The sequence below is a fragment of the Kosakonia sp. N21 genome (genome assembly GCF_050587465.1).
GTDB lineage: Bacteria > Pseudomonadota > Gammaproteobacteria > Enterobacterales > Enterobacteriaceae.
Map to the genome: position 1 here is coordinate 227931 of NZ_JBOBHR010000004.1, position 57219 is coordinate 285149.

A 57219-nucleotide genomic window follows, 5' to 3' on the forward strand; every position below is an offset into this window, starting at 1 on the left:
TGACAGACAAAAAACGACGCCGTGAGGCGTCGTTCAGTCAGCGAACCTACAAACCACGTTTTGCCATCACCTGCGCCAGTTCAACCAGCCGGTTGGAGAAGCCCCACTCGTTATCGTACCAGGCGAGGATTTTCACCAGATTGCCGCCGATCACCAGCGTCGATAGGCCATCAATGATCGACGATCGTGGGTCGCCCTGGTAATCGCTGGAAACCAGCGGTTCGTCGCTGTAGCCAAGAATGCCTTTCAGCGGTCCGGCTTCCGCCGCATTGCGGAAAGCGGCATTCACCTCGTCGACGGTCACGTCGCGTTTGAGGGTCACGGTCAGGTCAACAATAGAGACCACCGGCACCGGAACACGCAATGAATAACCGGTCAGACGCCCCTCCAGCGCCGGGATCACTTTACCCAGCGCCTTCGCCGCGCCGCTGGAATACGGCACGATAGACAATGCTGCCGCCCGCGCGCCGCGCAGATCTTTTTCCGGCTGGTCGTGCAGTGCCTGGCTGTTGGTATAGGCATGGGTGGTGTTCATTAACCCGTGCTCAATACCGAAGGTCTGATGCAGCACCTGCGCCGCCGGGGCAAGGCCGTTGGTGGTGCAACTGCCATTACTGACCACGAAATGGCGCTGTGGATCGTACTGCTCATCGTTGACACCCAGCACGATGGTCAAATCATCGTTTTTACCCGGCGCGGAGATAATCACGCGTTTTGCGCCGCCGTGCGTGATGTGGACTTCGGCTTTTTCACGGTCGGTAAAGAAGCCGGTTGCTTCAATCACAATATCCACGCCCACGTCACGCCACGGAATATTGGCCGGATCGCGCTCGCTGAAGACGCGTACTGCTTTTCCGTCGACCCATAATTGCCCCTCGCCAGCGTCCACCGACACGGGCAGGGTGCCCAGCAGCGAATCGTGTTTCAGTAAATGTGCAAGGGTTTTACTGTCGGTCAGATCGTTGATGGCTACAATGTCCACCTCCGCGTTGCCCAGCGCTGCACGCAGTACATTACGCCCGATCCTGCCAAAACCATTAATGCCGACCTTTACCATGATTGACTCCTTCTTATGCGGTATCTGCGTTTACTGTAGGTCGGCGTTGATTTGGCGTAAACGACAAAAAAGGATCACTTTACGCCAGATTACGGCTGTGGAAGCGCTGGCGATATTCGCCGGGCGTCAGGTGAAGCTGGCGCTCAAAAATGCGCCGCAGATTAATGCTGCTGCCAAAACCGCTGGCTTCGGCCACGCGCTCCAGCGTGTCGCGGGTCTGCTCCAGGCGGTTGCGTGCCTCGGCCAGACGCGCTTCGGCAACATAGCGCGCAGGCGGCGCGCCGGTTTCACGGGTGAAGACACGGGTGAAATTGCGCGGGCTCATTGCCACACGTGCCGCCAGTTTCTCCACGGATAAATCCCCGGCCAGGTTGGCGAGGATCCAGCTTTGCAACTCGCTGATAGGCCCGCTGCTGTTGGCAGGTTGCAGATGAAAACGGCTGAACTGCAACTGCCCACCGGGGCGATGCAGGTACATCACCAGATCCTGCGCCACATCGCGGGCGAGGGTAAAACCGTAGTCGTCTTCCACCAGTGCCAGCGTCAGGTCAAAGCCGGAACTGACCCCGCCGGAGGTCCATACCGGGCCGTCCTGGATATAGAGCGGGCCATGTTCGACCTGTACGCGGGGGAAGCGCGTTTGCAGGGTGTCCAACAGCCGCCAGTGGCTGGTAGCACGACGCCCGTTGAGCAACCCCGCTTGCGCCAACAGCATGGCGCCGCCGCAAATGGAAACCACCCGTCGGGCATGGGGAGCGGCAAGCCGCAGCCAGTCCACCACGGCGGTGCCTTCTTCTTCATCCATACCGCGGCCGGTGATCATGATGGTATCCCGGGGCTCGCGGGGATCAAGTTGTGGCAGCCGGAAGTCAGCCAGCAGGTTTAACCCGGACTGACCATGAATGACCTGGTGGGGTTGCGTGGTGGCGAGGGTGATTTGGTAGCGTGGCTGAGATGCGCCATCCGTATGCAGCCGGTTGGCCTGCATCAGAATATCGGCGACACCCGCGGCTTCGAACAGCATGCCGCCATCAGGGACAATAATCAGAAATGTTTTCATGTCCTGAAAAGTACGCCAATAACATTATAAGTCAACAGGCGTGACGTCGACATTGTGACGAGGGCGCGCAGGGCGCGAAAAAATACCCGGAATGTGCATTCCGGGTAAGCACAACAAGGCACGACACACATCCGTTAATTATTCGTGGCGATCGCCGGGTTGCTTGCGATTCGCCATGGTGGTAACCAGATACTGCTGTACAGGATCAAGCTGTAAAGCTGCATTCTCCTCATCAAGCTGCGGGCTGTTGCTTGCTTCATTGCCGGTAACAAAGGGTTTATAAAGACGGTCATGTTCGAATTCGTCCAGGATCAACCAGCCGACTTCCGCACTGGCGCGTTGGTTAACGAGGACGTTTCTGACGCGTTTAAGTTTGTTCTGCATGCGATTTCCTCCACCGGCACAGGCATCTGCGTCTGTTTCCTCGGCTGCTTCTGAGGCAGCCCTCCACCGGCAACGCCGACAGTGCTGGTTTTTAACTGTTCAGCACTGTTAATCATTTTGGGGCGGATAATATTGCCGGATGGGGGGCAAAATACCATTCCAGAAACAGGGTTATCAGATTAATCATGACTGTCCGGTAACGTTATATTTAAGTGCCGGTTAATAATTGGGGATTTAAATCTTAAACGGATGACTGAATTGTCCTGGCGTTTAATCATATCCTCAATAATTCCCTGTTCGCGTCATCATTAGCGAGCCAAAGCTGGCTCGCTGGTGACGAATCAATACCTGAGTAAAAATAACATCAAGCGTAAACTAATCGCCTGTTTTACGACCACCGCCGTGGCTATTCTGACCGCCTTTTTTGCCTGCTTCGGAAGCACGTTGCGGGTCATGTTTAAAATTCCCGCCACTGTTTTGCCCGCCTTTTCGGCCCGCTTCTGCTGCTCTTTTACGATCTACAGCGAAATTACCTGACCCGCCACGATGTTCAGCCATAATATTTCTCCCGCATTGTTGATGAAATAAACAGCATGGTGTTTTGAGGTATGCCGTTGTGGTTCGGAAATAAATCTAGTCACAGTTCATGAATAGTCAAACGCGGCAGGCGGCAGCATTTTTATAATACTTACAGAGTACCTGTCTGTTAATTGAACAAACCTGTATTTTATCTGTACCTTTAAAATAAAGCACTTAGGGGAAATTCTATAAAAATGGCGTCATCAAGAGCGTGATTGTTCCGTTTTTTGTGTCTGGCAGGAGGGGGGATTGCGCTTTTTTGTTGACATAAATTTACGTTTGATGCGAAAAAATATCATTTTTTCTAATGTTTTTAGGATAACTCTTAAAGAGCCTGCCACGCGGTGGCGAGCCGTTTGGCTCGAAAAGAGCAGGGCGACTACTGTTAGATCTCATAACGGATACGTCACCCACAAATGGCCGACGCAGCGCCGTCGGCAGGCATACTGCAGGCGGATGACCTCATCGGAGCGGGAGTGTACGTACATGACTGTTTGGTGAGGAAGCAAAATGAGCCTGCAAAAATGTACTGTCATCTATGACGGTAAGGCGTTGGTTGGCCTGGCGGATATCCCGCTGATCGACTTTCTGGAGAGCTGCAATATTACATTGCCGCATGTCTGTTACCACCCGGCGCTGGCGCCGCTCCAGACCTGTGATGTCTGTTGGGTGGAGCAGTTGGGAAAACGGGTGCGCGGGTGTACGCTGCGTAGTCAGGAAGGGATGGTTCTCAACTCGGTTGATGAACATGCCCGTGCGGCCCGTGAAGAGGGGATGGATCGCCTGCTGGCTAAGCACGAACTTTACTGCACCGTCTGCGAACACAACACCGGCGATTGCACGTTGCATAACACCATGGTGGATATGCACATTCCCATTCAACGCTACGCCTACCAGCGTAAACCCTATGTCAAAGACGACTCCAACCCGTTTTATACCTACGATCCCGATCAGTGCATCCTCTGCGGTCGCTGTGTCGATGCCTGCCAAAACGTAGAAGTTAATGAAACGCTGAGTATCGACTTCACCCAGGATCATCCACGGGTACTCTGGGATGGCGGCGATCGCATTGCGGGTTCAAGCTGTGTGAGTTGCGGTCATTGCATCACGGTATGCCCCTGTAACGCGTTACTGGAGAAAAGCATGCAGCCGGATGCCGGTCCTTTTACCTCCATGCCTGCTTCGCTAAAGCGTCCATTAATCGATATTGTCAAAACGCTGGAAAATGCCACCGGTGCGGAGATCATCTCCGGGATTTCGGTCATTGACACAACGTTACGCCAGCAGGAGATCAAACGAACAAAAACCGTCTGCACCTACTGCGGCGTCGGGTGCAGTTTTGAAATGTGGACACGTAACCGGCATTTACTGAAGGTGCAACCCGTGACGGATGCGCCGGTCAATGGCATCTCAACCTGCGTAAAAGGGAAGTTCGCCTGGGATTTTATTAACAGCCCTCAACGTCTGACCACGCCGCTAATCCGCGAAAACGACCGTTTTCGTCCGGCAAGTTGGGATGAAGCGTTGGCGCTTGTCGCCCGCAAATTACTGGCGACCCGCGACCAGTACGGTCCGGACAGTATCGGTTTTATTGGTTCAAGCAAGGGCAGCAATGAAGAAGCCTACCTGACGCAGAAAATCGCCCGCGCGATTATTGGCACCAACAGCGTCGATAACTCCTCACGCTATTGTCAGAACCCGGCCACAGAAGGACTGTTTCGTACAGTGGGCTATGGAGGCGATGCTGGCACCGTTGCCGATCTGGTCCAGGCGGATCTGGTGGTGATAGTCGGCAGCAACACGGCGGAAAATCACCCGGTGATCGCTGCCAGACTCAAAGCCGCCAAAAAACACCACGGCCAGAAATGGCTGGTGGTGGATCCGCGTCGTCATGAAATGGCGGAACGCGCTGATGCGCATCTGTGCATTCGCCCGGGTACGGATCTGGTGTGGGCCTCCGCGATGTCGCGCTACATGTTTGACCATGGCTATGCGGATGACGCCTTTCTTGCGGCGCGGGTGAATCAGGTCGCGGAGTACCGCCAGTCACTGGCACCCTTCACCCTTGACTACGCCGCGCAAATCACAGGCTTGCAGGAAGACGCTCTGCGCGAGGCGGCCGAAATGATCGGCCATGCTGAACGGGTATGCATCATGTGGGCAATGGGCATCACCCAGCATAGTCATGGCGCAGATGCCAGCACCGCCTTGTCTAATCTGCTGCTGGTGACGGGCAATTACGGGCGTCCCGGTACCGGAGGATATCCGATGCGCGGACATAATAATGTGCAAGGGGCCAGCGACTTTGGCTGTCTGAAAAATTTCTACCCTGGCTATGAACCCGTAAGCGACCCGCAGGTGCGAAATAAATGGGCAAATGCCTGGAACGTGCCCGCTGAGCGGCTGTCGCTGAAAGTGGGGCAGGATAATTTTATGATGGTGGAGATGGCGCGCAGCGACGCGATCCGCGCCATATATGTGATTAGTGAAGAGACGGCGTTTTCGGATGCGGACGCAGAAAACGTGCATCAGGGCTTTACGAACCTTGATTTCCTGGTGGTTCAGGATCTGTTTCTCAGTCGCACCGCGCAATATGCCGACGTGGTGTTACCGGGCTGCCCGAGCGTTGAAAAAGAGGGCACTTTCGTCAATACCGAACGGCGGATCCAGCACTTCTCAGCGGTGATGACGCCGTTAGGGGAGAGCCGACCCGACTGGCTGATCTTAACCCAACTGGCGGCCTGTATGGGGCATGATTGGGGATATCGTCACCCGGGCGAAATTATGGCTGAAGCGGCCGCTATTGCGGAGAGTTTTGCCGGCGTCAGTTATGCGCGGCTGGAAGGATGGAAGTCACAAATCTGGCCGGTCAGCGCGGATGGCAGCAGTACGCCGTTGCTCTACACGGAGCGTTTTAACACGACGGATGGGCGCGCCACGCTCTTTCCCTTATGCTGGCAGCCGCCAGCGGAAGAGCCGGATGCGTTGTATGATTTGACGCTCAATAACGGTCGTATGCTGGAGCATTTCCAGTCCACCAACCAGAGCGGGCAGGGAGGGCGTACCACCGTGCTTTCACCACACTGGTATGTGGAAGTCAGCCCGGAACTGGCGGCCGCGCGCAGCCTCAACGACGGTGACTGGGTGCGGCTCATTTCGCGACGTGGTGCGCAGGAACTCCCTGTAGTGGTGACCGATCGCGTGCAGGGCCTTGTGCTGTTTATCTCCATTCATCAGGGCAAAGATGGGGTCAATGCACTGACGGGTGAGCACCATGATCCCGCCGTGAATACTCCCGCCTATAAAGAAGTGGCAGTCCGTCTGGAGCCTGTCGACCGTCCCCCTTTCCCTGACCCGTTGCCGACACATAATTTCCGCCATGGCAAACGCACGCCCATCGACAAGGTGCCCGTGGAGGACAAATGGCAGCGCAGTGATTACGTTGAACCCCCGGCAACAGCCACTCATCCGGAGAAATGTTAATGGCGAAAGCAATTGATTATCAGCCGGAACCGGCAAAAATTGGCCCGGATGCCCATGAGGAACTGGAACGATTACTGGAAACGCTGCATCAGCATGGCGTGCTGCGACTGGCAAACGATCTGGTCGCCGCCAATAACGCCGTGGCAAAGGTGCTGGTGCAGGGATTACAGCGGGAAGGCACGCTGAATGTTATGCAGAATATCTCCGTGATCTTGCTGGCGCTTTCCAGCCTCCCGCCGGAGAAAGTCTACAAACTGGCGTTTGGTTTGCGCGATATGGCGGATGCGCTCAGCAAGCAGGACACGGGCAGCGAAGAGAAAGCACCGGGTCTGCAGGGGGCGTGGAAGATGTTGCAGGATGATGAGCTCTGGCAAGCGCTAACGCCGCTGTTCAGGGGTATGCGCGCGTTTTCCCGGCGAATGGCGCAACCGGTGGATAAACCGATTTCGGCCCATACCGGCAAGCCCAGCGACGCGTGATGAGCCCGGAAACCGCTCTGCTGCTGGCGCGAAGCCAGTTCGCCTTTACCATCGGTTTTCACATTGTGCTGGCGGCGTTTACCCTTGGCCTCGCGCAGTGGCTGCTGTTTCTCGAAGTCATGTGGCTCTGGCGCAAACAGCCTGTCTGGCTTGCGTTGTGGCGTTACTGGAGCAAGATTTTCGCGCTGAACGTGGCGATGGGTGTGGTCACCGGCGTGGTGATGGAGTTCGCATTTGGTACCAACTGGAGTGGCCTCGCCAGCCGTGCGGGTGCCGTGTTGGGGCCAATGATGTATATGGAAGTGCTGGTGGCCTTTTTCCTCGAAGCCGGGTTTATGGGCGTGGTGTTGTTCGGCATGGGAAAGGTCCGCCCGTGGGTCCATTTTATGGCGACGACCGTTGTCGCGTTGGGCTCTCTGTTCAGTGCATTCTGGATCCTGGCCGCCAACTCCTGGATGCAAACGCCGGATGGCGTGATTCAGGCGGCTGATGGGCGCTTTATTCCTGTGGACTGGCTGGCAGCCATCATTACTCCCTCTTTTCCCTGGCGCATGGCGCACATGGTGGTGGCTGCGATGCTCGGTACTGCATGCCTGGTCGCCGCCTGCGGTGCATGGCATCTGCTGCGCGATGAGCGGCATCCGGCGGCGCGCCAGATGTTCTCTTTGTCCCTGTGGCTGCTGGTGGTGATGACGCCGGTGCAAATCGTGCTAGGGGATCTGCATGGCGAAAATACCCGTGATCATCAACCGATTAAACTGGCGGCCATGGAGGGGACATGGGATCCGCCGCCGCCTGGCGCAGGCGAGCCGATGCGGCTGTTTGCCGTGCCGGATATGGCGCAGCGCCGTAATCACTGGGAGGTGGCTATTCCGGATATTGGCTCGCTCTATTTACGCCACAATCTTACGGGACGGATCCACAGCCTCAACCACTATCCGCCAGAGGATCTTCCCTGGGTGCCGGGGGTGTTCTGGTTATTTCGCATTATGGTCGGTCTGGGTCTGCTGATGCTGGCGGCGGGAATTGCCGGACTGGTGGTGCGGCTGCGTGGTCGGTTGTGGCGAGCGCGGTGGTTACAGTGGTCGATGGTGCTGATGGCACCCGCTGGGTTCACCGCCATGCTGGCGGGCTGGGGAGTCACGGAAATCGGCCGTCAACCGTGGGTTGTGTACGGTTTGCTTCGTACGGCGCATAGCGTTTCGCCTGTTTCACCCGCACTGGTGCTCGGCTCTCTGGTGGTGATCGTTGTGGTCTATCTGACGCTGTTTGCGCTGGGCCTGTGGTTTCTATTGCGCCTGATGTCGCAACCGCCGCATCCGGATGAAGAGGGCGTGATGCCGGATGTTGCCCTTCGCAGCGGGACGGGGAGGACTTAATCATGCAAGAAATCGGGGGCTTTCCCTGGCTTGAGATACTTTCCGCCGCGGCGCTGGCGATCAGTTTATGGATTTATCTCCTGCTTGATGGCACGGACTTAGGCGTCGGTATGCTTTGCGCCTTCCAGCGTAGCCTGGAGGCGCGGCATATCATCAATCTTTCGCTGCTGCCGGTGTGGGATGGGAATGAAACCTGGCTGGTGCTGACGGTTGGCGCGTTGCTCGGTTTGTTTCCGCTGGCGTATGGCATTGTGCTTAGCGCGCTGTATGTGCCGGTGTTTATGATGCTGCTGGCGCTGGTCGTGCGGGGAATGGCGATTGAGTATCGTCACTATGCGCCGAGTCTGTTCGACACGTTGCTGGTCGTCGGTTCGCTGCTCACCGCGCTGACGCAGGGTATCATCTTCGGCACGCTGCTACAGGGCATTCCAACCGATGGGCAGCACTATACCGGCAACGGTGTGGAGTGGCTGCGTCCTTTTCCTCTCTATTGCGGCATGGCGCTGGCATCAGGTTATTGCGTGATGGGGGCCGGTTGGCTGATTTGGCGCTGCACTGGCGAACTGGAAGTGTGGGGGCGACACATGATCCGCTGGCTGGTCGTACTTGCGGGTGTATTGCTTGGTGGTCTCCTGGCATGGAGTACGCGGCTGCCGACCGGGGGAGGCGAGCATTGGCAACACCTGTGGCTCTGGTTGCCGTTGGCGATCGCTGCACTGTCGGCGGCAGCGATGTTGGCATTCGGCCTGCTGCGGCGCTGGGCTTTTGTTCCGCTGGCAAGTGTGTTGGTGATGGCCAGTTGCGCTTTTATCGCCCTGATAGCCGCCGTTTTCCCGTGGATTGTTCCGCCGACGCTCACCCTTCACCAGGCTGTTGCGCCTGCGTCAACCCAGCGCTTTCTGCTACTGGCTTTTGCCATCCTGACGCCGATTACGCTGCTTTACAACACCTGGGCATTTCGCATTTTTAGTGGGAAAATTTCGGGTTAGTTTCCAGAAATCGGTCTATAAAGTAAGGGCGAGAATCTTAACCAGGCAGTCACCCTGCACGGAGATGTTTCATGGCTATAGCAAAAGCGTATAATTTAAAGCAGGCATATCAAATGATTAGCTCAGGAAAGCACACTGAAGTCGAGCTGGCGTTTGATGTCGATGCCGATGCGTTTTTTATGTTATCGACAAATTACGGCATGACCGGGGCGAAAATTACCCGTCGCGATAATCATTTTGTGCTGCGGCTCGAAGCGGAAGCGTCCTCTGCTTCTCACTGAGTGACGACGGTTGTTGGTAAGTATTACCTTCGGGTGGCAATGTGTGAGCATCGCCGTCCGAAAACAGTTTTTCTCCCATTTTTGTGGCTGTCATCTCTGCGTTACATTGATGCCGTTAAATAACCACGAGCCTGGCCACTGACACTGCTTCATCCGGCTTATGGCTTCATTGGTTGTTACCTCATCTTTACGCCAGCCGGTTTGCGGGCGTACACAAACTCGTTATCTGTCATTGTTCCCGGCCATGTGCCGGTTTTTTTTTATCGATCAACGCGCGCGAAGACCGCTTGCCAGCTGCGTGAAGGCGTCTATCACTTTTGGCAGCGTGGCCTGCGGATCCTCGCTGGCGGCTACCCACAGGGCGGCATTGAGTGCCGCGCCATTAAGCAAACGGGCGGCGGCCTCCACGTCGACGGGGTTCATTATGCCATCACGCACCATTTCGCTTACCGCTTCGCGCGTGGCCTGTAAACAGGCATTCTGGCTGGGCCAGCGTGAGGGATCGCCAAGAAAAGCGGGGCCATCCAGCAGCACAATGCGCTGTACTTCAGCATCGAGCGCCATTTCGATATAAGCGATGCCTTCCGCCAGCAGCCTTTCCCAGGGGGAGGTGATCTCTGCCGCACGGTTTCTGGCGCGTAATGCCATTTCGCTGTCCAGTTGGGCGACAACGGCAGCGAGCAACCCTTGTTTATCACCAAAATTATGATACAGCGCACCGCGTGTCAGGCCGACACTGGCGGTTAATTCGTCCATGGATGCGGCGGCAAATCCTTTCTCCGCAAATGCCTTACGGGCGGCGGTAACCAGTTTGCTGCGGTTCTCTTCCATCGTTTCAGCGCGACGTTTGGCGGCCATACTCTCTCCTGTATTCAAATACGCATCGTATGTGAATTGACATACGCCGCGTATGTGTGTTTTATTTCACATACGGCGTGTATATTAAATCATTGCTGCCCGCCGTGCATCCGTCCTTAACCGGCTATCAGCTAAAGGTGACTTATGATATTGCGTGAACCCATTTTCCCCGCTAACCGCCATGCGCTGTATGAGGAGCATGGTTATTCTGCGGCAATACGCTCCGGCGATTTAGTGTTTGTCTCCGGTCAGGTTGGCAGCCGCAGCGATGGCAGTCCGGAACCGGATTTTGCCGCACAGGTGCGACTCGCATTTGATAATTTACAGGCCACGCTGGCTGCTGCCGGTTGTTCTCTGGATGACATTATCGATGTCACCACTTTTCATACCGATCCTGAAAATCAGTTTGCGACGATTATGCAAGTGAAGCAGGCGATATTTCCGCAGCCGCCGTACCCCAACTGGACGGCAGTTGGCGTCACCTGGCTTGCGGGGTTTGATTTTGAAATCAAGGTGATTGCCCGCATGCCGTCATAAAAAAAGCCTGCGAACCTTTTCAGGCATCGCAGGCTTTATTGGCGAGAGAGGCTTACAGCAGGTCGAAGCGATCCAGGTTCATCACTTTCGTCCACGCGGCGACGAAATCAGCAACAAATTTCTGTTTGCCATCGTCGCTGGCGTACACTTCCGCCAGCGCGCGCAGGATGGAGTTAGAACCAAACACCAAATCGGTACGCGTTGCCGTGTATCTCACTTCACCGCTCTTACGGTCGCGGCCTTCGAACAGCTCGGCTTTTTCGTCAGTGGCTTTCCATACGGTGCGCATGTCCAGCAGGTTGACGAAGAAGTCGGTGCTCAGCACGCCCGGTTTATCGGTAAAGACACCGTGTTGGCTGCCATCGTAATTTGCACCCAGCACACGCAGGCCGCCAACCAGCGCGGTCATTTCCGGTGCGGTCAGCGTCAGTTGCTGTGCTTTATCAATCAGCAGCGTTTCGGTGGTAATACCGTCCCACACGCGACGATAATTGCGGAAACCATCCGCCAGCGGCTCCATCAGACGAAAGGACTCAATATCGGTCTGATCCTGGCGTGCATCCACGCGGCCCGGCGTAAAGGGCACCGTCACCTGCACACCCGCCGCTGCTGCCGCTTTCTCGATGCCGACAACCCCCGCCAGCACAATGACATCCGCCAGTGAGGCTTTCGCCGATGTTTTCTGGATGCTTTGCAAGGCTGGCAGCGCGTTTGCCGCAATGGCATTCACCTCCCACTCTTTTTGCGGCGCCAGTGCCAGGCGTGCGCCGTTTGCGCCGCCGCGTTTATCACCGCCACGGAAGGTGGAGGCCGACGCCCAGGCCACCGAGATCAGCTCGCTAACGGATAAACCGGACTCGCCGATAGCCGCTTTCAGGTTGGCGATATCTGCGCCATTCGGCTGATGAACCGCTGCTGGCAACGGATCCTGCCAAATCAGATCTTCTTTTGGCACTTCCGGGCCGATATAACGGGATTTCGGCCCCATGTCGCGGTGGGTCAGTTTGAACCAGGCGCGGGCAAAGGCTTCATTGAAGGCTTGTGGATCGTTGAGGAAACGACGGGAAATCTTCTCGAAATCCGGGTCGAAACGCAGCGTCAAATCGGTAACCAGCATCGTCGGTTTGCGTTTTTTCGCCGGGTCGAACGGGTCAGGAATGATCTCTGGCGCATCTTCGGCAACGAACTGAATAGCTCCCGCCGGGCTGCGGGTCTGCACCCATTCGTATTTGAACAGGTTTTCGAAGAAGTAGTTGCTCCATTGCGTTGGCGTTTGCGTCCAGACCACTTCCAGCCCGGAGGTAATGGCGTCTGCTCCCGCACCGCTGCCGTAGTCGCTTGACCAGCCAAGGCCTTGTGCTTCCAGCGGTGCGGCTTCCGGTTCCGGGCCGACATGGCTGGCGGGTGCCGCGCCGTGGGTTTTACCCAGCGTGTGACCACCGGCAATCAGGGCGACGATCTCTTCATCATTCATCCCCATATTGCCAAAGGTGGCGCGGATGGCGGCACCGGCGGAGGTAGGTTCGCCGCTGGCGTTCGGGCCTTCCGGGTTAACATAAATCAGCCCCATTTCGGTGGCGCCAATGGCCGCCTGGGCGAGGCTTTCCGGATGGCGGTGCGTCAGCCACTCTTTCTCGTTACCCCAGTCGATGTCGAGATCCGGTTCCCAAACGTCTTCACGACCCGCACCGAAACCAAAAGTGCGGAAACCGGCATTTTCCAGCGCCACGTTACCGGCGAGGATAAAGAGATCGCCCCAGGAAATTTTCTGACCGTATTTTTGCTTCACCGGCCACAGCAGGCGGCGGGCTTTATCGAGGCTTACGTTGTCCGGCCAGGAGTTAAGTGGGGCGAAACGTTGCTGACCCCGTCCGGAACCGCCACGACCATCCACGGTGCGATAGGTTCCTGCGCTATGCCAGGCCATACGAATAAACAGCCCGATATAGGTGCCCCAGTCTGCTGGCCACCACGCCTGCGAGTCGGTCAGCACACCGCGGATGTCGGCTTTCAGCGCGGAATAATCCAGCTTTTTGAATTCTTCGCGGTAATTAAAGGTGGCATCGAAGGGATTGGAACGGTTGGAATGCTGATTCAGCAAGTCTACGCGCAGTTGATTTGGCCACCAGTCACGGTTACTGGTTGTGCGGCCCGCTTCCGGCGATGTTTTTTTCTCATGAAAAGGGCATTGCCCGGCGGATGAGGTGTGGGATTGATCGTCTGACGTGCTCATATCTGGCTCCATTTGCTTTATGTCATGCCGTTACGATATACACTGCTTCCTGTTAAAGGTATTTGAATGAATCTACAGATTTGATAGCTAATACCTTTCTATCGGCGCGCAAAAAAACCGACAGAAAAGCAATAAATGAACTACTCACCCATAAACATTAGCAATTCCGTCACTGCCGTTGCGGTTTTTTTCGCATTGAAAGTGGTTTTGCGGTTGCGTACGCAAAAAAAGATAACGTGATTACCTGCGAGTAGCCTTCAGAGGAAGGGGACGGTTCCCCCCAGAAAACAGGGGGCGCGAAGAGTGGTCATCCGGCAGGCGGTATTTATATAATTCGGGAAAATCAATAAGAGTGATGTGACTTCTCTGGTTATTGGGTCTCCGATGGAGGAACCATGCTGCACACAATCCGTATCGTAAACAGAATTAACGAGATTCCCGCTGATAGCGCAAATACCCTCTATTTGCTTCCCGACAGTTGGGATGACTGGGGCACTTTCCGTAACAAATATTACGTCATCTATTACACCCACTTTGGTAACCGCGAAGATTTGGGTTATATCAAAATCGGTTGCCCGCTGGAGTGGCTTGATGATCGCCGACCGATATTAGACGCGGTGTTACCTGCTCTGCCGCAAGGCTATTACGCATTGGGGCAGTCGGGGGAATATTATCAACGCGTTCGCGATCTGGGGCCTGAAACCGCGCGCGACATCCTGACAAAACTGAATGATGTGGTCTGGGATCGGCAACTGTATCTGCGACATCAGGATGACCAGGCGATGCGGGATTCCTTACAGCGTTATGTCTCCAGAACAACCATTGAGGGGCAATTTCGCAATATTTTGCAAGGGCGCGCGGCGCTGACCGAGTTCCACTTTACCTACCAAAAGCAGTATCAACCGCTGCATATTGATTTTGATGTTTATCCTGAGTCGGTACCGCCAACCAATATCCACGTGCTGATTGGCAGCAACGGCGTGGGTAAGTCGACGATATTAAATGAGATCGCCGATATCGTTGTCGGTCGTGCCGCCAGCGAAGACGCTAATATTTACATTAACGATGGCAGCATTTTTGCCAACGTGATTGCCATGTCGTTTGGTGCGTTTGAGAAATTCAACCCGCAATCCATCGAGAGACGCAGCCAGAATCAGGTGACCTACTCCTATATCGGTTCGAAGAAAATCACGGAACTCGACGGTGAAACGTTGACCATCGGCAAAACCATGGATGATTTTTTCAACGAGTTTTACCAGAGTCTGCAAGCCTGTCGCTATGAACCGAAAAAAACACTGTTTCTCAACTGCGTCGAACATTTTCGCTACGACCCGATTTTAGCCGCACTGGCGCTGCCGGAATTGCTGGCGGAGTCTGATGACCGGCAGCGGCTTCACGCAGCCTTTAATGGGCTGAGTTCCGGGCATAAGATTGTGGTTCTCAGTGTTGCGAAAATTATCGAAGTCATTGAAGAAAAAACCTTATTACTGATTGATGAACCCGAAACACATCTTCACCCGCCGCTGTTGTCTGCGTTAATTCGTCTGCTATCGACGCTGCTTGCCGAGTGCAACGGCGCGGCGATCATCGCCACCCATTCGCCGGTGGTATTGCAGGAAACGCCGAAACGCTGCGTGACGGTACTCTATCGTGACGGTGACACTGTAACGTCTGAGCGCCCCGAGCGAGAAACCTTCGGTGAAAACGTCTCTGTGCTGACCCGCTCGGCCTTTAACCTGGAATTGTCCCGCACCGGTTACGTCAACCTTATCCAGCAGATGGTGGATGAGTATCGCTATTTCGACAAAGTTTACCGGCAATTCGGCGAGGAATTGGGAAGTGAGGCGTTAGCCATCCTCAGCGCATTAAGCGACGATGAAGGGGATATCTGAGTATGTACGAGCTACCGTTACCGACCGAACACCCTTTTGACATTTTTTCCTGCTTAGTGCCCGGCACGAAATTCGCCACATTGTTAGCGAATTCTGATGTGAGAGACAGCGTTTGGTTTTTTGACGAAATTTATCGAATTAAAGGCGCGACCGCGTCGCTCAATACGCTGCCGGTACTGAAGAAAGCGTTTTTACACCAGATGAGCAAAGAGGAGATGAAAAGTCTCTATAAAAACCGGCTGGTGGACAGTAAGGACGGACGTGATATTTACAATGCTATTATGAAAACGGCGATTAATCGCACCTGTCCGCTGTGCAGTTTGCGTAAAGTCAGCACGCTCGATCACTATCTGCCTCAGGCCCACTACCCACAATATACGTTGCTGCGCGTGAACCTGTATCCGGCCTGCATTGAGTGTAATAAAGCCAAAACCGACAAAGTGAATCCCCGCAAAGCGAAGCAAACGTATCATCCCTTTTTTGACAAACTGAAAGGGATCCTATGGCTGTCGGCGGAATACCGGGACGATCCTTCTCCGGCGTTGCACTATTACGTGGATGGCAATGTGCCGAACGCCTACGCATTGCGGGACAGAATGCGTTATCACTTTAACGAACTGTCATTGGGCGATCTGTATGCCAGCTATGCCGGGCAGGCATTTTCGGATATCAAGGATGCGTTGCAGGGGATTTACCGCAGAAAAGGTGCGGCGGGCGTGCAGAAATATTTGGCGCGTCAGTGGCGTTCGTATCGCAAATCCAATCCCAATAGTTGGGAAACGGTATTCTATGAAACACTGAAAAATTGCCCCGCCTTCTATAGCGGCGGGTTCAATAATATCGCCATGATCACATTCCCGTGATGGCATATGGGGCTCCGCGCTGACGCGTCAGGGCTGGCCCCGCGTACCCGGCTGAAGATGGCAGCGCCGGCGCTTTACGTCCCACTAAATTCCGCACTTGTGTCTTCAAAATCATCAGGTTATAAAAACAGTTCACCACAACAAAGGATGATGTGATGGCTGTCGTTACCCCGTTTCCCGTTGAACGCGCGCTGGCTGTGGTTAACCGCTGGTTTGATGAAACCACCGCCCGACATGCGCCGTCTCAGGCTGCATTCCCCACTGAAGATAACCCCTTGCGGGCGGCGGATTATGCGCTGACCGTTAATTGCGATGCACAACGCATCACGCTGGAGAGTGATGCCGAACGGTTTCGGGAAAACGACGCTGATTCGGACGACTGGCTGGGCGCCTTAACCGCAGAAGAGGTGAACAGGGTCTGGATCCCGGCCATCACCTCGCTTATCGAACAACGATTGCACGCCGCGTTTAATTACTACCGCTTTCGCGTTGACGCGCGTTTCGCCACCTGCGACGGCCTGCTGGCCGTCACCCTGCTGGATGTGGTTAATACAGCGAAAATCGACCAGCTTCGCTGCGCAATGGAAAGCTGGCAACGCCAGGTACTGGAAGAGGGCGATGCCCCGACGGATACCAACTCAACGCTGTTTTATTGCAGTAATGCGCTCAACACGGATTTGTACCCGCAGCCGGATATTGCCGGGCTGCTGCGTGGCTGCGCGCGCATTGAGCAGTTAAACCGCAGCCATCCGGCACTGGCGGAACATCGCCACTGGATGGTCTTCCAGTTGAGTGAATGGATCGAACAGCACTTTTTACCCCGTTACTTTACGGTGGAAAAATCGGGCTGGGGCGAGCGCCACTATCACCTGAAGCCGCAAGCGACGTTACTTGTTGATAGCGAGGATGGCGCGCAACCGCTCGATCTGCTGCTGTATGTGGCAGTGCTGATCCTGCGTTTTGAACCGAGCTACAGTAAACCGACCGGCTTGCAGTATCTGGCGCTGGCGCAGCAGTTGGGCAGTGAAAAAGCCGGGCGCTATCTGCGGGAAGGCAGCGGGACGCTGGCGGACTGCGAACACCGGAGTCCGCAGATGCATGGCTGCGCCAATGACGTGCTGGCGCACATTACGCTGCATATGCGCGAGGAGTCCTGTGCGGCGTATCAGCAGGCTCTCGACTTTATTGTGCGGTTACTGGAGCAGGGGTTCCCGCGTCATTACCACATCACACTGAAGTCGACAGTGAAAGCCCTTCTGCCGGTTAAAGGCCTCGCGCGCTCCGATACGCACCGTTTTTTTGCGAATTCGCTGGGCTATCCGGAGCTGCATGGGGTGCTGGAGCGCTATGCGCGTGTGGCTATCCACCAGTATGAATGGTATGCCGATGCGGAAGCGGAAAAAAACTGTATGCCCGGCAGCTATGCCGTCTTCGGGCTGGCACTGACCAGTGCGCGTTATTTCCCGCTGCTCTGCGACTACATGTCGCAGGTGGATGATGAACATCAATCGGTACAGGATGCGTTTATCAGCGCCTTTATCGGGCATTACCGGTTGAATGAACAGACGCTGCCGGTGCTGGTTTGCTGTTTATGTCGCGCCACCGGGGCGCTGAAGATCAAACTCCAGTCGCAACTGGATGATGAATCCCTCCTGCGTCTGCTGGCAGCACAGCTGGCACGGTTACCGTCTCACAGCGTCGAACATATTCTGACGCTGGTGTGGGGGAAACGGGATAAGGTCGTGAAACTGGCGGCAAAAGCCGACGGCGATAAACAAAGTCTCTACCAGGCGCTGCTGCGTGCGGCGGACAAGGACGGCAATGTATGAGCTATATCGACGGTTACGATCATGAACTGATTGGTCAGTTAGGGTATCTGCCCATTTACCATCCACTGGAGAAGATCGACGGGGAAGGATGGGGGGCCTACGATTTCAGCGCCACGCCGGAGAATTTGGTGCTTGGCGGCGGCAGCGGCGAGCATCCGGGGCTGGTGGTGCACCATTTGCCGATGCTGGCGACCCGCTTTCTGTATGCGCAGTTGAGCGATGCAGAAGAAGCGACGTTAAGCGACGGGCAGAAAGCATTTTTAGATGATCTCTACTATGCCGGGGAGGCGTTGGAGTTTTGCTGCTGGAGCGTAGCAGATTACGCCCGCTTGCAGACGATGGCGGAGAGCCCGACCTTTATGAACCCGGTCACCGCCGAAGAGCGGGTCGAGAACTGGATTGAAAAGTCACTGGGTGAACTGGTCTGGTATGCGCTACCCGATCTGAACCCGCATCACCAGGCACTACAGGATATCTTCCAGCGTTTTGATATTTACCCCGCGATGCGCAATGTCACCATTGAACCCCCGGGCTACCCGCCAGGCGGCGGCAGAATCATCGAGAATGGCCGCGTGAAATGGGGTCATTGCCGTTGGCATGGTGGCACAACGGAACGGCAAAACTGACAAAACGTGCGGTCTTCTTGACACTCCATTGACAGTTGGCTGCCTGGTCAGTAATTTCATTTGTAATTATTGACCAGGCAAATATCATGACAAACCCTACTGATATTCCCACCCCCCGGCTTCATCTTGGTTTGCTGATCCACCTTGCAAACCAGTTCAAAGACCAGTTGATCAGCCACTATTTCTCCGCAACCGACATTACTGCGGCGCAGTTCAAGGTACTGATCAGCATCTATAAAGGGTTCAACAGCCCGGTGGAAGTCAGCAAAAACCTGCTGATGGACGCGGGTGCCATGAGCCGCATGCTTGAGCGCATGGTGAAGCGCGAGTTAATTGTGCGTAACACCAATCAGGACGATAAGCGCCAGGTCATTCTTGGACTGACCGACAAAGGGCGGGCGATTTGCGACCGTTTCCAGAATGAGGCGCTGGCCACCATTCTCGGAACGCTGACAGAACGCCTGACGCCAGACGAAGCGCAACAACTCGTTGCGCTGCTGATCAAAATGCTGCCGGATGAGGCCACCCGCCCCCATCGCTAAGCTGTCCTGAATAAGGTTACGATTAAGATGCAAACTCCTTCTGCCCAACCGGAACGTGCGCCGGGTAAACGTAAACGCAACTTCGCCATTCTGTTCATTGTGCTGCTGCTGATCGCCGCAGGCTGCTGTGCCTGGTATTTCCTGTATGCCCGTTATTATGAAACCACCGATGATGCGTACGTGAACGCCAACCTGGTGACGCTGACGCCGCAAATCTCCGGTACGGTCACCCTGGTTGCCGTTGACGAAGGTGACTATGTGCAAAAAGGCCAACCGCTGGTGCGGCTGGATCCCAGCGACACGCAAATTGCACTGCAACAAGCGGAAGCCAACCTGGCCAGCACCGTGCGTCAGGTGCGCGGTTTATACAGCACTGTCGATAATTACCGTGCGCAGGTCGAGGCGAAAAAAGTGGCGTTGCAAACGGCGCAAAATGACTATGCGCGCCGACAGAAGATTGCCGCCAGCGGTGCCATCGCCCCGGAAGATCTGGCGCATTACCGCGATGCGGTGACCAGCGCCAAAAGCGACCTTGCCGCCGTGCAACAGGCGTTAAGCACGAATCTGGCGATGGTGGATGACACGGTTATCGACAGCCATCCGGAAATCAAAAGCGCCGTTGCCACGCTGCGTCAGCGTTTTCTCGACAACGCGCGCAGCACCATTGTCGCGCCCGTTAGCGGCTTTGTTGCCAAGCGCGCGGTGCAGCTTGGCATGCGGGTCGACTCCGGCACCACCCTGATGTCGATTGTTCCGCTGGATCAGGTGTGGGTTGACGCCAACTTTAAAGAGAGCCAGATGAACACCATGCGTCTGGGGCAAAAAGTGACGCTGACGGCGGATCTCTACGGCGAAGATGTCGAGTACCAGGGCACCATTGAAAGCCTGGGCATCGGCACCGGTAGCGCGTTCTCTCTGCTGCCCGCGCAGAATGCCAGCGGTAACTGGATCAAAATCATCCAGCGTTTGCCGGTGCGCATCACGCTCGATCCGCACGATATGGAGAAGCATCCGTTGCGCGTCGGGTTGTCGATGTTCGTGCGCGTCGATATCCGTAATACCGAGGGGCATCTGTTACCCCAGCAGACCGTGGCTGCACCGCGCTTTACCACAGACGTGTACCAGAACGCGCTGGACCAGGCCGATCAACTGGTGGCGAAAATTCTTCATGACAACAACCAGACGGTAGCGTCCAACGCCCGCTAAGAGAGACGTTATGCAAGATAAGTCGGCGTTTACGCCACCCAGCCTGCTGCTGGCGACTATCGCGTTGTCGCTGGCGACCTTTATGCAGGTGCTGGACACCACCATTGCCAACGTCGCGCTGCCGACTATCGCCGGTAACCTTGGCGTCAGCTCCGATCAGGGCACGTGGGTTATTACCTCGTTTGCGGTGTGCAACGCGATTGCACTGCCGCTGACCGGGTGGTTTACCCGTCGCTTTGGTCAGCTCAGGTTATTTGTCGGATCGGTGGCACTGTTTACGCTGACCTCGTTTTTGTGCGGTTTCGCCCACAGCATGACCGAGCTGATCATTTTCCGTGCGTTGCAGGGCTTCTTCGCCGGGCCGATGTTCCCGATGTGTCAGACGCTGCTGTTGGTGATTTTCCCCACCAGTAAACGCAGTATGGCGCTGGCGTTGCTGTCGATGGTGACGGTGGTTGCGCCGATTGTCGGGCCGATTACCGGTGGCTGGATCACCGATAACTACTCCTGGCCGTGGATTTTTTATATCAACGTGCCAATTGGTATTTTTGCCGCCGTGGTGGTGTGGACGCAACTGCGCGCCCGCGAAGAGACCACCGTGTCATCGCCCATCGATTATGTCGGTATTGCGTTGCTGGTGCTGGGTGTCGGGTTGTTGCAGGTGGTGCTGGATAAGGGCAACGATCTGGACTGGTTCGCCGCGCCGGAAATCATCGTCATGTCGGTGCTCTCGGCGATTGCGCTGGTGTCGTTCGTGATTTGGGAACTGGGGGAACGCCATCCGATTGTCAACCTGCGGCTGTTTAAGGATCGTAACTTTGCCATCGGTACGCTGACGCTGACGCTGGGCTATGCCGCCTTTTTCGCCATTAACATCATCCTGCCGCAGTGGCTGCAAACGCAAATGGGCTATACCGCCATCTGGGCCGGGCTTGCTGCCGCGCCGATGGGTTTTCTGCCGCTACTGCTGACGCCGTTTATCGGCCGCTATGCCAACAAGGTGGATTTGCGCATTCTCGCCACGCTGTCGTTTCTGACCATGGGGGCATCCTGCCTGATCCGCGCGCAGTTTAATACCAGCGTCGATTTCCGCACCGTGGCGGAAGTGCAGATGTTTATGGGGATCGGCGTGGCGTTTTTCTTTATGCCGATCACCACCATTGTGCTGTCGAACCTGCACGGCCAGGAAGTGGCGGAAGGGTCCGGCCTGGCGACCTTCTTCCGCGTGCTGGGCGGTTCGTTTGCCTCTTCACTGACCACCTGGATCTGGTCGCGGCGCGAGGTTTATCATCATGCGTCACTCACGGAGAGCGTGTCGGTCTACAACCCTGCAGCCATGGACTATCTGCATAAGATGGGCGGCACAACGCAGCAGCACCTGGCGGCGGTGGATAAAACCATTGAGCAGCAAGCGTATATGATGTCGACCATCGACTATTTCTGGCTGTTAGGCTGGGGCTTTATGGCATTGATGGTGGTGATTTGGTTTGCACGTCCTCCGTTTGTGCGTTCCGGTGCGCCGGGCGCGCCATCGGCCGGGCATTAATGATAAAGATGAGAAACGTTATGGCACCCGTGTTATCTGGTAGTGATGGGCGTTTATTGCAGCACCGTTCGTTTGTGGCGTTCTGGCTGGCGCGAACCAGCTCCAGTTTTGGTTTCCAGATGTTATCAATCATCGTCGGCTGGCAGATTTACTCCCAGACGCACAGCGCGTTCTGGCTGGGAATGATTGGTCTGGTACAGTTCTTTCCCTCGGTGACGCTGGCGTTGCCCGCCGGGCATATCGCCGATCAGTTCGACCGGCGGCGGGTGGTGTTGCTCGGGCAGATCTGCGAATGGGTGGCGATTGTGCTGCTGGCGTGGCTGACATGGAAAGGCAATGCCAGCGTCGGCGTGATTTTGCTGCTGATTTTTGTGATTTCCTGCGCGAAAACCCTTGAATCCCCGGCCATGGTCTCCATGCTGCCTGCGCTGGTGCCGACGGCGATTTTACCCCGCGCAACGGCGGCAAACGCGGTCTCCGGCCAGGCGGCGCAGATTGTCGGCCCGGCACTCGGCGGTTTTTTGTATGCCGCAGGCGCGGATGTGGTCTACATCACTACCGCCGGGCTGTATCTGGTGTCGCTGCTATTGGTGATCACACTGCGTTATGAACAAGCGCAGCCGAAACGCACCCCGGCGACGCTGTCATCGCTGTTTGCGGGCGTGCACTTTATTCGTAACCGCCCGGATGTGCTGGGGGTTATCTCCCTCGATCTGTTTGCGGTACTGCTCGGCGGTGCAACGGCGTTGCTGCCGATTTTTGCTCACGATGTGCTGCATACCGGGCCGATTGGCTTAGGGTTGTTGCGCAGTGCGCCAGCGGTGGGTGCTCTGCTGGTGGGCTTCTGGTTAAGCCACCGAGCGCTGAACCGTCGCGTCGGGATGATCATGTTTTTTAGCGTCGCCGGTTTCGGCGTCGCCACACTGGTCTTCGCCTTCTCAAGCTGGATGTGGCTCTCCCTGCTGGTGCTGTTTGCGCTGGGCGGCTTTGATATGGTCAGCATGGTGATCCGTGGTTCACTGGTGCAACTGGATACGCCTGATGATATGCGCGGGCGCGTGAATGCGGTGAATTCGATCTTTATTAATACCTCTAACCAGCTTGGCGAATTTGAGTCCGGGATGCTGGCTGCCTGGCTTGGTGCGGTGCCGGCCGTGGCAATTGGCGGTATCGGTACGTTGCTTGTGGTGGCGCTATGGATGAAGTGGTTCCCCGGTTTGCGCCATCGTCAGCGGCTGGAGAGCAGTGCAGGGTAGGGTGTCAAACGCAAAAAGCACTGCCACGTGAAATCAGTGGCAGTGAAGAAGCCTGCAACCCTACCGGGAGAGTGGGAGCGGCAGGCCGGCGCGCGAAGCAATATCTATCATCAGAAGGTTTCCCAGCCTGCGTCTCCCGAGGAGGCGGTCGCGGCTGCCAGTCGTGATGTCCGGCTGGCGGCACTGCGTGGGGCAGCGCTCTGCTGTGCGCCAGGCAGGCGGAAGACATTGACCATCTCTTGCAGTTTTGTCGCCTGATCTTCCAGGCTGCCGGCGGCAGCGGTGGACTCCTGAACCAGCGCGGCGTTCTGCTGCGTGGTGGTGTCCATTTCGCTCATCGCCTGGGCAATCTGCGAGATACCACGGTTTTGTTCGTCCGATGCGGCAGCAATTTCCTGCATCAGATCTTTCACCTGGGTGACCGAGTGGACAATACCGCTCATGGTTTCCCCGGCGAGATCCACCTGGCGGGTGCCTTCCGCTACCTGTGCCACGGATTCGTGGATCAGGGTTTCAATTTCTTTTGCCGCCTGGGCACTACGCTGGGCAAGGGAGCGAACTTCACCTGCCACCACTGCAAATCCGCGCCCCTGGTCACCGGCGCGGGCCGCTTCGACGGCGGCGTTAAGCGCCAGGATATTGGTCTGGAACGCAATGCCGTTAATCACTGAGGTAATATCAGCAATACGGTGTGAACTGTCGCTGATATCTTTCATCCGCGCCACCGCTGTACTGACCACGCTGCCACCCGTGCTTGCGCTGTCGGATGCGGCTATCGCCAGCAGACTTGCCTGTTGGGCGTTCTGCGCGTTCTGTTTCACGGTGGAGCTTAACTCTTCCATACTGGCGGCGGTTTCCACCACGGCCGCGGACTGCTGTTCAGTACGGGCAGCTAATTCGTTATTGCCGACGGCAATCTGGTTTGCCGCTGTACTGACCGAATGCGACGCGGAACGTACCATTACCAGCGCTTCCGACATGCGGTTAAGCAGGGCGTTAAAGGCGGAGATGGCCATGCCGATTTCATCCTGACGACCGGCGTCCAGGTTTTTCTCAAGATTCAGGTTCTCGCTGATGTGGACCATGCCGTCTTTCATCGCGTTAAGACGGTTGCGGATATTAAGCACGGTCAGCAAACCAAAGATACCGAGCACCAGCGTGGCGACCAGCGTTGCCCCGGCAGAGAGGACCATTGAATGTTGAATTAACGCTTTGTTAGCCTGGTTTGACTGCTCGACCAACTGGGCGTTGTAGGCGATCTGGTCGGTAAAATCTTTTGCCAGTTGGCTGATTTTACTGGCCACCAATCCCCCGGAACGCATGGTGGCAGCAATGGCGTTACGATCGTTTGTCTCGGAAATTTTAAAATACTGATCCATCACGCCACGGAAACTTTCTAAATCAGCCTGCGTTTTCTTTGATAATTCCAGGTCGTGTTGATCGGAAATCAGGTCACTGAGGTAATGCTGATGCATAGCGGAAAGTTCGTCATAGACTTTTATGGCTTCTTGCTTAATTGCGCTCATCTCTGTATCGCTTTCAGCCAGGCCATGCAAATAGAGCTGCGAACGGACAGCGGTGACTTTAAACATTTCTTTATTCATTGCATCCAGACTGGGCAATATATTGGCCTGGAAATATTCTGTTTCATTGCCAATTTTTGACAATGACATCATGGCTATGACGTTGGTAACAATTAGGCTGATAATTAAAAGCGAAAAGGTCAGTAATAAGCGTTTGGTAATGTTCATAAATACTCCCGGTATTGTCAGTGCTATCGTTCAATTTTTATTGAGAAAACATCAGGCGGGAGTCCTTCCACAAACACATTGCCATATCTGTCTGGCATCACAACGAGGTTGTTTTGAGAATATACCTTATATTTACTGCTTCTTTTAAAATAATATTGTGGGGGTTCTCACAAAAAAAGAAGCTTAAGAAATATTAAGGTGTTGAATCTACAAGCTAAATTAATTACTCTGCTACGCTTTGTTTTCGTAATCTCCGCCATGGTGTTTATTTCTGTTGAATTCCCTTTGTCGCAGCACCGACAAAGGGATAATAAATAACGGGCGTTATTACATTAATGATGCTCATGTCGCGTCGAGAGTTTTTGTAATACCGTAAGCTGTGCAACGGCTTCCTGCATAGCATCCATTCCGGAAGTTAATGCATGCAGGCTGCTCAGATGTTTGGCTATATTCTCACGCTCATGGGTGGTTTTATTACTCATCGCGGCAATGGTGTCAGCAGCGGTAATAGAGTGCTGCGCCATATTACTGGCGGTTTCAACCGTATTGTTGGCGACGGCGCGAATACGCGAAATGGTGCTTACCGCCTGGTTAATATTTTCTGCCGTCGCATCCGCCTGTTCTTTAGAGGAGTGCGCGAGTCGTCTGACCTCGGTTGCCACCACCGCAAACCCCCGACCGGCCTCACCGGCACGCGCCGCTTCTACGGCGGCATTTAACGACAGCAAGTTGGTCTGGAAGGCAATATTGCTGATACCGCTGGTAATGTCATTAATACCGGCGGAAATTTTTTCCAGGTCATCCAACCCCTCGACTAAACGGTTCTGCGCTTGCTGGCTCTGCATGGCGATATCACTGATGGAGCGAATACTGTTTTCGGCTATGCCCAGCGTTTCATTCTGGGTTTGTGTTGCCGCTTCCAGCATGGGCAGTGCCGCCATCAGCGGAGCCAGTTTTTGCTGGTAGGCGACAACGCGATTAATCACCCCGGTCTGAAAATCATTGAGCGCCTCCCAGCGGCGCAGCGCACGTTGGGCGTAATGCCCGGCATAGCTGGCATATTCGACAGGGAAGTGGGTCATGGCTTTGACGTTATGGTTAAAAAATACCAGCGCCGATAAGGTCTGGTTAATCGGCACGCCGAGAATTTCGCCGAAGCTGGAGAAACCCGCCGCCGGTAAGCCTTTAAAGAAATGGGCGTTATGCAACTGCGACTCGCTGCCGAGGCGGCGCAAGATACAGTCGTTCATCAGGATCGCCGCGGGCTTGCCCAGCGGGGCAATAAAGTTCTTCCAGTCGTGCAGGGTGGTTTGCTTAAAGTCGGTCTCTTCCAGCAGATGCAGGCGGTCGCCAAACTCCAGGTCACAGAAAAAGTGGACGCCATCGTCATCAATCTTGGCCACTGAACGGATAAAGTACTCATCACCGACTTTGACGCCGAACGTTAATCCCTTCAGCCCCTCTGTCAGGTGTTGCTCATCGCAACGCAGATGTTCCGCCAGCGCGGTCGTGAAATATTGCTGCTGGCCCTGTTCATCAAAGACTGACGTGACCGTGCGCGCGACCGGATCGGCCTGCGCGACAAGCCAGCTTTTCTTCAGTGGCTTAAAGTTCTGGCTTTTAAAGGGGGCGAACGATTTACCGGCCGCCATTTTACAAAAAATGATCACTGCTTTGCCTTGCAGCACCTTACCGCCCACGCTTATCCAGGTACCGTCAAACGCCAGTTTACCGCCCGCAGAGCCGCCAATGGCCAGGCACGGAAAACGGCCGCTGTTATACCAGGCCTGCATCAGGAAACCTTCGGATGCAGACAAGCCATCGCAATAGATCATGGCAAACGTGCGGTCGGAAGATAGCGGCATTTTAACTTTCAGCCGGTCCAGCTCTTGCGTAATGGCTTTAATGCGATCGGTCGCGGTATGTGTATTTTTGACATGCAGATCAACGATATGTACTTCGTGTTCAGCGATCAGATTGTTGGGCAGCATCAACCAGCTACCTTGTTGCCCTGCGCCATCGCAATAGGTGGTCTCCCGGCAACTGCTGCTCAGTGCGCCGCTGGAAGAGAGCGTCACGACCGTCAAATGGGAAGAGGAGAAGCGCTGCCAGGCCTGGCTGACACGTGAGTAGTCGGCATTGGGCGGCACAAAGGTCATCAAAATGCCTGCTGCGCTGTTGCTTAATCCCGCTGCTGATAATGACGCGGGCAGATTCTGACAATCATAAGTACCATTGGCGGGATGGTGACGACCGCGAAGCAGTGAGGCGCCAGGAATTTTTTTTATCGCCGTGAGTACAGACATATTTCACCTTTGTTTTTATTGGGTTAATCAACAAATTATAGGGCGGACATCCTGGTGAATTTATGGGGCTAAACGGCTAATCCTTGCGATAGCGCTTAGTAGAGTTAATTGTGAATGTGCGATCTTTTTTGTTATTCATTCTGCACTGTTATCGCCCGCCGCTTACATAACTTTAATAGGTTATTCACAAATGATGTTGCTGTATTGGTCGGATCATCATTATTTGTTTGGTGATGGAAAATGTGCTGTCAATACTGTGATCTTGCTCATAAGAACATTCTCAATCATTGGGGGTTATAAATTACAGGATATATTCCTTAACTATTAGGGCGTTGATTTCTGTTCCGTTGGCAATATTTTTTTATACAGTTGATTAAGTCGCTGTTTTAGCACGCCAGCGTTTTTCAGGGCCAGCCTGCGTCAGGATAACGGGGCTCTTTTCATCGACGTGCTATGGCAGCGACGAATGTCTTGTTCGCTTTCTGAGCATTGATAACGTGAATATCGCCACTGATGAATGTGAGTCGACAGTGACGGGAAAAAAGAAACGCCGCTGGTTCTGTTCGTTAATAACCCCTCGTGGATATTCCCGATAATAAGAAAGAAAGCGAGCGAGAATTTTCTGTTTTATCAGGTGATGATTTATTTTTTACGCCGTTGCGCTTGCTGTCTTCATATTATTGTTCTAAGCGTATTCGTTTCTGTTGCTATCTTATTTTTGCTCTATTCTTTATATGGTGTTGATGATTTGCATGGCGATTTTTAAATAGTCAGTACGTCAATGTTTTTATCATTCAACAAAAAGTAGTGAGTGCATAAATGATTATTTTTGTGTTTATGCTCGCTCATTTTTATTACGGCTTCGTCAGTCAATATTGGCTTGTTATTTACGGGAGAACACGCAATGAGAGCACTTACCTGGCATGGTCCGCATCGTGTGAAAGTCGAAAACATGCCCGATCCGGGTTTAGCCGCGCCGGACGATATCATCCTGCGCGTGACGGCAACCGCGATCTGCGGTTCCGATTTGCACCTTTATCGCGGCAAAATACCCGGCACGCATCATGGAGATATTTTCGGGCATGAATTTATGGGGGAGGTCGTTGAGGCAGGCCCCGAAGTGAAAGCCGTCAGCAAAGGCGATCGCGTGGTTATCCCATTTGTTATCGCTTGTGGAGACTGCTTTTTCTGCCGTCTGCAACAATATGCTGCGTGCGAAAAGACCAATAGTGGCAAAGGTGCGACGCTGAACCGCAAAACCATTACGCCGCCTGCTGCCCTCTTTGGCTACAGCGATATGTATGGCGGGATACCCGGCGGGCAGGCCGAATATGTGCGGGTGCCAAAAGCTAATACCGGGCCATTTAAAGTGCCGGATACCTTGCCGGATGAGAAAGTCTTATTTCTCTCCGATATCCTCCCTACGGCCTGGCAGGCGGTCAAAAATGCTGAGGTGAAACAGGGCTCAAGTGTTGCGATTTACGGTGCAGGGCCGGTGGGACTGCTGACGGCGGCATGTGCGCGACTGAATGGCGCAGAACGGATTTTTATCATTGATCATAATGATTACCGGCTGGCGTTCGCACAGCAACGCTACGGCGCAATTCCCATTAACTTTGATAAAAACGACGATCCTGCCGCCTGGATAATTGAGCAGACGCCGGGCAATCGGGGCGTGGACGCGGTGATTGATGCCGTTGGCTTCGAAGCGAAAGGGAGCCTGACCGAAACGGTGCTAAGTACCTTGAAAATCGAGGGCAGCAGCGGGAAAGCGCTCAGACAGTGTATTGCCGCTGTGCGCCGCGGTGGAATTGTCAGCGTGCCTGGTGTGTATGCCGGGTTTATCCATGGCTTCCTGTTCGGCGACGCCTTTGATAAAGGTCTCACCTTTAAAATGGGCCAGACGCATGTTCACGCTTACTTACCGGATCTGCTTAACCTGATTGAGCAAGGGCATCTGACGCCGGAAGAGATCGTCACACACCATATGCCGCTGGAAGAGGCGGCGCGTGGCTATGAAATCTTCGAAAAACGCCAGGAAGAGTGCCGCAAGGTGATCCTGGTGCCAGGCATGAGCGCCGCAAAGGCGACACTGTAAGTTGGCTTCACGGCGGTGGAAGTCAGCACCGCCCTATTTACACAGAGGGAAAAAGTGATGACGACACCATCTCTATCCATCGCCAATGAACTGGGGCGATTGTTACAGGAAAAAAAGTTGCAACTGGCGACTGCGGAGTCGTGTACCGGCGGACTGATAGCCTCTGCGTTGTGCGCGGCAGAAAATACTCCGGCGTTCTACGGTTGCGGGTTTATCACCTATACCGACGAGGCGAAAATTCGATTGCTTGAGGTCAGCGCCGGGACGATAGCAACGCACACGGCGGTGAGCGAACAGGCGGTAAAAGAGATGGCCGCAGGCGCACAGCAACGTTCGGGGGCGCATGTCAGCCTGGCGGTAAGTGGTTATGCCGGACCGGAGGGGGGAGAAGATGGCACGCCAGTGGGCACCATCTGGTTTGCCTGGCAGCTTCCCGACAATACGCTTTCGACGAAAGTGAAGCATTTTGACGGCGACAGTGAAGCGATTATTAAGCAAGCGACAAGTTATGCCATGGGAACATTAATCATGTTATTAGCCGGGTACGGTGAGGCCAGGGAATAACCTTTTTTAGCCAGTACGAAGACCGGCGAATGACATCAGAAGTTTAATCAATGTGCTGGCAATAAAGAGTGCCAGCACGCTACTGAACCACAAAAAAATAAACCACATCACTTTCCTGGCGGTGGCCTGAGGTTTATTTAACATCAGTGATATCCCTCCCCGGGATGAATTTTCCCGCGAAACACGTAATAACTCCATGAGGTATATACCAGGATCAGGGGAATGATCAGCAGTGCACCTACCAGCATAAATCCCTGACTTTGCGCCGGAGCGGCGGCTTGCCACAGTGAAATATCCGGCGGAATAATATTCGGCCATATACTGATGCCGAGGCCGCTGAAACCGAGAAAGATGAGCCCAAGCGTGAGGATAAAAGGCAACATGTGGTAGTGGGGCTGTTGCAGCATTCGCCAGAGGCAGAGGCTCAGTATCACAACCAGTAACGGAACGGGGGCAAAAAACCACAGATTGGGCTGGCTGAACCAGCGCAAGGCAATGGTGTGGTGTGCCAACGGAGTCCAGATACTGATAACGGCGATGGCCAGCAATAAGGCGAGCAGCAGCGTCCTGGCAGCTGTGCGCATCGTATACTGCAAATTCCCCACACTCTTCATGACCAGCCAGGTGGAGCCGAGCATGGCGTAGGCGACAACCAGCCCGATGCCGCAAAACAGATTAAACGGCGTAAGCCAGTCCAAAGCACCGCCGCTGAAGGTGCGCTCGCTGACAGGGAAACCGTTGATCACCGCGCCGACAACGATCCCTTGTGCAAACGTGGCGAGCAGGGAGCCCGCGAAGAAAGACCGGTCCCAAAACGATTTGTGAGCGGGCGTTGCTTTAAAGCGGAACTCAAACGCAACGCCGCGAAAAATCAGCCCGATCAACATAAGTGTGAGAGGAATCGCCAGGGCATCGGCAATCACCGCGTAGGCGAGGGGAAATGCGCCAAAAAGTCCGGCGCCGCCCAGGACCAGCCAGGTTTCGTTGCCATCCCATACCGGAGCGACGCTGTTCACCATGATGTCGCGCTCAAGCGGATCCTGAATCGCAGGGAAAAGAATACCAATCCCCAGATCGAAACCGTCCATTACGATGTACATCAGCGTGGCGAAAACGATAATGACAAACCAGATCAGTGATAAGTCGATACCCATTAGTGATTCTCCTCGCCCTGTAACCGTTCCCCGGTGGCAGACAACGGGCGCGCCGGTCTGCCATCTTCCGGGGGCTCGTCGATCGGATGCGGCCCTTTTTTGATCAGCCGCAGCATATAGCTGTAACCCACGCCGAATACCGAGCTGTAGACCACAATAAACAGCAGCAGACTCAGGCTCATTTGCAGCGTGCTGTGCGCAGACACGGCGTCTGCGGTCCGCAGCAGTCCATACACTACCCAGGGTTGCCTCCCCACTTCGGTGGTCACCCACCCGGCGAGGATCGCCACCAGACCGGCTGGCCCCATCCACAGCGCAAAATGAAGAAAAGGCCGGGTGTGGAATAAACGACGCCGGTATCGCAACCATAATGCCGCGAGACCCAGAACAATCATCAGTACGCCCATGCCCACCATCAGTCTGAATGACCAGAAAACGAGGGTGGAATTGGGCCGTTCCGCTTTGGGGAAGGATTTCAGTGCCGGAACCTGCTCATTTAATGAGTGGGTGAGAATCAGGCTGCCGAGCGCCGGGATTTCCACCGCATAGCGGGTGCGCTCCTGTTCCATATCAGGCAGGCCGACGAGGATCAGTGGTGTGGCTTCCCCTGGCGGATTCTCCCAATGTCCTTCAATGGCGGCGATTTTCGCGGGCTGATGTTTAAGGGTATTCAGACCATGCATATCGCCAACAAAGGCCTGCAAGGGCGCGACAATCAGCACCATCCACATCGCCATTGACAGCATTTTGCGTATGGCGGAAGCGTCCCTGCCGCGCAACAGATGCCAGGCCGCAGAAGCGCCGACCAGCAGCGCGCTACTGAGAAACGCCGCAATGGTCATATGCAGCAGGCGATACGGAAAAGAGGGATTAAAAATGACCGCCAGCCAGTCGGTTGGCACAACCTGACCGTTTTCAATGGTGAAGCCTTGCGGTGTGTGCATCCAACTGTTGGATGCCAGGATCCAGAAGGTGGACATCAACGTGCCGAGTGCCACCATGCAGGTGGCGAAAAAATGCAGGCCTGGACCTACCTTATTCCAACCGAACAGCATCACGCCGAGAAAACCGGCTTCGAGGAAGAAGGCGGTCAGCACTTCGTAGGTCAACAACGGGCCGGTAATACTTCCGGCAAACTGTGAAAATCCGCTCCAGTTGGTGCCGAACTGGTAGGCCATCACCAGACCTGACACCACGCCCATGCCGAAATTAACGGCAAATATTTTTAACCAGAAATGGTAGAGCGCACGCCAGTCGCTATTTCGTGTTTTTAACCAGAGTCCCTCCAGAACCACAAGATAGCTGGCAAGGCCGATGGTGATGGCCGGGAAAATGATATGAAACGAGACGGTAAAGGCGAACTGTAGTCTTGCCAGATGAAACGCATCCCATGCAAACATGTGGGTCACCTTCTAAAAAAACACCCCTTGTTTAAGGGGTGTGTCGCGTAAGCAATACGGATGGTTATTCCTCTCGAGGCTCGCCGCTACCCAGTTCTGCACCGGTTAGCGGGTCGACAGCAGGATCGGATTGGGTGCGTTTAGCCATCGCTTTCACCAGTGCTTCCTGCTCCTTACTGAGCGTCACCGTTGCCAGACCATCACCGCCGTCGACCGCAGGTTGCGGATTAGCAACGTACTCGAAGTGTTCATCGCTGTTCCAACTGCCGCGCGGATCGTCCCCCTCCGACATGTTGTAATAGACATGGGTGTACTGTTCGACAGGTGGCAACTTGCCTGGAGGGAAATTATTGCGAATGGAATAGAGCGCTTTCTCAAATGACAGCTGATGCGCTGCTTCGCGCGTCATTAAGAAACCCAACGCGTCTTTGACGCCGGGATCGTCGGTGACATTGATCAGGCGCTCATAGATGATTTTGGCCCGGGCCTCTGCGGCAATATTAGAGCGCAGATCCGCCGTTACTTCGCCAATGGTATCAATATAGGCTGCCGTCCAGGGCACCCCCGCGGAATTGGTCAGCGCGGGGCCACCGCCGTACAGTAACGAGGTGATATGGCTGTCGTTACCATTCTCCGTTAACGAACGGTAAAGCTCGGCTTCATTTTCCGTCCCTTCCGCTAACTGGCCTTTTGCCCCTTTATTGAGCATACCAACCAGCGAGCCAATAATTTCCAGATGGCTCAGTTCTTCGGTGGCAATGTCCATGAGCATCTCCTTGCGCCCGGCATCTTCATCACCCAATCCCTGGGTAAAGTAACGACAAGCGGCAGCGAGTTCACCTTGAGGGCCGCCGAATTGTTCAAGCAAGAGGTTAGCCAGTCCCGGATTGGGCGCGCTGACCCGGACGGTATACTGTAATTGTTTTACGTGTCGAAACATAAAACCTCCGGTTGCGTGGTGGTTATTTCTTCGCTTCGACGCCGTCTGCTGCATCACGAAGTAAAAATTGTTCAGTGACAACAGGCAAATGTGTCAGTGCCCAATCTGCCATCGCTTCTTCTTGCGCCAGGATTTGCTCAAATACTTCTACACTGGCGGTATCGCCAACCTTTTGCGCAGCAGCAATTAACGAGGTATAAGAGGCAATTTCAAATTGTTCGAATACATAACTACTGATAGAACCTTTGACAATTTCGTCGGAGGCAAACATTCCGCCAACGGCTTGCCCCATTGCCGCCATTTTACTGGTGGCATCTTTTAATAACGAGCGACTAATACCGTTACGATCAATGACTTCTTCCAGTAATTTAATTTGCGTCTGAGTTTCAGTCAGATGTTGCGCAATGCGCGCACGCAAATCGGGGTAATTATCGATACGGTTACTCATGGCATTAAGCATAGATTCTGCCTGTTTTTCCATAGCGTGCGCATCGCGTAGCCAGTCATGATAATTTTCTTGTGGCGTCATGATACATTCCTCAATAATTAATGTGCTTAGCAGAGAAGATTAATGTCGTCGCATAGCTATTAATGAAGAGGTTATTCCACTTCCGCTTTTTGATTAATGGTCGATGTGGCTATTTGGGTGAGTAAACCATCGGTGGTTTTTTCTTCGTCTAACGTGGCGGAGAGCAATTTTTGTGCATTTTTCAGGCCCAGCTGGCTGGCGAGAGTGCACAGCGTACCGTACGAGGCGATTTCATAATGTTCCACTTTTTGCGCGGCTGCGATCAGTGCCGCATCGCGTACGCTGCCTTTTTCCGTGGCTTCGATAACTTCGTTGGCTTCGTCAATCAGTCCTTCCATTGCGTGGCATTTCATACGCTTAAGCTTAATCGAAGGTTCGGATTCGACAAGCTGATCGATACGCTCGATTTGCCCTTGGGTTTCTTCATAATGTTTTTTAAATGCCTCTGATAGTTTGCTATTTGACGCTTCCCGCGATAATTTCATGAGCGCACGGGTAAGCTGTTTTTCCGCATTGTAAATATCAGACAAAGAGTGAATGAAAAAATCAGTTAGTGAATTGACCTGCATAAATTTTCACCTCTGGTTAAACAGGGGGAATAGCGAGCCGGGAAACGGCTCGCCGTCATTGAGTAAAATTAAACGTTATGTAAAGCGGACGGGTAATTAAAACTTATTCACCCGATTTGCGGCCGCCGCCATGGCTCTGTTGACCGCCTTTTTTACCAGCTTCAGAAGCACGTTCTGGGTCATTTTTAAAATTACCGCCGCTATGTTGACCACCTTTGCGTCCTGCTTCGGATGCTTTTTCACGATCTTCTGCGAAATTACCAGAACCGCCGCGATGTTCAGCCATGTTATTTCTCCAGTTTCGTTGTTTAAATAACGACATATTTAACTACCTATGTCGTCGCTCTCGGTATCTAACTCTAGTCGGGGAGGGGAATATGTCAAAGCGGAGCGCAGCATTGTAAGGTGTATGAATTATTGATGACTTATTTGTTGTGGGTGATTGAATGTTTTTGAGGTGATGAAAACCAGGCCTTTTAAAATAAAGGTGTTAAAGGATTTTTTTTGGTGTTGTGGCAGGGAACTATTAAGAAATTTCTGTGCGGCAAGCAGGCTGAAACGCAACCGCGACACACGGTGTTTGTCGTGCGGCTAAATTTGTGGAAGAGAAAATATAATTTTATTTAATCTGTTTAAGATAAATCTGACAAAGAAAAGCCCTCAGGAACAGGAAATCCGGTCTGCACCTGAGGGCATGCAAATGCATACTCGTTACGCTAGTTAGTCTGCTAATAATTTGCGGTAATGCATTAAGAATATTCCTGTTTTTTAGCGAAACGGCAAATCGTAACCACTTGTTGGATAAGCAAACACCTAAGGAGAATTCTCTTTGTGTCCGTTATCCGCAGTCACTTGATAATCGCAAGCGGCTTACTATTCCTTTATCCAGTCAGCGGGATAAGGTCCTGTTTCGACGAATCATCAGCAGACAGGTAATCAGCGAAACGGTGAGGTGACAGATGGGGTGCAATAATGAGCGGCTTCCCGGTGTGAAAGAAAATGTGCGGGCGCTTAATGTTGAATCGACGTTTCGACGGGTTGGGTTTGTTCTGTTGTTGAGCATTATTGTGGCTGCATTGATGGGGCTTTTTTCCGGTGGCTATATCAGTTCGGCAACGACAATGAATCGCACGCACTCGTTAAAAGTGGAATATGAACGCTTTGGTCGCCTGCAAAATGAGTTCAGAGTGAAAATTTCCCCGCAATCGCTGGCCGCCGATAATTATGTCTTCAGCATCGGCGGCGCGTTCAGTGAACGTTTCCAGCCGGGTAGCGTGTGGCCGCAACCGGATCGCATGTTCAGTCAGGGGCAGACGCTTTATCTTGTCTATCACGACGTTGCCGATAAGCGTGATTTCAGTGTCCGGGTGTACGTAACCCCCTCCATGCCGGGCAAAGCCGTCAACACGGTAAAGGTCAATGATGAGCCTGAAACCCGTTTCTGGCAGTTTATTTTCCCTTAGGAGAAGAATATGGAGATGGTACTGAGAGCGCTGGCCATTTATCTTATTTTGCTGCTGGTTTTTAAAGTGGCGGGTCGTCGTGCGCTGTTACAGATGACCAGTTTCGATTTGATATTATTATTGATCATCAGTGAGGCGACGCAGCAGGCATTATTGGGGAATGACTTTTCTGTTACTGGCGCCATGCTGACGATCATTACGCTGGTGACGGCCGATATTCTGTTTGGATTGATGAAAAAATATATCTCCGGCGCGGAGGCGGTAATGGACGGCATGCCGGTCATTCTGGTGGAAAACGGCATTCCGCTAACGGATAAACTGCAAAAGGTGGATGTCTCCTGCGATGATATTTTGGTCGCCGCGCGCCAGAGTCAGGGGATCACCGAATTAGGTAAAATAAAATATGCGATTCTGGAGCGCAGCGGGCATATCTCGATTATTCCGGCCGAAGGGTAAGCTGAAAGAGATGCGTAACTGTAGCCATTTCTGCTTGCCGGTCAGAAGAGAGTGATGCTCTGCATATCAGATTGAAGCGGCCATCCGCACTTATCCATGGCCGCAGACCTACCATACCTGGCCGGGGCCGAACAGCAATACCTTTATTGCCTGTATCGGTCGTAACGTGCTGGAGCTGAATGTGGGACTGGATTTTACACCGCTACGCTTACAGCTACCGTTTATTGGCGGGATCGGGCGGGACAATTTGCAGAACAACGCCGGTGAAAAATGACTTTTTGCAATGTCGCTGTGCATACCGGGTCGTGAATCTGATTAACGTTCTGCTATGTACCTGACAGTTCGTTAGGTCTCTTCCTGGTCAAAGCATTTCGGGTTAATAAACGCGACGCCTTTACGTGAATAAAAACAGGTTGGTGTCGCCATTCTTCTTTATTTTCATCATATTCGCGATGCCCGGCAGGCTATTATCGGCGTACAGAAAATGATTATCAAAAACCCGGACATGTGGTACTAAGACTGAGAGACAACAAAAAAGGGTAAAGGGTAGCGGAAGATGTCGCACAGTAAAATTGCCAGAAAAGTACAAAATCTTCAGTCATCGGCAATCCGGGAATTATTAAAACACAGCAAAATGGACGGGGTTATTTCGCTTGGCGGAGGCATTCCTGACCCCGACCTGTTCGACCGCGAAGGGCTGCAAATCGCGATGGATAATGTGCTTTCCAGTGGCTGGAGAGAGGCGTTTCAGTACGGTCTGAGCGAGGGTAGCCCGGCGTTGCGTGAGGCCATTTGCCAGTTGCTGAGCAAACGGAAAATTCACTGTGATGTGGATGATGTGGTTGTGACGTCCGGCTCTCAGCAATCGTTGGATATTCTGGCGCGTGCGCTGATCAATCCCGGCGATGTGGTGGTGGTCGAGCGACCAACGTATCTCGCGGCGTTGCAGATTTTTCAGTTAGCGGAAGCGAATCTGATGTCGGTTGGCACTGACGGCGACGGGATGAACATTGACGAGCTTGAGGCGCTGGTGAAGACCACGGTGGTGAAGGCGGTGTATATCGTCCCGACGTTTGGCAATCCCGGCGGCGTGACGCTGGCTGAGCACCGTCGTAAGCAACTGGTGGAATTATCGAAGCGCTACGATTTTGTCATTATCGAAGATGATCCGTACGGCGAAATTAACTTCACTGATAAAACCTTCACACCGCTCAAAGCCTGGGCCGAGGCGATGGATAACAGCGACAACGTGATTTATACCTCCACCTTTTCAAAAATCCTGGCACCGGGAACCCGGGTCGGTTGGCTGGTATTGCCGGGGTGGCTGAAACGGCAGGTGGTCATTCTTAAGCAGGCGACGGACTTGCATACCAGCGCGTTATCGCAGTCCTTAACCTGGCACTATTTACAGACGGGGCGGCTGGCCGGGCAAATTGCCCTGATCCGCGATGCCTATAAACAGAAATGCCAGACGTTATCTCAGCACCTTGAAAAAGCGCTGGGCGACCATCTGACGTTCCATAAGCCGATGGGCGGTATGTTTTTATGGGCAAGGTTTAAATACGAACTGAATACCACACAGTGGCTGCAAAAAACGCTGAATAACGGCGTTGTTTATGTTCCCGGTGAGTTCTTTTACTGCAACGAGCCAGATCATTCCACGCTGCGTATGTCCTACGTGAGCGTCTCGGAGGCGAACCTGAAAGAAGCGGTTGTGCGGTTAAAAGCCTCGCTCGATGAGACGATATAACCCCGGAGTCTTAGCGCTGTCATGATCACGATGACCACCCTTCACCACAGGCTCAGAGCATTACTTCTTCCTCCGGTGTTGCTGGTTATTTTCCTGCTGTTTGATCTGTTGGCGAGCTGGCCTGCAATAACCGATCTGCGCAGTTTATTGGCGTTGTCGTTATCGTTATGTCTGGCGGTCGGGATCGGGCTGCTGAGCCTGTATCTTGTGATTACGGGGCTGCGGCAACTGGTTCGCCACCAGACAACGTTCAATGCACTTCACGCGGATAAAACGACAACCCTGCTCACGAAGGGGTGCTACGCCTTTACGCGCAATCCGGTTTACCTGGGGTTTGTGGGTCTTCATCTCAGCGCAGCGATACTGTTGGGCAGCATTGCGGGCGTGCTGGCTACGCCTGTGCTGATTGCTCTGATCTCCGTGTTGCATATTCAGGTTGAGGAGGCGGCGATGCACCGCCTGTTTGGCCGGGAATGGGAAACGTACAGCAACAAAACCGGTCGCTGGTTGTAGCGTTTTTCGCCAATCTGACTGGCTTGCTGTACGTTGCAAGCCAGTTCAGAACCTAACGACCTACCCGTGCCTGAAGCGCTGCCGGGTAACGCTCGCCAGTGATTTTCACCGTTTCGAGGGACTGGGTTATCCTGCGCAATTCAGCGTCAGAAAGGCTGATCTCTGTGGCGTTCAGGTTTTCCTCCAGCCGATGCAGTTTTGTGGTGCCGGGGATGGGGACAATCCACGGTTTTTGCGCCAGCAGCCATGCCAGTGCAATTTGCGCAGAGGTGGCTTCTTTTTCAGCCGCCAGTTCACCCAGCAGAATGACCAGTTTTTCGTTGGCTTCAAGGGCATCAGCAGCGAAACGCGGCACTTTGCTGCGGAAATCGTCGTCGCCAAATGTGGTCCCGGCTTTGATCGCGCCCGTCAGAAAGCCTTTTCCTAACGGACTGAAGGGCACAAAACCTATTCCCAGTTCTTCCAACAGCGGCAAGATTTCTTGCTCCGGTTCGCGCCACCACATTGAATACTCGCTCTGCAGGGCCGTCACCGGCTGGACGCTGTGCGCCCGACGGATAGTTTGCGCCCCGGCTTCGGACAGGCCGAAATGCCTGACCTTGCCTTCAGCAATCAGCGTCTGTACCGTGCCTGCAACCTCTTCAATAGGGACATCAGGATCGACTCGGTGCTGATACAGCAGATCTATCACCTCCGTTTTGAGCCGCCGCAGCGAACCTTCCAGCGCGTTGCGGATATGCTCCGGGCGGCTGTTTAAAATCTGCTGTTTGTTGTCGTCGCCAAAGGTAAAACCAAATTTGGTGGCGATAACCACCCGGTCGCGAAACGGTTTTAACGCCTCGCCGACCACCTCTTCATTCAGCCAGGGGCCATACACTTCCGCGGTATCAAAAAAGGTGACGCCACGTTCAACGGCAGCGCGAATCAATTCGATAGCCTCGTGGGTACGCGTTGCCGGGCCGTAACCAAAGCTCAGCCCCATGCAGCCAAGACCCATTGCCGAGACTTCAAGCCCGGACTTACCGAGATAGCGTTTTTGCATTGCGCGACTCCTTATTTGTCATGTTATTAAACATCCAGTTTCCGGCCGGTCAGCCACTCCACCATCGCAGGGTCGCGATGAGAAAAGAAGGCGCTGGTCATGGTGTCGAGCGCAGTTATATTCCGCATGTCATCGGCGTTCAGTTGGAAGTCGAGGATGTCGAAATTCTCGACCATCCGTGCCTTAAGTACTGTTTTTGCCAGCGAAACAATGCCGCGCTGGAAGAGCCATCGCAGTACCACCTGACCTGGGCTCTTGCCCTGTTTTTCACCGATCGCGGTTAATACGGGATGCTGGAATAAGCCGTTTCTCCCTTCGGCAAAAGGTGCCCAGGCTTCTGGCTGGATACCGCGGCTTTTCATCCACGGTGCGGCATGGAGCTGCTGAGTGAACGGGTTAACTTCGACCTGGTTTACCGCCGGAATGACGGTATTGAAGGCCATAAGATCGGCCAGCCTGTCCGGGTGGAAGTTGCTCACGCCAATGGCGCGGATTTTCCCGGCCTGGTACAGCTCTTCCATGGCGCGCCATGCACCATGAACATCGCCATAAGGCTGATGAATCAGGTAGAGATCAACGTAATCGAGTTGCAGGCGATTGAGCGAGCGTTCGAACTGCGCTTTTGCGCCGTCATAATGGGTGTCCTGTAACCACAGTTTAGTAGTGACAAACAGCTCGTTGCGTGCGATGCCGCTGTGCTTCAGCGCATTGCCGACCTGGGTCTCATTCTGGTAGGACGCCGCGGTATCAATCAGGCGATAACCCGTTTCGAGAGCATCAAGGACCGCACGTTCGCATTCGGCGGGATCGGTCATCTGAAAGACGCCAAAGCCCAGCAAGGGCATGGTGATGCCATTATTCAGTGTTACGGTTTGCATGCCTTTATCCTTTCAGTGTGGTATCTGAAAAGCATAACGGAGGGGCGGTGGCGGAATAAGTAGGGCAGCAAGCTAGAGCTAATGAGCCGGGTTCATCAATGGCGAAGTGTTATGGCTTATTGGCGTGCGCGGCTTACGGGAAGAAATGCGCCGCCCTGCGGCGGCGCGACGGTTATTTAAGACGATATTTGATTTTCTCCACCATCGCACGGGTGGAAATGCCGTAGCGGTCGTGCAGGGTTGGCAGTGCGCCGGCATCGAGAAAGGCATCCGGCAGCGACACAACATCAAACTCACAACGCACGCCCTGGCGCATCAGCAAGGCGGCAACGGCTTCACTCAGACCGCCCACGCAGGTGTGGTTTTCGGCGGTGATCACCAGGCGACCCGGTTTCGCCGCTTGCGCCAAAATGGTCTGCTCATCCAGCGGTTTGATTGTCGGCACATGAAGCACCGCCACGCTGATATTGTCCTGACGCAGTTTTTCTGCGGTTTCCAGGGCACGCATGGTCATGATGCCGGAAGCGATAATCAGTACATCATTGCCATCTTCCAGCAGCGCCGCCTTGCCGAGCTGGAAGGTGTAATCGTATTTATCCAGCACCAGCGGAACCTTGCCCCGCAACAAACGCATATAGACCGGCCCATTATGTTCGGCGATGGCCCGTACTGCCTGGTCGGTATCGAGCGCATCGCAGGGGTCAACGATAGTCAGGCCGGGAATGCCGCGCATAATCGCCAGATCTTCCGTGGCCTGATGGCTTGGACCGTATCCGGTGGTCAGCCCGGGCAACGCCGCGCACACTTTCACATTCAGATGCTCTTCCGCAATCACCTGGTGAATAAAGTCATAAGCGCGTCGGCTGGCGAACGCCGCATAGGTGGTCACGAAAGGGGTGAAACCCTCTTTGGCCATACCGCCTGCCGCGCCCATCAGCAACTGTTCTGCCATCCCCATCTGGAAGAAGCGCGCCGGAAATGCCTGCGCAAAAATATGCAAATCGGTGTATTTCGACAGGTCCGCAGTCATGCCGACGATGTCCGGGCGTTCTGCCGCCAGTTTAGACAGGGCGACGCCAAAGGGCGCGGGGATCGTCGCCTGGCCTTCATCGGCAATTGACGCAATCATCGCGGATGTTTTTAAGCGGGGCGTTCCCGCTGTGGTCTGGTTCATTACAGCACTCCTTCCGGTTTTGTGGCATCCAGTACGGCAAGGGCTTGTTGCCATTCGTCGGCATCAACACGGATAAAATGGTTTTTGTCGCGGCTTTCCAGGAAAGGAACGCCTTTCCCCATTAGTGTGTCGCAGAGGATCACGCGCGGTTGGTTTCCCGGGAAACGTTTGGCGTTTTCAAAAGCCGTAATGACGGCGGGCAGGTCGTTGCCGTCGATGCGCTGAACGTACCAGCCAAACGAGGCCCACTTATCCTGCAGGGGTTCGAACCCCAGAATTTTGCGTGAGTCGCCGTCGGCCTGCTGTTTGTTCACATCAACGACATTGATAAGGTTGGTCAGCCCGTAATGTGCGGCAGACATCGCCGCTTCCCAGGTTGAACCTTCGTCCAGCTCGCCATCCGACATGGAGTTAATCACCAGCGCCGGATTATTTTTCTGCCGCAGGCCCAGCGCCATACCAACCGCAATGCTCAACCCCTGGCCCAGCGAACCGCCGGAAATCTCCATTGCTGGCGTATAGGTCGCCATACCAGACATTGGCAGGCGGCTGTCGTCAGATCCGTAGGTTTCCAGCTCCTCATGAGGGATGATCCCTGCTTCAATCAGCGCGGCGTAATAGGCGATGGCGTAATGACCGTGGGAAAGCAGGAAACGATCACGCTCTTCCCACTCCGGTTCCTCCGGGCGGAAATTCATGATGTGGGCGAAGGCGGTACCGAGGACATCGGCATAACCCAGCGCCTGCCCGATATAACCCTGTCCCTGAACCTCGCCCATGCGCAGGGCGTAGCGACGGATGCGCCAGGCTGCGGCGGCAACCTTCTGGATATCTCTGTTCGTCATGATGGTTTCCTCTTAGTGAATTAACATCCCGCCGTTAACATCCAGCGTGATACCCGTTGAGTAAGAGGAGAGGTCGCTGCCGAGGAACAGCGCCGCGCGGGCGATATCAACCGCATCACCAAGGCGGTTCATCGGGATCCCGGCCAGAATGTTTTCGCGCATCTGGTCGGTCAGTTTTCCGGCGGTGATATCGGTCTGAATCAGACCCGGAGTGATGGCATTCACGCGGATATTATCGGGGCCAAGCTCACGCGCCATGGCGCGGGTCAGGCCCAGCACGCCCGCTTTCGCCGCACTGTAATGCGGGCCACCGAAGATACCGCCGCCACGTTGGGCGGAAACCGATGAGATGCAGACAATGCTGCCGGAGCGTTGTGCCCGCAAGGTCGGGATCACCGCCTGTGACATGATTAATGTTCCGCGCAGACTGACATCCAGCACGGCGTCATAATTTTCACGCTTAATGTCCATCAGTTTTATCGGCTGGGTGATCCCGGCGTTATTCACCAGCACGTCAATGCGCCCATATTTGGCAATAACTTGCTCAATTGCCGCCTGCACCTGAATTTCATTGGCGACATTTGCCGCAAGGCCGGTGTGTGGCGAGCCGAGCGTTGCAGCAGCGGTTTTGCTGGCCTCTTCATCTAAATCAATAATCACGACCTTCGCACCGTTTTCGGCGAACAGCTTAGCCGTAGCAAAACCTAAACCGCGTGGGGAAGCCGCGCCAGTAATAATGGCGACTTTGTCTTTTAACAACATAATTTACTCCGTTACATGTAAAGGATTCGAATATAAGCGTTATTGTGCTTCGTCAAGTGTCAAAATAATGATTAAACCGATGGCAGCGCAGGTGCCGAAATAGATAAATACAGAATTAAAACTGCCGGTGACATCTAATAGGAAACCCGCCACCATCGGGGAAACAAAACCGCCAAGATTACCGCCGCTGTTAATAATGGACGATGCAATGGGATAGGTTTTGCTGTCGGAGACGGCCATACCGTATGCGGTGAAGGCAGGCCAGCCGATATTGAGACAGAGTCCGACAAAAAATAAACCAGTACAGACAGCTAGCGTATTTTGCGGAATGTTCAACATAATAATCATCATGATGACCGTGGAAATTGCGGTAAATATCATGGTGGGTTTACGTCGACGCCCCAATAATTTATCGGAAATAAATCCGCCGCCAATCGCCCCCACAAATCCACCGATGCATGGCATACTGGCGACCAACCCCATGCGCATAAAGTCAAACCCTTTTTCTTTAACCAGATAGAGGGGGATCCAGGTCAACAGGCCATATAACACACTGACCATCATAAAATAGGCCAGGCAGTCGCCAAGGATATTTTTGGACGTAAACAGTCCTTTTACTGTACTAATCGGCGCCAGTTTTCTGACCCGGATAATTTTGTCCAGCGTGGTGAATTTTGCATCCCGGCAGATATTTTCCCGCACCTGTTGCTGTTCATTGGTGTCCGCGTTGATAACCGATAGCTCGCCTTCGGAAACAAACCCGCTCTCTGCCGGACGTGATTTAACGAACAGATACCAGATAACAGCGATCACAATGCCGGGAATGGCAAAGGAGTAGAAGACCCAGCGCCAGCCCCAGGTCATGGCAATCCACACCGCCAGCGGCGGTACGATAATAGGGGCAAACATGGTGGCAGCAATGTACACGCCTGTTGCCGTGGCTTTTTCCTTCGCCGGGAACCAGTTGTTAATGGTCGAGGCAAGGCCAACCGGGCAAGGGCCTTCGCTTAATCCAAGGCCCAGCCGCACCAGTTTTAAGCCGAAAACCGAGCTGACCGTGCCCATCAGCCACGTAAAGGCGGAAAAGCCAAATATTGACAGGGCGACCAGGCCGCGAGTACCGCGCTTAGCAATAAAGAAACCGGCAGGGATCTGGCTCACGGCATAACCGAGAAAGAACATACTGGCAATGGCCCCGGCTTCGAAATTATTGATATGAAACTCTTGAATAATAAACGGAAGAACGGCGCCAATATTTGTTCGGTCGGCATAATTTATTGCATATACCGAGAATATAATCGCCAGCACCACAAAGCGATAGTTTGTTTTTTTGGCACCGGTACAGACAAGGCTATCTATACGGGACATAGGGGTTTCCTCTTATCTTTCTTTTAGCTTAAGGGTACATGCCGGATACAGCGATCACGGTTATTTTCAGGCCTTCGCATGCAATATACTCACCCGTAAGAATTCAAGGCATGCAAAAAAGCTCAATTGATGTTGAGAAAAATTTGATTCGTGAGTTAACGCAAATAACTCCCTGCGAAAAGCAGGCTTTTTATAATCACGGGGTGAAAATTTAATCTGCGTCACAAAACAGAAGTGCCCTTTGATAAAATTAGCGTTTTTGCGGGGTATTCCTGTTAACTGTTCAGACGTTGTTGCCAGGATCGGTATGAAATGAGGCAAATGTCTTGAGGAAGAGTACGCAAATGATAAAAGCAAACCCCAGAAAAGTGTTGCCGATACCGTCGTTACGTAATATTCAAACTTTTATTGAAGTTGCTAATGTCGGAAGCATTAATCAGGCTGCCGAATTGATGAATATTACCGCTTCCGCGGTGAGTCATCAGCTTTCCAGTCTTGAACAATTCATCGGGAAAAAGCTGTTAATTCGCAGTGGTAAAGGGGTTGTGCTTACGCATATAGGTGAAAAATATCTAAAAGAAGTTTCTGGCGCTGTGAGTATTATTGGACGGGCGACCGATCAGGTAATTAATGATATTCACCACGAGCACTTGCGTATTCACTCTGCGCCCAGTTTTGGTTTGCTGTGGTTAATGCGCCGCCTGAATAAATTCAGACAGCAATATCCTGACCTGAAAATAAGTCTGACCTGCTCGTATGAAAACCTGCAATTCTCGCGGGACAATCTGGATATCGATATTCGTCATGGTCTGCCGCAATGGCCAATCCTGAATGTGCACACCATTAAAAATGAGAACCTGATCCCCTTTGCCTCACGCGATTATCTGGAAGGAAAATCCATCAACACCCCTGCGGATTTATTGCGTTATGAGTTGATTCACTCCGACAGTACGTTAATAAACTGGAACACATGGCTTTCCTGGTATGGTGTGGAAAATCATGACAAAAATTATTACTTTAGTTTTGACCGTTCCTATATGAGCATCGAAGCCGCCAGAATGGGAATGGGGATTATCCTCGAAAGCAATCTGCTCGCCGATGACTATCTGCGGCAGCATAATCTGGTGCCGGTATTTGAGCAGGTTTACGGTATGCCGGTGGCGGCGCATCACTTCGTTTTACCGCATGTTAACGAGCAGAAAGAGAAGGTCAAAGTCTTCCTGAGTTGGATAGACAAAGAGCTCAGCGCTTCCGGTTTTGCGATGTGACGAATATCTCAGAATGACGTGCAGTAGGGCATCGACAGGCACTGCCTTACCGCACTGGGAAATAAATCATTGTCAGTTTATACCGATAAAAAATATTACCAGGCTATGGGTTTTGAATATTAAGATATATTAAGAAAATTAGTGTTCCAGGAATTATTTATCTTAAGGTTGGCCTAATAATAGCGCGCGATGATGATATTGTTCCCTCTGAGGTTATTATATGAGAATAATGTCGCCTTACACGCTGAAATGGTTACCTGGCGGTCGCGAACGCAATGATATTTCCCTGTTGATTCGTGAAAGCTATTCTCAGGTTTACCATGCCACGCTTTCCGCTTGTATGCCCTGGCTGCCTGGTTTGTATGATTCACGTGGTGAGGTTACGCCGACTGTGGCATCCAGACCGCCCTGCAGGGGGCATTCTATTTTGAACATTATCTCGATGAACCGGTGGAAACACTGCTGTCCTCACGGATTGCCATGCCTGTGGAACGCGTGATGTATGCTGCACTTTGCTTATGGACAGATGCTTAATCAACCGGGGAGCAATACACGTGGATCTGACTAACAAAACTGTTCTGCTCACCGGAGCGGGGGGCGGGATCGGTCAGGCGTTAGCGCAGGCGCTGGCAAAAAAAGGCGCGAAACTCTGCCTTGTCGGGCGCAATGAACAGGCAATGCAGCTCCTCCGGCAGCATCTGCCTCATCCGGAACAGCATAATATCGCGGTAATGCAGACCTATTCTGATGACGAAATTGGCGCTTTAGCCTCGTCATTCAATGAGAGTGGCAAGCTGGACATCCTGATTAACAACGCGGGATGCAGCCATTTCGCGTCATTTGAGCCGCACTCGTTTGAGGATATTCGCGAGCAGATCCGCACCAACATTGAAATACCGGCATTGCTGACACGCGCATTGCTGCCGAGAATTAACTCTGGCGGCATTGTCCTCAACATTGGTTCGATCTTCGGCGAAATTGGACATCCTGCCTGGAGCGTTTACTGCGCAACGAAAGCGGCTATTCATCGTTTCTCCGAAGCCCTGGGGCGGGAGTTGCAGGGCAGCGGTATTTCCGTTTTGTATGCCGCTCCACGGGCAACGGAAACGGTGCTGAACAATGAAGATGTGTATGCCATGAACCGTAAACTGGGTAATGGCATGGATTCTCCCGGTTTTGTTGCCGCGCGGATTGTCCGGATGCTTGAAACGGAGCAAAAGCGATACCGCTTTGGTGCTATGGAACGCCTGTTTATCAAACTTAATGCTGGTTTCCGGCTGGCCGGTAGGTTTTGGCGATAAAGACAACGCTGACGAGATGCTAAAAAAAACGCTCACGATCAACCCCGATGGTATTGATCCCTATTATTTCTATGGTGATTTTCTGCTAAAAGAAAAAAAACAGACGAAGCGAAAACGTATCTGGAAAGAGCGCTTAAGGCACTCGCTCTGGTCGCGAAATTGCTGATAACGGCCGCCGTCGCGATATCGCAAACGGTCTGGCAACGATTAAATAATCCCACCTGTCGCCCCGCAATGAATATTCGCGGGGTGCAGTATTACATTAACAAAATTTATCTATTGCAGTGCGGTGAAGCGCGAAGTGCGCATTACCGCTTGCACGTTAATTAAGATAAGAATAACTATCAAAGATAAAAGTCATTTACTTGCTTGATCGCTATCAAATTTATTCACTGAACAGCTAATCATCTTTTTACTCAAGCCGATAACATCGGTGTCAGGCTGGCATTGCCCCGGCCCTTCTCCGGGGATTTCTTAATTATTGTTTGTTAAGCATTTCCTTAAGGAGCGAGCGGCAATAAGCCATCGGAGTTGAATACTTTTCTGTGTATAAGCATTTTTTTCAGTTCTCACATGCCAATAAGAGCCAGCTTTATGCATTTAACAATAAGAATACGTCCATCAAATACCGCAGCCTGGAGTGACGAATGAAACTGCTTAGAGATATCACCATAAGAAAGATGTTGTTGATTATTTTATCGATTTTTACCTTGATTTGGGGGGTAGCCACGGGATTAACACTGAAAAATTTTTCGGATACGCAGATACTGCTGGAAAACAGTTCACAGCAAAAGGCGACGTATGCTCTGCTGGTCAAAGGTAACGATCAATATTTCCGTTCGGTAACGCGTATGCTGAGGGCAATGGATTTTCAGCAGGACGGTAAAACTGACGATGCCGCGAAAACGTTTGCTTCTTCAGAGAAAGCGCTAAAAATCAGCCAGGATATGCTCTCGCAGTTTCGCAATGCCCAGCATGTCGATGTCAGCCCTGAACTCTCTGCGGCGATGATCAACGACTGGGAGGCGTTGCTGTCCGCCATTACGCCTATGCTTGATGCTGCCCGCAATAACCAGCAGGATCAGTTCCGACAGATTTTCCGCAATACTTATCCGCCGTTAAGCGTTAAGTTCGGTGAAACGGCGGAGAAATATACCAAAGCGATTCAATCCAACGTCATGCTGGATCGGGCAAATGAATCCATCGCACAGAACAGAATCATACTGCTTAGCGCCCTGGTGGCGGGGATCCTTACGCTTTTCCTGACAGACCGCTACCTGGTAACCTTCCTGACAGCGCCGCTTAATTACATTAAAAATCACCTTGAGGTATTAAAAGCGGGCAAATTGCATGTCGAGATTAACGATTTTGGTCGTAACTGCGCCGGTCAGTTAATTCCCTATATCCGCAGCATGCAGAATAGCCTGCGTGAAACTGTGTCGGCTATCCAGGACACCTCTTCCAGCCTGTATGCCAGTACCAGCCGTATCCGTGAGGGGAACGAGCAATTGTCGGCGCGAACTGACCAGCAAGCTGCTGCGTTACAGCAGACGTCCGCCAGTATGGAAGAGTTGACCTCCACCGTGAAAAACAACGCTGAAAACGTTCAGCAGGCGAGAAAGCTTTCCGAAGAGACACAGCATATCGCCAAAGAGGGGGGCGATCTGACGGGCAAGGTGGTGGATACCATGGAGAGTATTTCAGAGAGTTCGCAGAAAATATCTGATATCACAGGGGTAATTAACAGTATCTCATTCCAGACCAACATCCTCGCGCTCAACGCGGCAGTGGAAGCTGCGCGGGCGGGCGAACAAGGGCGCGGCTTTGCCGTGGTCGCCAGCGAGGTTCGTTCTCTGGCGCAGCGGAGCGCGCAGGCGGCGAAAGAAATCGAAGCCCTGATCAGTGAATCGGTCTCTCGTGTGAAAGCCGGTTCAGCGCTGGTGACGACGGCCGGTGAGGCGATGGAAACCATTATCCATTCCGTTACACAGGTGAACGCTCTGATGGGGGAAATATCCATCGCCTCGGATGAGCAAAGCCGGGGGATAAGCCAGATTGGGATAGCGATGAACGAAATGGATGGTGTGACGCAACAGAACGCTGTTCTGGTGCAGGAAGCCTCGACCAGTGCGGAAGCGCTGGAGATGGAAGCCCAGCATTTAGCCAAAACCATCGCTGTTTTCGATCTTGGCGGTAAGTCATTCTCATCGAAGCAGGCACCCTCTGCACCGGTGAGTAAAGGGGGCAGAACGTCATCTGCGCAAAACGCAGAAGGCAGTGAAAACGACTGGGAAACGTTCTGATAAACGATGGCGCGCCTGGTCTTGCGGGCGCGCCGTTCAAATCTGTGCCGCTGCGATGTACACATGCTCATGCTGTACGGCTGCTGGCGTTGATGCTAATCGATCCTTAAAAGATCATCATCCGCATAATCTGGCGTAACAGCATCATTCATATTGATCTCTTTCAATATCGTCAGCAGTGATTGTGCCTCATCCTGATGAAACTCTCTGATGCGTATAATGAAGACGCTCGTCAATAAATTCGTCCTCGCCATCGCGAGACTTTCCAGCCCGGAGAGGCTGTCTGTTCGCTGGTTAAAGTCGAAAAATATCGCCTGGGTGACCGTTTGCCACTCCTGTTCCGCTTCACTGATAGCTGGTATATCGGTATTCAGAAAAGGGGCGCTCTGGTTATTCGTGAGAAACTCGTAAAATTTCAATGTCGTCGTAACGGCTATCTGCGCCAGCAATCTGAACTGTTGTGCAATATCTGTCAGACCTTTTTCAATAAACCACGAACTCTTTGCAATGTAGAGACTTGCAGCACGAAATTCCATATTCATATGCTGATTTAATCTTATAACCAGTTCGCCAGGCAACATAAGCACCTCCTGCTTAAAATAATGCGCAGAGCAAAATATTCAATACATAAGTTTTGGATAGAACATATCGATGATTCGCACGAGCGTACATCATTTGTTAACCGCGATAAACGTTAAAAAATAGAAACTGCTTCGTGCAAAGATGATTAACATCAATAAAAATACATTCTGACCAGTATGGCTTCCGTCTTTAATATAGTGCTGTTTATTGAGGTGATTTGTTAAATATAAATAAAGTTAATATTATCTGTATAGTATGATTACCAATAACACAGTTGCAGAGGGCGGGTGCCGGTTTTTTTATCGCCTGGTGTGGTTGTGAGCATAAGAGCTGCTAAAGTCATTACTGCGATAATGCGTTATTTCGCTTCGGCTGTGTTTTAGCGGTTCACCGCATCTTTATGGCAAAAAAATCCACGCAATGGCGTGGATTTTAGTGGCTTTTATGAGGCCGGGTGAAACCTCATAAACCAAAAAAGCAATTTAGACGTTAAACAGGAAGTTCATGACGTCGCCATCTTTGACGATATAGTCTTTACCTTCTGAACGCATTTTGCCGGCTTCTTTCGCGCCTTGCTCGCCTTTGTAAGTAATAAAGTCTTCATAGGCGATGGTCTGCGCGCGAATAAAACCTTTTTCGAAATCAGTGTGGATTTTACCCGCCGCTTGCGGCGCGGTTGCACCAACCGGGATGGTCCACGCGCGGACTTCTTTCACACCGGCAGTGAAGTAGGTTTGCAGGTTCAGCAGTTCGTAACCGGCGCGAATCACACGGTTCAGTCCCGGCTCTTCCAGACCCAGTTCTGCCATAAACTCGTCACGATCGGCATCGTCCAGCTCGGCGATGTCGGACTCTACTGCGGCACAGACGGCAACCACAACAGAACCTTCTTTGGCAGCGATTTCACGCACCTGATCCAGATACGGGTTGTTCTCAAAACCATCTTCATTGACGTTAGCAATGTACATGGTCGGTTTCAGCGTCAGGAAGCTCAGGTAGCGGATTGCCGCTTTGTCTTCATCCGTCAGATCCAGCGAACGCAGCATGCCGGCATTTTCGAGCTGCGGCAGGCATTTTTCCAGTGCGGCCAGCTCGGCTTTTGCATCTTTATCGCCGCCTTTGGCTTTCTTCTGCACGCGATGAATTGCGCGTTCGCAGGTGTCCAGATCGGCGAGCGCCAGCTCGGTATTGATAACGTCAATATCTTCAGCCGGATCCACTTTGTTGTTTACGTGGATGATGTTGTCGTTTTCAAAGCAGCGCACAACGTGGCCGATGGCTTCGGTTTCACGGATGTTGGTCAGGAACTGGTTACCCAAGCCTTCACCTTTGGATGCGCCTTTTACCAGACCGGCGATATCCACAAACTCCATGGTGGTTGGCAGAATACGCTGCGGCTTGACGATTTCCGCCAGCTTGTCCAGACGCGGATCGGGCATCGGTACGACACCGGTGTTCGGCTCAATGGTACAGAACGGGAAGTTAGCCGCTTCAATACCGGCTTTGGTGAGCGCATTGAACAGGGTGGATTTACCTACGTTGGGCAGGCCAACGATACCGCATTTGAATCCCATGATGTAATTACCTTAATCTCTTGATAATCAACCCGTTACTAAAAACGGATTGCAGAAAAGTGAATAACTTTGCCTATTATACACGTAACCGCTGTAACGCGCGGCAAAAAAGCCGCAGCGCACGGTTACTGCGCCTTGAAGGCGTGCAGGCGGTTAGTGGCTTTGGTTAAACCGTCTTTCAGCCAGATCTCGGTACAACGCACCGCTTCGTCTACGGCTTCGTCGATCAGCTTCTGTTCGGAAACCGGCGGTTTACCCAGTACAAAGCCGACAACTTTGTTTTTATCGCCCGGATGGCCGATTCCCACGCGTAAGCGGTGAAAATTGGGGTTATTCCCCAGTTTGCTGATAATGTCCTTCAGGCCGTTATGACCGCCGTGGCCGCCGCCGAGTTTAAACTTCGCCACGCCGGGCGGCAGATCAAGCTCATCGTGCGCGACCAGAATTTCGTCCGGGTTAATGCGATAAAACGTCGCCATTGCCGCGACGGCTTTCCCGCTGAGGTTCATAAACGTCGTGGGAACCAGCAGGCGTACGTCTTCGCCAGCCAGATTGATGCGCGAGGTGTAACCAAAAAATTTCGGCTCGTCGCGCAGCGGGGCGCGGGAGCGATCCGCCAGCAAATCCACATACCAGGCGCCTGCGTTGTGGCGTGTCGCGGCATATTCGGCGCCGGGGTTCGCCAGCCCGACAATCAGTTTAATCGTCACTTTTTATTCCTGACCAGATCAATGTCCGGCGCGTAGTGTACGTTGTGCAGCGCGCGATGACAAAATTCTCACAACGAAACGCGAAGAATGTTAATGATTGCTCTCATGAATCATTCGAATTTCAACGAGTTCAGTGGCTTATTTGTAAATTTATGTTAGTCGGATATGTGTAATTGTGATCGCGTCCGCAACCGCTATAAAGGTCGCTGTCTATACTTTATCCACAAGGATTGGGGTGATACCCGTCCAACCCATCGTTCCGGAGGTGACATATGAAACGCAAAAACGCTTCGTTACTCGGTAATGTGCTTATGGGGTTGGGGCTCGTGGTGATGGTTGTTGGAGTGGGATACTCCATTTTAAACCAGCTTCCGCAACTTAACCTGCCACAATTTTTCGCACACGGCGCGGTACTGAGCATTTTCCTGGGGGCTGTTCTCTGGCTTGCGGGGGCACGCGTCAGCGGCCATGAGCAGGTGTGTGATAAGTACTGGTGGGTGCGTCACTATGACAAACGCTGCCGTCGCGATCGGCAAAACCACAGCTAACAGACGCTCATATTGATAACGGTTCCCGCAGGAACCGTTTTTTTGGGTAATGCGCAAGCAGTGTTGCGCATCGGCATCAAATATCGGCCAGCGCCGCGTCGCGGTTCGGGAAAAAAGCCAATCTGCCCGGAATCGGCTGAATACCCGCGCGGGCCAGCGTACGCAGCGGCTGAAACTCCAGATTGCTGACGCGAAGCTCCGTGCCTTCCGGCAGACGGGCAACAAAGCGGCGGAAAGCATCCAGCCCGCCAGCATCCAGCACCGGTACTGCATCCCATTTCAGTACCACGATGCGTTTCCCCGCAATGCGCGTTTCCAGATCGCTGAACACACCTTCGGCAGCGGCGAAGAACAGCGGACCAATCACGCGAAGCACCAGCACATCTTCCGGCACCTCGACATTGACAGCCGCCAGGTGAGTCATGCGTGCGATGCGGCGCATAAACAGCAATGAGGCCAGTACGATGCCGACACTGATGGCGATAACCATATCGAACAGTACCGTCAGCGACATGCAGAGCAGCATCACGATGATGTCGTCCGCCGGTGCGCGGCGCAGCAGGTCAATCACCTTATGCGCCTCACTCATGTTCCACGCCACCATCAGCAGCAATGCCGCCATGGCCGAGAGCGGTAGCCAGGAAAGCAGGGGAGCCAGCACCAGCAGCGCCATGATCACCAGCAGCGCGTGGATAACCGCCGCAATGGGGGATGTTGCCCCGGCACGAACGTTAGCGGCGGAACGGGCAATCGCTGCGGTCGCGGTAATGCCGCCAAAGAACGGGGCGACGATGTTGCCCAGACCCTGGCCGATCAGCTCGCTGTTGGCTTTGTGTTTGGTGCCGGTCATACCATCCAGCACCACGGCGCAAAGCAGGGATTCAATTGCCCCCAGCATCGCCATCGAAAACGCGGCTGGCAGTAACGCCCGTAATGAATCCCAGCTCAGGGTAAATGCAGAGCCCGGCAGATCCCACGGTAACACCAGTTGCGGCAGCAGTTGCGGAATGCCGTTGCCCTGGCTGCCATCGGCCAGCACGTAGTGAAATTGTGAGCCGATAGTTGCGACATGGCCGCCGAGCAGGTTAACGACCAGCATTACTGCGCAGCCTGCCAGCAACGCAGGCAAATGGCCCGGCAGGCGCAATCGCAGGCGTGGCCAGAAGATCAGTGTTCCGAGCGTGACCACGCCGATGGCGGCATCGCCAGCATTAACGGTGGGCAGCGCCATCACCAGCGCGCCGACTTTTTGCAAGTAGTGCTCCGGCACGTGCGTCAGTTGCAGGCCAAGAAAATCTTTGATCTGCATGGTGGCAATGGTGATACCGATCCCGGAGGTGAAGCCGAGTGTGACGGAAAGCGGAATGTATTCGATCAGGCGGCCAAAACGCGCCAGACCAAAGAGGATCAGAAACACGCCGGACATCAATGTCGCGACCAGGAGTCCCGCGAGGCCAAACTGCTGCGAAACCGGGTAGAGGATCACCACGAACGCGGCGGTCGGGCCTGAAACGCTGTAGCGGGAACCTCCGCTCAGCGCAATCACGATACCGGCAATGGCTGCCGTATAGAGTCCGTACTGTGGCGCGACGCCGCTCCCGATTGCCAACGCCATCGCAAGGGGAATTGCAATAATCCCGACCGTTATCCCGGCGATCAGATCCCGGGTAAAGCGGGCGGCGGTATATTTTTCCTTCCAGCACGCGTCAATGAGCGCGCGGAAAGGCATAACATGAGGAGAGAGCAGCTTGTTCACAATGGTATGTCATCCGTGAATGCGTCTGTAACGGGTTAATAAATCATACAAGTTATGTTCTGAGATAAAAAAACCCGCCGTAGCGGGTTTTTTCGAAAGCAACGATTAATGCTCGAACATGGCAGAAATCGATTCTTCGTTGCTGATACGACGGATAGCTTCAGCCAGCATGCCAGACAGCGTCAGCGTACGTACGTTCGGCAGCGCTTTAATCTCCTCGCTCAGCGGAATGGTGTCGCAGACGACCACTTCGTCGATCACGGAGTTGCGCAGGTTGTTTACCGCATTACCGGAGAAAATCGGGTGAGTGGCATAAGCGAATACGCGTTTTGCACCGCGTTCTTTCAGCGCTTCCGCCGCTTTGCACAGGGTGCCGCCGGTGTCGATCATGTCGTCAACCAGTACGCAGTCGCGGCCAGCCACGTCGCCGATGATGTGCATCACCTGGGAAACGTTAGCGCGCGGACGGCGTTTGTCGATGATCGCCATGTCGGTGTCGTTCAACAGTTTGGCAATGGCACGAGCACGAACTACGCCGCCGATATCCGGAGAAACCACAATCGGGTTGTCCAGGTTCAGTTGCAGCATATCTTCGAGCAGGATAGGGCTACCAAATACGTTATCAACCGGCACATCAAAGAAGCCCTGGATCTGTTCAGCATGCAGGTCAACGGTCAGTACGCGGTCAACGCCAACGCTTGAGAGGAAATCGGCAACCACTTTTGCGGTAATCGGTACACGCGCAGAACGCACGCGGCGGTCCTGACGGGCATAACCAAAGTAGGGAATGACCGCGGTGATACGACCTGCGGAAGCACGGCGCAGGGCATCGACCATCACAACCAGTTCCATCAGGTTGTCATTGGTAGGGGCACAAGTGGACTGGATGATGAAAATATCACCACCGCGTACATTTTCATTGATTTGTACGCTGACTTCGCCATCGCTAAAGCGACCTACGGCGGCGTCGCCGAGAGAAGTGTACAGGCGGTTGGCAATACGTTGTGCTAGTTCCGGGGTTGCGTTACCAGCAAAAAGCTTCATATCAGGCACGAGAAGAACCTCAGGCATGCGTCCAGTGGTGGATAGAATCGGCCAAAATGTGCGGTCAGGGCAGAAATCTATCCATGCGGTGTATTAAAGAGCGCGATGCAACGTCTGGAACATGAGTGACGTTGTCACCGGAGCTCAGCTTGCCCGGCGATGGTTTGTGCTAGCGGCGAGAGGTTGACGCCTCGCGCGACAAAACCGTTTAGCCATTCCGGGGCTTGCTCAAGCACCTGACGAGCGGCGGATTCGGTGTCAAATTCGGAAAAGACACAGGCTCCTGTGCCAGTCAGGCGCGACGGCGCGTATTCTAACAGCCAGGAAAGCGCCGCATCAACCTCGCGAAAACGTTTTCTTGCGATAACCTCGCAATCGTTGCCGAATTCACATTTTAGTAACGTCTCAATTGACCTTTTCGGTGTATTTCTCGGCAACTCTGGATCCTTGAAGATGACCGGCGTAGGGATACTTACGCCGGGATGCGCCACCAGATACCATTTTTCCGGCGGGTTAACGGGGGTAAGAACTTCACCCACGCCTTCTGCGAAGGCGGCATGCCCGCGCACGAATACCGGCACATCCGCGCCAAGCGTCAGCCCCAGCGCTGCCAGTTCGTCTACACTCAGGTTGCAGCGCCACAGGTGGTTTAACGCCACCAACACGGTGGCGGCGTCTGAGGAGCCTCCGCCGAGCCCGCCGCCCATTGGCAAGCGTTTTTCGATGGCAATATCCGCACCGCTACCTGCCGCTAACCGCCCGGTTTCTGCGGCGCGTTTCATCAGCAAACGGGCTGCGCGAACGATGAGATTATCCGCATCGGGTACGCCATCAATCGGCGTCAGCAAACGGATCTCGCCATCGTTGCGGGGTTCAATGGTTAAGGTGTCGCCATAATCCAGAAACTGGAACAGCGTCTGTAAGGTGTGATAACCGTCAGGGCGTTGACCGGTAATGTATAAAAAGAGATTGAGCTTCGCCGGAGCCGGCCAGGTGGTCATCATTTAACGATCCAGTTATCCATTTTCAGCTTGATGCGCTGGCTACCGTCGCTCAACTCCATGTTCGCAGGCAGGGAGGGCTGGGTTTTGCTGTCATAACCGCCGTAAACCACTTTCCAGGTTTTGCCGCCCTGACTGTAATTGACTTCATTCAGGCGATACTGATCGTCAAGGGTGTAGTCGGTCGCCTCGCCCGGCAGACCCAGGATCCACTGGCGCAGGCTGTTGAGTGGAATCGGCATCCCGGTCAGTTTGCCAATCATCTCTTCCGCATCGTCAGCGGTATAATGCTTGCCTTTGTTATCCACCAATTCAACGGAACCCGGTTGCGCATTCAGCTCCAGTTCGGTACTGCCGAGTGGGTTTGTCAGCAGAAGACGGTAACGATCCTGGCCAGTCTGCTGCCAGAAGAAGCGGGCGTACACTTTTTGTTGGTCGGAAAGATAGGCAAAGGCGCCGCGTGTCTGATACTGGCTCAACGCGCGAACTTG

The 57219-nt window shown here is 53.4% G+C and carries 53 protein-coding genes and 1 pseudogene (1 of these 54 cut by a window edge); 26 read left to right on the forward strand and 28 right to left on the reverse strand.

The window, feature by feature from the left end; translation table 11 throughout:
• Positions 1–46: 46 nt before the first annotated feature.
• From gap to ACQ3G7_RS11345, 4 genes are all read right to left on the reverse strand, one after another.
• Complete coding sequence (gene gap / locus ACQ3G7_RS11330; RefSeq protein ID WP_430889871.1) at positions 47–1057, reverse strand: type I glyceraldehyde-3-phosphate dehydrogenase; 1011 nt, start codon at positions 1055–1057, stop codon at positions 47–49.
• 79 nt (positions 1058–1136) lie between these two features.
• A complete protein-coding gene (locus ACQ3G7_RS11335) occupies positions 1137–2117 on the reverse strand; it encodes a GlxA family transcriptional regulator (RefSeq protein WP_430889872.1) in 981 nt (326 codons plus the stop codon).
• A gap of 138 nt (positions 2118–2255) precedes the next feature.
• Complete coding sequence (locus tag ACQ3G7_RS11340) at positions 2256–2501, reverse strand: hypothetical protein (protein ID WP_430889873.1); 246 nt, start codon at positions 2499–2501, stop codon at positions 2256–2258.
• Between the two features lie 375 nt (positions 2502–2876).
• A complete protein-coding gene (locus ACQ3G7_RS11345; protein ID WP_430889874.1) occupies positions 2877–3059 on the reverse strand; it encodes a con-10 family general stress protein in 183 nt (60 codons plus the stop codon).
• 531 nt (positions 3060–3590) lie between these two features.
• Between ACQ3G7_RS11345 and fdhF the strand changes: the two genes are divergently transcribed.
• The 5 genes from fdhF (at position 3591) to ACQ3G7_RS11370 (ending at position 9691) form a co-directional block, all read left to right on the forward strand.
• Positions 3591–6563 carry a formate dehydrogenase subunit alpha gene (fdhF, locus tag ACQ3G7_RS11350; RefSeq protein WP_430889875.1) on the forward strand — a complete coding sequence of 991 codons (2973 nt, stop codon included), beginning with the start codon at positions 3591–3593 and terminating at the stop codon, positions 6561–6563.
• Complete coding sequence (locus tag ACQ3G7_RS11355) at positions 6563–7042, forward strand: DUF1641 domain-containing protein (protein ID WP_430889876.1); 480 nt, start codon at positions 6563–6565, stop codon at positions 7040–7042. Before fdhF ends, ACQ3G7_RS11355 begins: the two co-directional genes overlap by 1 nt.
• Positions 7039–8421: a cytochrome ubiquinol oxidase subunit I gene (locus ACQ3G7_RS11360; protein ID WP_430889877.1), complete on the forward strand. Its 1383-nt coding sequence runs from the start codon at positions 7039–7041 to the stop codon at positions 8419–8421. Before ACQ3G7_RS11355 ends, ACQ3G7_RS11360 begins: the two co-directional genes overlap by 4 nt.
• 2 nt (positions 8422–8423) lie before the next feature.
• On the forward strand, positions 8424–9410 hold the full coding sequence (locus ACQ3G7_RS11365) for a cytochrome d ubiquinol oxidase subunit II (RefSeq protein ID WP_430889878.1): 987 nt from the start codon (positions 8424–8426) through the stop codon (positions 9408–9410).
• Between the two features lie 113 nt (positions 9411–9523).
• The gene (locus ACQ3G7_RS11370; protein ID WP_430889879.1) at positions 9524–9691 is read left to right on the forward strand and encodes a hypothetical protein; all 168 of its coding nucleotides are present in this window, start codon (positions 9524–9526) and stop codon (positions 9689–9691) included.
• Positions 9692–9958: 267 nt separating this feature from the next.
• On the opposite strand, the gene ACQ3G7_RS11375 is transcribed toward ACQ3G7_RS11370, so the two are convergent.
• Entirely contained in the window at positions 9959–10549 is a 591-nt protein-coding gene (locus ACQ3G7_RS11375) for a TetR/AcrR family transcriptional regulator (RefSeq protein WP_430889880.1), read from the reverse strand.
• A 144-nt stretch (positions 10550–10693) separates the two neighbouring features.
• Here ACQ3G7_RS11375 and ACQ3G7_RS11380 point away from each other — a divergent pair, with 144 nt between their 5' ends.
• Entirely contained in the window at positions 10694–11086 is a 393-nt protein-coding gene (locus ACQ3G7_RS11380) for a RidA family protein (protein ID WP_263100586.1), read from the forward strand.
• Positions 11087–11138: 52 nt separating this feature from the next.
• Here ACQ3G7_RS11380 and katG read toward each other — a convergent pair whose 3' ends face one another.
• Positions 11139–13319 carry a catalase/peroxidase HPI gene (gene katG / locus ACQ3G7_RS11385; RefSeq protein WP_430889881.1) on the reverse strand — a complete coding sequence of 727 codons (2181 nt, stop codon included), beginning with the start codon at positions 13317–13319 and terminating at the stop codon, positions 11139–11141.
• 395 nt (positions 13320–13714) lie between these two features.
• On the opposite strand from katG, the gene ACQ3G7_RS11390 reads away from it, so the two are divergent.
• The 8 genes from ACQ3G7_RS11390 to ACQ3G7_RS11425 all read left to right on the forward strand — a co-directional run bounded on the left by ACQ3G7_RS11390 (position 13715) and on the right by ACQ3G7_RS11425 (position 23079).
• Positions 13715–15211: an AAA family ATPase gene (locus tag ACQ3G7_RS11390; protein WP_430889882.1), complete on the forward strand. Its 1497-nt coding sequence runs from the start codon at positions 13715–13717 to the stop codon at positions 15209–15211.
• A 98-nt stretch (positions 15212–15309) separates the two neighbouring features.
• On the forward strand, positions 15310–16074 hold the full coding sequence (locus tag ACQ3G7_RS11395) for an HNH endonuclease (protein ID WP_430889883.1): 765 nt from the start codon (positions 15310–15312) through the stop codon (positions 16072–16074).
• Between the two features lie 155 nt (positions 16075–16229).
• Positions 16230–17903: a DUF6138 family protein gene (locus ACQ3G7_RS11400; protein ID WP_430889884.1), complete on the forward strand. Its 1674-nt coding sequence runs from the start codon at positions 16230–16232 to the stop codon at positions 17901–17903.
• Positions 17900–18529, forward strand: a complete 630-nt coding sequence (locus ACQ3G7_RS11405) for a hypothetical protein (protein WP_263100591.1) — start codon at positions 17900–17902, stop codon at positions 18527–18529. Before ACQ3G7_RS11400 ends, ACQ3G7_RS11405 begins: the two co-directional genes overlap by 4 nt.
• A gap of 86 nt (positions 18530–18615) precedes the next feature.
• Positions 18616–19071 carry a transcriptional regulator, SarA/Rot family gene (locus tag ACQ3G7_RS11410; RefSeq protein WP_263100592.1) on the forward strand — a complete coding sequence of 152 codons (456 nt, stop codon included), beginning with the start codon at positions 18616–18618 and terminating at the stop codon, positions 19069–19071.
• 27 nt (positions 19072–19098) lie between these two features.
• Entirely contained in the window at positions 19099–20277 is a 1179-nt protein-coding gene (locus tag ACQ3G7_RS11415) for an HlyD family secretion protein (RefSeq protein ID WP_430889885.1), read from the forward strand.
• Positions 20278–20287: 10 nt separating this feature from the next.
• Positions 20288–21823 carry a DHA2 family efflux MFS transporter permease subunit gene (locus ACQ3G7_RS11420; RefSeq protein ID WP_430889886.1) on the forward strand — a complete coding sequence of 512 codons (1536 nt, stop codon included), beginning with the start codon at positions 20288–20290 and terminating at the stop codon, positions 21821–21823.
• Positions 21824–21843: 20 nt separating this feature from the next.
• Positions 21844–23079, forward strand: coding sequence for an MFS transporter (locus ACQ3G7_RS11425; protein WP_430889887.1), 1236 nt, complete (start codon positions 21844–21846; stop codon positions 23077–23079).
• 110 nt (positions 23080–23189) lie between these two features.
• Here the strand turns inward: ACQ3G7_RS11425 and ACQ3G7_RS11430 are convergent, their stop codons facing one another.
• Together ACQ3G7_RS11430 and ACQ3G7_RS11435 are read right to left on the reverse strand one after the other, a co-directional pair.
• Positions 23190–24830: a methyl-accepting chemotaxis protein gene (locus tag ACQ3G7_RS11430; protein WP_430889888.1), complete on the reverse strand. Its 1641-nt coding sequence runs from the start codon at positions 24828–24830 to the stop codon at positions 23190–23192.
• Between the two features lie 332 nt (positions 24831–25162).
• Complete coding sequence (locus tag ACQ3G7_RS11435; RefSeq protein WP_430889889.1) at positions 25163–27136, reverse strand: methyl-accepting chemotaxis protein; 1974 nt, start codon at positions 27134–27136, stop codon at positions 25163–25165.
• Positions 27137–28040: 904 nt separating this feature from the next.
• Here ACQ3G7_RS11435 and ACQ3G7_RS11440 point away from each other — a divergent pair.
• Positions 28041–29234 carry a zinc-dependent alcohol dehydrogenase gene (locus ACQ3G7_RS11440; protein WP_430889890.1) on the forward strand — a complete coding sequence of 398 codons (1194 nt, stop codon included), beginning with the start codon at positions 28041–28043 and terminating at the stop codon, positions 29232–29234.
• Positions 29235–29291: 57 nt separating this feature from the next.
• Complete coding sequence (locus ACQ3G7_RS11445; RefSeq protein ID WP_088237868.1) at positions 29292–29798, forward strand: 2-oxo-tetronate isomerase; 507 nt, start codon at positions 29292–29294, stop codon at positions 29796–29798.
• Between the two features lie 6 nt (positions 29799–29804).
• Here ACQ3G7_RS11445 and ACQ3G7_RS11450 read toward each other — a convergent pair whose 3' ends face one another.
• From ACQ3G7_RS11450 to ACQ3G7_RS11480, 7 genes are all read right to left on the reverse strand, one after another.
• On the reverse strand, positions 29805–29942 hold the full coding sequence (locus ACQ3G7_RS11450) for a DUF2474 family protein (RefSeq protein ID WP_134318085.1): 138 nt from the start codon (positions 29940–29942) through the stop codon (positions 29805–29807).
• On the reverse strand, positions 29942–30952 hold the full coding sequence (cydB, locus tag ACQ3G7_RS11455; protein ID WP_430889891.1) for a cytochrome d ubiquinol oxidase subunit II: 1011 nt from the start codon (positions 30950–30952) through the stop codon (positions 29942–29944). The genes ACQ3G7_RS11450 and cydB overlap by 1 nt, the downstream gene beginning before the upstream one ends.
• Positions 30952–32352, reverse strand: a complete 1401-nt coding sequence (locus ACQ3G7_RS11460; protein WP_430889892.1) for a cytochrome ubiquinol oxidase subunit I — start codon at positions 32350–32352, stop codon at positions 30952–30954. Before ACQ3G7_RS11460 ends, cydB begins: the two co-directional genes overlap by 1 nt.
• A gap of 64 nt (positions 32353–32416) precedes the next feature.
• Positions 32417–33292: a manganese catalase family protein gene (locus ACQ3G7_RS11465; protein ID WP_263100603.1), complete on the reverse strand. Its 876-nt coding sequence runs from the start codon at positions 33290–33292 to the stop codon at positions 32417–32419.
• Positions 33293–33314: 22 nt separating this feature from the next.
• Positions 33315–33821, reverse strand: a complete 507-nt coding sequence (locus ACQ3G7_RS11470; protein WP_430889893.1) for a ferritin-like domain-containing protein — start codon at positions 33819–33821, stop codon at positions 33315–33317.
• Between the two features lie 71 nt (positions 33822–33892).
• A complete protein-coding gene (locus ACQ3G7_RS11475; protein WP_430889894.1) occupies positions 33893–34390 on the reverse strand; it encodes a YciE/YciF ferroxidase family protein in 498 nt (165 codons plus the stop codon).
• Between the two features lie 103 nt (positions 34391–34493).
• Positions 34494–34676 (reverse strand): con-10 family general stress protein, encoded by a 183-nt coding sequence (locus ACQ3G7_RS11480; protein WP_061496377.1) that lies wholly within the window; start codon positions 34674–34676, stop codon positions 34494–34496.
• A gap of 673 nt (positions 34677–35349) precedes the next feature.
• Here ACQ3G7_RS11480 and ACQ3G7_RS11485 point away from each other — a divergent pair.
• From ACQ3G7_RS11485 to ACQ3G7_RS11505, 5 genes and pseudogenes are all read left to right on the forward strand, one after another.
• Entirely contained in the window at positions 35350–35853 is a 504-nt protein-coding gene (locus ACQ3G7_RS11485) for a hypothetical protein (RefSeq protein ID WP_430889895.1), read from the forward strand.
• 9 nt (positions 35854–35862) lie between these two features.
• Entirely contained in the window at positions 35863–36309 is a 447-nt protein-coding gene (locus tag ACQ3G7_RS11490; protein WP_430889896.1) for a DUF421 domain-containing protein, read from the forward strand.
• Positions 36310–36376: 67 nt separating this feature from the next.
• Positions 36377–36583: pseudogene (locus tag ACQ3G7_RS11495) on the forward strand (DUF3750 domain-containing protein); the annotation flags it as partial.
• Between the two features lie 282 nt (positions 36584–36865).
• Positions 36866–38059 (forward strand): aminotransferase-like domain-containing protein, encoded by a 1194-nt coding sequence (locus tag ACQ3G7_RS11500; RefSeq protein WP_430889897.1) that lies wholly within the window; start codon positions 36866–36868, stop codon positions 38057–38059.
• 21 nt (positions 38060–38080) lie between these two features.
• The gene (locus tag ACQ3G7_RS11505) at positions 38081–38572 is read left to right on the forward strand and encodes a methyltransferase family protein (RefSeq protein WP_430889898.1); all 492 of its coding nucleotides are present in this window, start codon (positions 38081–38083) and stop codon (positions 38570–38572) included.
• A 52-nt stretch (positions 38573–38624) separates the two neighbouring features.
• Here the strand turns inward: ACQ3G7_RS11505 and ACQ3G7_RS11510 are convergent, their stop codons facing one another.
• From ACQ3G7_RS11510 to ACQ3G7_RS11535, 6 genes are all read right to left on the reverse strand, one after another.
• Positions 38625–39614, reverse strand: a complete 990-nt coding sequence (locus ACQ3G7_RS11510) for an aldo/keto reductase (RefSeq protein WP_430889899.1) — start codon at positions 39612–39614, stop codon at positions 38625–38627.
• 26 nt (positions 39615–39640) lie between these two features.
• Complete coding sequence (locus tag ACQ3G7_RS11515) at positions 39641–40492, reverse strand: aldo/keto reductase (RefSeq protein WP_430889900.1); 852 nt, start codon at positions 40490–40492, stop codon at positions 39641–39643.
• Between the two features lie 172 nt (positions 40493–40664).
• Positions 40665–41666, reverse strand: coding sequence for a transketolase family protein (locus tag ACQ3G7_RS11520; RefSeq protein ID WP_263100612.1), 1002 nt, complete (start codon positions 41664–41666; stop codon positions 40665–40667).
• Positions 41666–42511: a transketolase gene (locus ACQ3G7_RS11525; protein ID WP_430889901.1), complete on the reverse strand. Its 846-nt coding sequence runs from the start codon at positions 42509–42511 to the stop codon at positions 41666–41668. The genes ACQ3G7_RS11520 and ACQ3G7_RS11525 overlap by 1 nt, the downstream gene beginning before the upstream one ends.
• 12 nt (positions 42512–42523) lie before the next feature.
• Positions 42524–43273 (reverse strand): SDR family NAD(P)-dependent oxidoreductase, encoded by a 750-nt coding sequence (locus ACQ3G7_RS11530; RefSeq protein ID WP_430889902.1) that lies wholly within the window; start codon positions 43271–43273, stop codon positions 42524–42526.
• Positions 43274–43312: 39 nt separating this feature from the next.
• Entirely contained in the window at positions 43313–44641 is a 1329-nt protein-coding gene (locus ACQ3G7_RS11535; protein WP_430889903.1) for an MFS transporter, read from the reverse strand.
• A 344-nt stretch (positions 44642–44985) separates the two neighbouring features.
• Between ACQ3G7_RS11535 and ACQ3G7_RS11540 the strand changes: the two genes are divergently transcribed.
• The 4 genes from ACQ3G7_RS11540 (at position 44986) to ACQ3G7_RS11555 (ending at position 49513) form a co-directional block, all read left to right on the forward strand.
• Positions 44986–45909, forward strand: coding sequence for a LysR substrate-binding domain-containing protein (locus tag ACQ3G7_RS11540; protein ID WP_430889904.1), 924 nt, complete (start codon positions 44986–44988; stop codon positions 45907–45909).
• Between the two features lie 408 nt (positions 45910–46317).
• A complete protein-coding gene (locus ACQ3G7_RS11545) occupies positions 46318–46443 on the forward strand; it encodes a hypothetical protein (protein ID WP_430890129.1) in 126 nt (41 codons plus the stop codon).
• A gap of 20 nt (positions 46444–46463) precedes the next feature.
• The gene (locus ACQ3G7_RS11550; RefSeq protein ID WP_430889905.1) at positions 46464–47210 is read left to right on the forward strand and encodes an SDR family oxidoreductase; all 747 of its coding nucleotides are present in this window, start codon (positions 46464–46466) and stop codon (positions 47208–47210) included.
• A 647-nt stretch (positions 47211–47857) separates the two neighbouring features.
• Positions 47858–49513, forward strand: coding sequence for a methyl-accepting chemotaxis protein (locus ACQ3G7_RS11555; RefSeq protein WP_430889906.1), 1656 nt, complete (start codon positions 47858–47860; stop codon positions 49511–49513).
• Positions 49514–49608: 95 nt separating this feature from the next.
• Here ACQ3G7_RS11555 and ACQ3G7_RS11560 read toward each other — a convergent pair whose 3' ends face one another.
• The 3 genes from ACQ3G7_RS11560 to pth all read right to left on the reverse strand — a co-directional run bounded on the left by ACQ3G7_RS11560 (position 49609) and on the right by pth (position 52379).
• A complete protein-coding gene (locus ACQ3G7_RS11560) occupies positions 49609–50094 on the reverse strand; it encodes a ferritin-like domain-containing protein (protein ID WP_430889907.1) in 486 nt (161 codons plus the stop codon).
• A gap of 483 nt (positions 50095–50577) precedes the next feature.
• Entirely contained in the window at positions 50578–51669 is a 1092-nt protein-coding gene (gene ychF / locus ACQ3G7_RS11565) for a redox-regulated ATPase YchF (protein ID WP_263100624.1), read from the reverse strand.
• A 125-nt stretch (positions 51670–51794) separates the two neighbouring features.
• Positions 51795–52379, reverse strand: a complete 585-nt coding sequence (gene pth / locus ACQ3G7_RS11570; RefSeq protein WP_263100625.1) for an aminoacyl-tRNA hydrolase — start codon at positions 52377–52379, stop codon at positions 51795–51797.
• 272 nt (positions 52380–52651) lie between these two features.
• Here pth and ychH point away from each other — a divergent pair, with 272 nt between their 5' ends.
• Positions 52652–52927: a stress-induced protein YchH gene (gene ychH / locus ACQ3G7_RS11575; protein ID WP_061496334.1), complete on the forward strand. Its 276-nt coding sequence runs from the start codon at positions 52652–52654 to the stop codon at positions 52925–52927.
• A gap of 76 nt (positions 52928–53003) precedes the next feature.
• On the opposite strand, the gene dauA is transcribed toward ychH, so the two are convergent.
• The 4 genes from dauA to lolB form a co-directional block, all read right to left on the reverse strand.
• A complete protein-coding gene (dauA, locus tag ACQ3G7_RS11580) occupies positions 53004–54683 on the reverse strand; it encodes a C4-dicarboxylic acid transporter DauA (RefSeq protein ID WP_430889908.1) in 1680 nt (559 codons plus the stop codon).
• 105 nt (positions 54684–54788) lie between these two features.
• Positions 54789–55736 (reverse strand): ribose-phosphate diphosphokinase, encoded by a 948-nt coding sequence (prs, locus tag ACQ3G7_RS11585; RefSeq protein ID WP_012017724.1) that lies wholly within the window; start codon positions 55734–55736, stop codon positions 54789–54791.
• Between the two features lie 125 nt (positions 55737–55861).
• On the reverse strand, positions 55862–56731 hold the full coding sequence (gene ispE, locus ACQ3G7_RS11590) for a 4-(cytidine 5'-diphospho)-2-C-methyl-D-erythritol kinase (RefSeq protein ID WP_430889909.1): 870 nt from the start codon (positions 56729–56731) through the stop codon (positions 55862–55864).
• A protein-coding gene (gene lolB / locus ACQ3G7_RS11595; protein ID WP_430889910.1) for a lipoprotein insertase outer membrane protein LolB crosses the window boundary here: on the reverse strand, positions 56728–57219 show its 3' portion. 132 nt of this gene lie beyond the right edge of the window; only the last 492 of its 624 coding nucleotides appear in the window; the start codon falls outside the window, past its right edge; the stop codon is at positions 56728–56730. Before lolB ends, ispE begins: the two co-directional genes overlap by 4 nt.

What these genes read in the sequence shown, in the direction of transcription:
- gap (WP_430889871.1), bottom strand. Translation starts at nt 1,057, where the DNA reads ATGGTAAAGGTCGGCATTAATGGTTTTGGCAGGATCGGGCGTAATGTA.
- ACQ3G7_RS11335 (WP_430889872.1), bottom strand. Translation starts at nt 2,117, where the DNA reads ATGAAAACATTTCTGATTATTGTCCCTGATGGCGGCATGCTGTTCGAA.
- ACQ3G7_RS11340 (WP_430889873.1), bottom strand. Translation starts at nt 2,501, where the DNA reads ATGCAGAACAAACTTAAACGCGTCAGAAACGTCCTCGTTAACCAACGC.
- ACQ3G7_RS11345 (WP_430889874.1), bottom strand. Translation starts at nt 3,059, where the DNA reads ATGGCTGAACATCGTGGCGGGTCAGGTAATTTCGCTGTAGATCGTAAA.
- fdhF (WP_430889875.1), top strand. Translation starts at nt 3,591, where the DNA reads ATGAGCCTGCAAAAATGTACTGTCATCTATGACGGTAAGGCGTTGGTT.
- ACQ3G7_RS11355 (WP_430889876.1), top strand. Translation starts at nt 6,563, where the DNA reads ATGGCGAAAGCAATTGATTATCAGCCGGAACCGGCAAAAATTGGCCCG.
- ACQ3G7_RS11365 (WP_430889878.1), top strand. Translation starts at nt 8,424, where the DNA reads ATGCAAGAAATCGGGGGCTTTCCCTGGCTTGAGATACTTTCCGCCGCG.
- ACQ3G7_RS11370 (WP_430889879.1), top strand. Translation starts at nt 9,524, where the DNA reads ATGATTAGCTCAGGAAAGCACACTGAAGTCGAGCTGGCGTTTGATGTC.
- ACQ3G7_RS11375 (WP_430889880.1), bottom strand. Translation starts at nt 10,549, where the DNA reads ATGGCCGCCAAACGTCGCGCTGAAACGATGGAAGAGAACCGCAGCAAA.
- ACQ3G7_RS11380 (WP_263100586.1), top strand. Translation starts at nt 10,694, where the DNA reads ATGATATTGCGTGAACCCATTTTCCCCGCTAACCGCCATGCGCTGTAT.
- katG (WP_430889881.1), bottom strand. Translation starts at nt 13,319, where the DNA reads ATGAGCACGTCAGACGATCAATCCCACACCTCATCCGCCGGGCAATGC.
- ACQ3G7_RS11390 (WP_430889882.1), top strand. Translation starts at nt 13,715, where the DNA reads ATGCTGCACACAATCCGTATCGTAAACAGAATTAACGAGATTCCCGCT.
- ACQ3G7_RS11400 (WP_430889884.1), top strand. Translation starts at nt 16,230, where the DNA reads ATGGCTGTCGTTACCCCGTTTCCCGTTGAACGCGCGCTGGCTGTGGTT.
- ACQ3G7_RS11405 (WP_263100591.1), top strand. Translation starts at nt 17,900, where the DNA reads ATGAGCTATATCGACGGTTACGATCATGAACTGATTGGTCAGTTAGGG.
- ACQ3G7_RS11410 (WP_263100592.1), top strand. Translation starts at nt 18,616, where the DNA reads ATGACAAACCCTACTGATATTCCCACCCCCCGGCTTCATCTTGGTTTG.
- ACQ3G7_RS11415 (WP_430889885.1), top strand. Translation starts at nt 19,099, where the DNA reads ATGCAAACTCCTTCTGCCCAACCGGAACGTGCGCCGGGTAAACGTAAA.
- ACQ3G7_RS11420 (WP_430889886.1), top strand. Translation starts at nt 20,288, where the DNA reads ATGCAAGATAAGTCGGCGTTTACGCCACCCAGCCTGCTGCTGGCGACT.
- ACQ3G7_RS11425 (WP_430889887.1), top strand. Translation starts at nt 21,844, where the DNA reads ATGGCACCCGTGTTATCTGGTAGTGATGGGCGTTTATTGCAGCACCGT.
- ACQ3G7_RS11430 (WP_430889888.1), bottom strand. Translation starts at nt 24,830, where the DNA reads ATGAACATTACCAAACGCTTATTACTGACCTTTTCGCTTTTAATTATC.
- ACQ3G7_RS11435 (WP_430889889.1), bottom strand. Translation starts at nt 27,136, where the DNA reads ATGTCTGTACTCACGGCGATAAAAAAAATTCCTGGCGCCTCACTGCTT.
- ACQ3G7_RS11440 (WP_430889890.1), top strand. Translation starts at nt 28,041, where the DNA reads ATGAGAGCACTTACCTGGCATGGTCCGCATCGTGTGAAAGTCGAAAAC.
- ACQ3G7_RS11445 (WP_088237868.1), top strand. Translation starts at nt 29,292, where the DNA reads ATGACGACACCATCTCTATCCATCGCCAATGAACTGGGGCGATTGTTA.
- ACQ3G7_RS11450 (WP_134318085.1), bottom strand. Translation starts at nt 29,942, where the DNA reads ATGTTAAATAAACCTCAGGCCACCGCCAGGAAAGTGATGTGGTTTATT.
- cydB (WP_430889891.1), bottom strand. Translation starts at nt 30,952, where the DNA reads ATGGGTATCGACTTATCACTGATCTGGTTTGTCATTATCGTTTTCGCC.
- ACQ3G7_RS11460 (WP_430889892.1), bottom strand. Translation starts at nt 32,352, where the DNA reads ATGTTTGCATGGGATGCGTTTCATCTGGCAAGACTACAGTTCGCCTTT.
- ACQ3G7_RS11465 (WP_263100603.1), bottom strand. Translation starts at nt 33,292, where the DNA reads ATGTTTCGACACGTAAAACAATTACAGTATACCGTCCGGGTCAGCGCG.
- ACQ3G7_RS11470 (WP_430889893.1), bottom strand. Translation starts at nt 33,821, where the DNA reads ATGACGCCACAAGAAAATTATCATGACTGGCTACGCGATGCGCACGCT.
- ACQ3G7_RS11475 (WP_430889894.1), bottom strand. Translation starts at nt 34,390, where the DNA reads ATGCAGGTCAATTCACTAACTGATTTTTTCATTCACTCTTTGTCTGAT.
- ACQ3G7_RS11480 (WP_061496377.1), bottom strand. Translation starts at nt 34,676, where the DNA reads ATGGCTGAACATCGCGGCGGTTCTGGTAATTTCGCAGAAGATCGTGAA.
- ACQ3G7_RS11485 (WP_430889895.1), top strand. Translation starts at nt 35,350, where the DNA reads ATGGGGTGCAATAATGAGCGGCTTCCCGGTGTGAAAGAAAATGTGCGG.
- ACQ3G7_RS11490 (WP_430889896.1), top strand. Translation starts at nt 35,863, where the DNA reads ATGGAGATGGTACTGAGAGCGCTGGCCATTTATCTTATTTTGCTGCTG.
- ACQ3G7_RS11500 (WP_430889897.1), top strand. Translation starts at nt 36,866, where the DNA reads ATGTCGCACAGTAAAATTGCCAGAAAAGTACAAAATCTTCAGTCATCG.
- ACQ3G7_RS11505 (WP_430889898.1), top strand. Translation starts at nt 38,081, where the DNA reads ATGATCACGATGACCACCCTTCACCACAGGCTCAGAGCATTACTTCTT.
- ACQ3G7_RS11510 (WP_430889899.1), bottom strand. Translation starts at nt 39,614, where the DNA reads ATGCAAAAACGCTATCTCGGTAAGTCCGGGCTTGAAGTCTCGGCAATG.
- ACQ3G7_RS11515 (WP_430889900.1), bottom strand. Translation starts at nt 40,492, where the DNA reads ATGCAAACCGTAACACTGAATAATGGCATCACCATGCCCTTGCTGGGC.
- ACQ3G7_RS11520 (WP_263100612.1), bottom strand. Translation starts at nt 41,666, where the DNA reads ATGAACCAGACCACAGCGGGAACGCCCCGCTTAAAAACATCCGCGATG.
- ACQ3G7_RS11525 (WP_430889901.1), bottom strand. Translation starts at nt 42,511, where the DNA reads ATGACGAACAGAGATATCCAGAAGGTTGCCGCCGCAGCCTGGCGCATC.
- ACQ3G7_RS11530 (WP_430889902.1), bottom strand. Translation starts at nt 43,273, where the DNA reads ATGTTGTTAAAAGACAAAGTCGCCATTATTACTGGCGCGGCTTCCCCA.
- ACQ3G7_RS11535 (WP_430889903.1), bottom strand. Translation starts at nt 44,641, where the DNA reads ATGTCCCGTATAGATAGCCTTGTCTGTACCGGTGCCAAAAAAACAAAC.
- ACQ3G7_RS11540 (WP_430889904.1), top strand. Translation starts at nt 44,986, where the DNA reads ATGATAAAAGCAAACCCCAGAAAAGTGTTGCCGATACCGTCGTTACGT.
- ACQ3G7_RS11555 (WP_430889906.1), top strand. Translation starts at nt 47,858, where the DNA reads ATGAAACTGCTTAGAGATATCACCATAAGAAAGATGTTGTTGATTATT.
- ACQ3G7_RS11560 (WP_430889907.1), bottom strand. Translation starts at nt 50,094, where the DNA reads ATGTTGCCTGGCGAACTGGTTATAAGATTAAATCAGCATATGAATATG.
- ychF (WP_263100624.1), bottom strand. Translation starts at nt 51,669, where the DNA reads ATGGGATTCAAATGCGGTATCGTTGGCCTGCCCAACGTAGGTAAATCC.
- ychH (WP_061496334.1), top strand. Translation starts at nt 52,652, where the DNA reads ATGAAACGCAAAAACGCTTCGTTACTCGGTAATGTGCTTATGGGGTTG.
- ispE (WP_430889909.1), bottom strand. Translation starts at nt 56,731, where the DNA reads ATGATGACCACCTGGCCGGCTCCGGCGAAGCTCAATCTCTTTTTATAC.